The sequence below is a fragment of the Bacteroides sedimenti genome, assembly GCF_040365225.1.
Lineage (GTDB): Bacteria > Bacteroidota > Bacteroidia > Bacteroidales > Bacteroidaceae > Bacteroides > Bacteroides sedimenti.
Window position 1 is genome coordinate 461,372 of sequence record NZ_AP028055.1, and the last position, 57,671, is coordinate 519,042.

Sequence of the window (57,671 nt, forward strand, 5' to 3'; positions counted from 1 at the left end):
GACCTGAGTCTCTTGAATTTAAGCTGTTCATCACTTCGTATACTTTTCCTGTGCGAACGAGGTCAAACCAGCGTTGTCCTTCGAAAGAGAGTTCCAAGCGACGCTCTTTAAGCACGGCATCAACCATTTTATCCTTAGAACCTTTTGTTGAAGCATCCAGCTTAGCCAGTTTAACGCGTGTACGTATTTGGTCAACCAGATCGGCCGCAGCAGTCAAATTTCCCTGATTTACATAAGCTTCAGCTTCTAAAAGAAGAATGTCTGCAAGGCGTAACTTGATTATACTGTTATAACGTGAACGGGTTTTGTACATAAACGGATAATGATCTGATGGATAGTGAATGCTCCATGATGGCTGTCCCCATACAATTGCTTCATTCATGCGAATATCGTCTCCTTCATTCTCATAAGCCTGAATCAGGTCTCTTGAAGGAGTAATCCATTTAGCCCAGTCGTAACTACTGTTCGGGTCGCATTGATCGAGTCCAAACATCCAGGTAACCCAGCTTCCACTTCCCACAGGGAAAACTATCTCGAAGATTGACTCGGAAGTATTGCGATAGTTGACATCTGTTTTTGCATCGTTAACAGAAAATAAGTCAGAGTAATTAGGTACTAAAGAGAAACCGTCATTCTTAACGGATTCACAATATTGAATTACTTTAGCATAATCTCTAACAGGAGCTTCCGCATAAACTTTTGCCAAAAGAGTTTTAGCGACTGATTGTGTCAGCTTAAACTTGTTGGATGAATCTACTTTCGGAGCATACTGAACACCGTATTCCAGATCGCTGATTATTTGTTTATAAACATCCTGCACACTGCTGCGTGAAGGGAAAAGTAGCGGATACATATCTTTTACATTCTCAGAAGTGATGTTTGGTGTTTCTTTAGTAACAACAGGTACTTCACCCCACAACCGGGTCATGTCGAACAACATCCATGCTCTCCAGATAGAGGCTTCAGCCTTCCATTGATTACGCTCGGCAGTTGTCAGTGCAGGATCGGGAACAGAATCTACGTTACAGATTACACGGTTTGCAGCTACAATGTATCCCAGATAAGATGTCCAGTCGCGCTCAATATTCTTGTTTGTACCATCCTGTTTGTTTGATTCCAGTTGGGCAAGTTCCGCATCGGTAGCCCCACTATAAGCATTGTCAGAATGAGTCTCGCAATAAGCCATCATATCCAGATACCATGATTCCTGAGAGTTCCGGATGCTAACATAAATATTATCATATTGCTGTTGCATGTCAGCTTTTGTTTTATACTTGCTGCCAGTAGCTGTGGTGTCGCTAGTACTAAGTTTGCTGTAAAAATCCGATATAGGATCGTAATTAAGGGAGCAACTTCCCATTAAAAGGACTGTACTCAATAGTAAACAAAGTTTTATTCTATTTTTCATTGTATTATTCTATTAAAATTCAACATTGACACCAAATACATAGCTCTTTGTCTGAGGGTAAGTTCCCCAGTCTATTCCTTGTACAAGTGCACTTCCTCCTTCTTGGTTTACTTCAGGATCGAATCCTTTGTAGTTTGTGAAAGTAAGCAGATTTTGCGCGGTGAAAAATGGTTGAAGACGGTTGATGCTCCATTTCTTCAATAGTTTTCCGCTAAAGTTATATGAAAAGGTTAATGCCTTTAAACGTAAGTAACTGCCATCTTCTACAAAACGGCTCGAATTCTTGAGATTCTCTTTCGAAGACACAGCTCTTGGCATGTCGGTAATCTGTCCTGGAATTCTCCATCTTTTAAGAACTGCAGTGGACTGGTTCTTCGAGTCGTACATACCTTCTGTTTCCATGCGAGAGAGGTTGTATACATCATTGCCTACCGAACCTTGGAAGAAAATATCGAGGTTAAATCCTTTGTAAGACAGATTGTTTGTGATACCAAAAGTGAAGTCCGGATTTGGATTGCCAATATAGGTTTTGTCGGCCGGAGTAATTGTTCCACTCTTATCCAGATCTTTGTAAACAAGATCTCCCGTTTCAGGATCAACTCCTTCTGAAATATAGCCCCAGAACATACCCAGAGGTTTACCTATGGTTAGTTTTGTAATATATTCACCACTTGTAGATTGTTCATAGAAATAAGATTGACGTGTATCGAATTTCATAACCTTGTTCTTGTTGAACGAAATATTGAAATCGGTACTCCATTTGAACTGACCTATGAAGTTCTTTGAATTTACACCAAATTCAAGACCTTTGTTCTCCATCTCTCCTTCGTTGCGGTATATATGACTGAAAGCTGCTGTTGGCCCTAGAGGTACATCCATTAATAAATTTGTGGTGTGTTTATAATATGCATCGGCTGTGAAGGTCAGTCTGTTGCTCAGAACTGTAAAGTCGATACCAATATTCGTCTGAGTGGTTGTTTCCCAAGTTAGATCCTTGTTTTGCATATTAGCAGGAGTTATAATTGGAAGTGCATTATCTTTGCCGGTTTCCCACCAGTTCTGACGGGTAATGTTCATCAGTTGTAAGTATCCATAATCGCCTACACCCGATTGATTACCGGTTTGACCCCATCCTCCGCGGATTTTTAAGTCGTCAATCCACTTAATGTCTCTCATGAAATTTTCGGAAGAAAGTCTCCATGCAGCCGATACTGAAGGGAAATATCCCCATTTGTGACTAGGAGCCAGTTTAGAAGAACCATCAGCACGGAAATTGGCTGTTAATAAGTATCTGCTGTCAAAGTTGTACGACAAACGTCCTACATAAGACATGATGGCCCAATCTGAAGCGCTTGTCCCATTCCATTGTTCTACCTTATTCCCGGCATTCAGTGTTTTAATATCTCCACTAATAAAATGGCTTACGGTCTGGTAACTTTGCGACCATTTGGATGTTGTTCCTGAAGCACCGGCCATCAGACCAAAATTATGTTTCTTGATACTCTTGTCAAACGTCACAATATTATCGAATACTAGAATGGTACTCAACGCACGGTTATCAGATGCATTACCATATTGAGAACGACCGTATTCTGTTTTTACTGGATCAAGGAAACTAGTGCCGTTGTAATATGCCCTGTCGATAGAGATTGAACTTTTGTATTTCAGATTCGGAGTAAACGTGATTTCACCCGATGCGCTTCCCAGCAATCTGTTATTATTCGTTTTATTATCAGCTGTACGCGACATGTTTTCTACAGGATGAGTAACATTTGCCCCATAGAAATTATTATAATATTGACCCGGATGGTTTGGATCCCATATTAGAGCATAGGTAGGTGTATTAATCACGGAAAGAACCACTCCGGCGCGGTTTGCACCTTGTCCCGAAATAATGCCGTTGTTGCTGTAATCTGAATACGCCAGATTGGTGTTGACTTTTAACCATGGGCGGATTTGATTTTCCAGATTGGCTCTCAGGTTATAACGCTCATAGTAAGCCACTTTAATTATTCCCGATTCCTTTGTGTAACCACCAGAAATGAAATATCTCATTTTATCGTTTCCATTTGAAACTGAAAGCTGATAGTTCTGGGAAACTCCTGTTCTAAAGGTTTCATCAAACCAGTTTGTTTCGTCTTTCAAACCCGAAGGAAGATTAATCATTCCAATTTCATCCATTAAATCCTTATACTGTGAAACATTAAGTGAATGGATTTTCTTTCCGATTTGAGTTGTACCTGCCTGAGCAGAAAGGCTTATTTTGGCTTCACCTTTCATACCCGACTTGGTGGTAATAAGCACAACACCATTAGATGCTCTTGAACCATAAATGGCTGCAGATGATGCATCCTTTAAAATCTGCATGCTTTCAATGTCGTTTGGAGATAAGAAATTAATGTCGGTCATTGGTATTCCATCAACCACATAAAGAGGATCATTACTTGCGTTGATTGAAGAATTACCCCGAACACGAACTACTATTCCTGCACCAGGTTCTCCATTAGGCTGAATTACATTAACTCCGGCTGCTTTTCCCTGAATGGCTGCAGCTGCAGAGATAATAGGGCGTTCATCTAAATCTTTTGTTGAAACGCTGGCTACAGAGGTGGTCACATCTTTTCTCTTAACAGATCCATAACCAATGACTACAACTTCGTCCAATAACTTATCATTTTCTTCCAATACAATATTTATAGGAGAAGTTCCTTTTACTTCAACTTCCTGACTTTTAAAACCAATGTAAGTGATGGTTAACTTGGCATTTGGTGACACCGACAAAGAAAATTTCCCGTCAAAGTCAGTCACGGTTCCATTAGTTGTGCCTTTCTCAACAACACTGGCTCCAATGATGCTCTCATTAGTAGCATCTTTTATCTGGCCTTTAACAGTGATTTTTTGTGCGAAGGCACCTAGAGATAAAAACAAACCCATAATAACAAAGAGAACACTTCTACTGAAGTTTGCCTCATACCTGATAATTGGTCTTTGCTTGCTTTTTTTCATGAATAATATATTTAATTAGTTAACATTCTGTTATTCTATCTTGAATAACTTGCTAACAAATTTAAGAAGGAAAGATTTCGATTATCTCCTTGTGTGGCAATTAAGTGGATTTTTTTAGGTGTTTATTAGCTTTATGTGATTGTAAATCAGCATAATGTAAATTTATTAACATCCTAAAAAAGTGGAATAGCTATTAATGCAAAAGATACATTTTTTTGCATTAATAATTGTTTTTAAGTATATCCTAAGCTTCTAAGAGAATAAAATGGAAATGTATTATCTTCTTCTTTAGAACTTGTTATGAGAAAGTACCAATCTTCATAACACGGTTTTCAAAATCATCCCGTGATACCAACGCTTTGTTTTTAACCTTTGCCCGATAATTATAAATTGTATTCACTGAATATCTTAAAAGATTTGCTATTTTAGAACTGTCATTAATTCCCAAACGAATTAGGGCAAAAATACGCAATTCAGTATTCAGCAGTTCTCCTTTCTTTAAAACAATTCTTTCTTCTTTTGCGAGAAGAGAATTAAACTCTTCTACAAATTGGGGATAAAGATGCAGGAATGTATTATCGAAGTTCGAATAGAATTCTTTTAATTCGTTTTCGATGACATCAGGCGATTTGGTTGTCTTAAGTAACTCGGCAATCTGACCTCCGGTAATTTTCTTGCTTACCATCTTTCGATAACTTTCCAGTTTATCAATGTAAGTTGAACATAGGCCAAGAAAAAGTGCAATATATTCCTCTTTCACACGATTGGCTTCTCCCAGCTCATTATTCAGAGACTTTAGCTGTGTGTTGATAATGCCTAATTCGTTACGAGCTTTTGCTAGTTTTTTCATTTGTCTGTAAATATACCCCAAAGCGCCAATTAGTAGAAGAGAGAGAGCACTAATACCTATTAAACTGATTCTTAAGTCATTTTTTTGTTTTTCGCTCTTTATCTGATAGCTCTTTTCTATAATAGGAAGTGTGTTTGATATTTGAATATTACGTAATCGTGCGTTATAGAAATTGGCATCCTCCAAAGAAAATTTGATATAATGATAAGCATGATCAATATCCCCTTTTTCATAAAGCAGGTTAGCGAGAGTAAACAGTGAAGCATTATCTTTTATAGCAGCTTTTATATCCGATAAGGCAGATAAAATAAGGTCTTTCTTTTCTTCATCTGGCCGTTTTTCTTCCCGGTATATGAGGGAAGACTGGAATTTAATCAAGGCATATTCGGGTGTGCCGAAGGAAGTTTTCGAGAGTCGGATATTATTAATTCGACGTGCTTCTGCCAGATCTTTGTGCTCCAGAGCTTTTTGCTCTTTGATTGCTAGATAATTTTCGGATGTAGGTGCATAGAGATTCAGCATGGTATCCTGATAAGCTCTGAATATCTTGAAATAGGTTTTTTTCAACTTCTGATTGTGAGTATAGAGATGCATTTCATCATATAATCGTTCGCAACATCTGTAATATTCGGGTATCTGCTCTTTAGTTAACTCTTTCTTGTTGATGGAAGTCAATGCGTAAGAACTTTCACTGTACATACCCGAAGAGGATTGCAAATAACTCAACAATAGTTTTGTTTCGTTAATCCATTTTTTATTATTGTGTAATTCTGCCAGATCAAGATTCATATTCAGATAATGAATGGCCGAATCACAAACGAATGCCCTATATTCTTTGTATAATAACTCATTGATTGCATATATCTGCTGAGGTGAAATCCCTTTTTTATTTAATCCTATTTTAAGTTTAGATATCCGGTTTTCCCTCATTTCTACATAGCTTCTGCTTTCTTTGATGGTTTTATCAAGGACGTTTAATAAAGAATCAAGTTGATTTCCGGCCAGAGTTGTGAATGAGTAGAAGGTAAATATGATCAAAAACAGGGTTTTTCTTTTCATTGTAATGACATAGTATTAGTTGCCTCAAAGTTAAAAAAAAGATTGTGATACAACCTAACGAAATAAAAATAATAACATATGATTATCAATAAACCAAACTATACAGCTTTTAATAATGCTTTTAGGTAATTGTTGCAGCTTCTTAATATTACGGCAATAACATGTTAACATGAGAATAGTCTCTTTGCAATCGAAATACAGATATTAGATAAAGCTTCTGAATATTAAATATTATAATTAATTTATGGACATAAGAATACTTAAATCTATACTTAATAAGTTTTGCTTGTTATCAAGATTGAAATACAGCAAATAACTATTGAAGGAACTAACCGATTAGGAGTAATATATAAGAAAGTCCTTTTAATCTAGTTCTAATATTAATGCATCTCAATGACTTATTATAATAAATAATGTCCACTAATTGTTTTTATATTATTTTGACGAATAATCCGGGCGCTAAACGTAGCAATCTTTATTTTCTAAGTCATTGAATTTATCAGGCAGTGATAAATTATTTGTCGCTGCCTGCTTTAATTTTCTTTAGCTATATTTCAAATATAGAAAAGAACTCATTATCTTTGAATATCTGCATTTATAATTGTCTGCAAATGAATTTGTTTGGATTGATTATAGGAAAATATTTACATAACACATAATAAAAGCAATGAAACAAAAAACTTTAATTATTGGAATGATGCTGCTAACGCAAGGTATCATTTCAAGTGCGGTAGCACAAGTACGCCAAGAAATAAAAATACCCGATTTAAAAGGGTATACAACATTGAAGTGTGACTTCCATATTCACACAGTATTTTCTGACGGGTTGGTATGGCCTACGGTACGTGTGGACGAAGCTTATCGTGAAGGACTTGATGCCATCGCTATTACCGACCATCTGGAATATCGCCCTCATAAAGGAGATATTGTTGCTGGACATGGACGGTCTTACGAGATCGCGGAAAAAGCAGCCGATAAAAATAACATTCTTCTTATTCGGGGAAGTGAAATAACCCGTCCTATGGCTCCTGGACATTTTAATGCTATTTTTCTTAATAACAACGACTCTTTGGATAAGAAGGAGTGGAGAGATTCCTTTAAGGCGGCTAAAGCTCAACGCGCTTTTATCTTTTGGAATCATCCGGGATGGGATGCTCAACAACCCGACACTACCAAGTGGTGGCCAGAACATACTGAGTTGTACAATGCTGGGTACATGAATGGAATTGAAGTGGCGAATGGTACTAGCTATTGTCCTGAAGCTTTTCGCTGGTGTTTGGAAAAGAAACTAACCATGCTGGGAAATACTGATATACATCAGCCCATTCAGGCAGAATATGAATTTGCAAAAGGAAAACACCGCACAATGACACTTGTATTTGCAAAGAACAGAACAATCGAAGGCATAAAGGAGGCATTGATAAACAGACGTACAGCTGTATACGTGGGAGACAATCTTATTGGTGAAAACAAGTACCTGAAAGAACTTTTTGAGAATTCAATCGAAATCCTGGATGTGGAAAAAAGTAAAAGAGGAGTGCAGATTACGTTCATAAACAAATCCGACTTAACATTCAAGCTGTTAAAAACAGAACATAACCCCGATGTGGTTTATTTCCGGGATTATGTGATTGAACCTAATTGCAGACATAGTATAATGGTGAAACTACAGAATGACGTGGAAGAAGGAGATGTGAATTTTGAAGTGACAAATCTGCTTGTAGAACCCGGACAAGGGTTGAAATATACCTATCATGTTTCAAAACGCTGATATCTTCTAAAAATATTCTGATATATAAATTATAACGCTGCTCTGGGCCTAATCTGAATGTGCCGGAGCAGCGTTTTTTGTTTCATTTAACTCTAAGATAAACTTCACATTTATATCTATAAAAAAATATAAGTTTCAGAAACATTATTCAAATAAAGATTGTTTTCATTAAAAATGGATAAAATTTTTGAAGATAAGAGTTTGCTGAGATGCTTTGCTAGTAAATCTGATTTAATAATAGAGGTTATGAGAAACAAAATTACTTTTCTGATGTTTGCTGTTATACTCCTATTGAATTATACACAGCAAGTTTATGGGCAGACTTTGCCTTTTGAATTGAGCACTGAGACTAATCCTAAATGGTACTATATTGAGAATGCCGGTGTTGAGGCTGGTTATGCTGCTGGACAGGTCATAAAAGTTGAAGCAATGGATACAGTTTGCTATTGGGGAATAAAAACATGTGCAGCTGCTCAGTTATTCAGATTTGAAGCAGTTGAAGGAAGTTCAAGTGAGTTCAGAATCATCAATAAGGCATTTCCTTCAGGAGAACTGTTAGCAACAACCAAATATGGTACTGCGGTTAATACCTCGTGGACTGTTCAGTTGCTTACCGGAGCTAATGGAGACGAGTATCGAATTGTAAGTGGAAGTACAGTTCTTTCAGCTCAACAAGTTGGACTTTTACTTGTGAGCAATGATTTAGGCTATAATTCGGCTTCATGCTGGAAATTTACTCCAGTTGGCACCTCAGCGTCTCTTCAGGCTGATATTAATTCGGCTCAATCGTTACTGGATTCCACAATTGAAGGAAACGCCTTCACCCAATATCCATCAGCAGCCCGTTCGGCCTTGGCATCTGCCATTGTCGATGCCAATCAATTTATGAGTAGCGTTGACTCTTATACCAATGATCAGATAACAGATGCACAGATAACACTAAACTCAGCTATTCTGACATACAAGCATGCAGTTGTAGGGCCGATAAGTACTGCCGCAAATCCTGTATGGCTTGTACTACAGATTCAAGCTACCGATGCGGAACGCATTCGTAAAGTCATGTCATACAATCCTGATGATGCCACAAAAAGAATTATGGGTCTAAATTCTTCTTTACTTGAACCAACTGATAAGATTGTGTGGCGGATAGAAAAAGATAATACTGGTTATTGCGCAATTGTGAGTAAATACGATTATGTTTCTGTCTGCTCGGAATTTGTGAACGATTTTGCAACTTGTGTAGCACCTCCCGCTTCTCTTTTTCCGGATTTTGACTGGCATTTAATAGCTGTTGATGGTTATTCTCTAGTTTATAAATTTGTTTTTGGAAAAGTAACTCTTCATATGTCAAGAATCTCTCCATATGCTTTTGATAATTATGATATGGGTTCCATGGGGTCACAGTTCAAAGCAATTCCGGTTTCAGAATTCTATAAGAGTGTTCTTAAATTCACAATCGATTCTATTGCACCGATGAAAAATGCAATTGTGGTAGGAACAGAAAAAGGACAATATCCTCAGGAAGCTTATGATGTAATTGTTGCAGCTTTTGCCAATGCTCAAGGTGTACACGATAGCGCAACTGCAACCGATGCTGAAACCCTGAATGCCAGAGTGGCTCTACTGGCTGCATGGAATTCATTCAAGCAATCTGTAAGTACAGGTTTCTATAATCAACCATCTGAGGTGAAAGTTTTTGTTCAGGACAAAAGGATAGTAGTGACTGGTACTGATGTCTTAATAAAAGCATACACAGTTTCAGGTGTTCAGGTTGATGTAAAGCAACCGTTGGCTAAAGGAATTTATATTGTAAAAGTAGGCAATTTCACCACAAGAGTCGTAGTCTTATAAATTTACGAACGAATATAGAAAGCGTCTGTTCCTAAAAGGGAAAGGCGCTTTCTGTTTATATATATATGAAGGTGATTGTTGCTGTTTTATACAAAAATTATTGTTGTTATTGAGTCTTTCAGAATGCGATTGATGCTCTCTTGGTTAATCAGTTGAAAGAATATTTCTATTTAACTTTTGTGCCACTTCAGGGAACTTTTTGTATCTTTCGGAAGATTTTTGAATTATTAAATTAAAGGGAAGAACTTCTTGGATAATTTGTTGTTAAACAATGAATAATATACATTAATGTTACATTCGTTTTCTGATGTTATTCTTGTTCATAAAGGAATTTACGTGATTATAATATTACTATTCTGATAATGTTCACTTTAAATTAAATTAGCTATGTCTGTAATCATGGAATTTAGCATTTTCCCAATTGATAAAGGGGAACATGTTAGTCAATACGTTAAGAAAGTAATAGAGATGATTGATGCATTACCCTGCGAAAGTCAGCTTACATCAATGGGCACGATTGTAGAGTGTGAGACTATGGAAGAGTGTCTTGCTGTTATTTCTAAAGCAAATGCTTTGTTAGAGCAATGCTCTGAACGAATATATTGTACAGCAACGTTTGATAACAAACCAGGAAAAAAAGATCAGATGGAACATAAAATCAAAGCTGTCAGAGGTGAATAATGACAGTTGCAAACACAAAATAAAACAATAAATTGATGTATGAGCTCTTTAAAAAAGATTAATGAAGTAAGAAGAACTGTTTTATCGGTTTTAACAAAGAATATTGGTACTTCTACAACGACTCCCAAGGGTAAGCCACTGAATAGAGATGAGGTAAAAAGAATCCTGATTGTAAGACCTAATCACCGTCTGGGGAATCAATTGCTTATGACACCGCTTATTCAGGAGGTTCAGCAAACTTTTCCCAACTGTAAGATAGACCTTTTCGTAAAAGGATTTGTGGCCCCGATTCTATTTAAGAATTATGATAATATTGATCAGATTCTCAGATTGCCTAAGAAGCCTTTTAAAGAACTGGGAACATACATGCAAGGGTGGTTAAAAATCAGATCAAAGAGATATGATATCGCCATTAATGTAACCAATGGCTCATCCTCAGGAAGGTTGTTAACCAAGTTTTCTAGGGCAACGTACAAATTCTATGGAGATAATATGACCGACACACATTTTTCGGCTACCGACTATATGCATATTGCCAAAAGGCCTGTGTGCAGTTTGCGTGATTGTCTGTCCATGTTAGGAGTTTCACTTACTGACAGGGAAATTCCTTCTTTAGATCTAAAGTTATCATCTTCCGAAATAACTGAAGGAAAAAAACTTCTTAATAACCTCATAGCCGATAAGGAGGCAAAAACCATTTGCCTTTTCACCTTCGCTACAGGAACAAAATGCTATACAGAAGCCTGGTGGAATGAGTTTTATGAGAAGTTGAAAGCCGCATATCCTCACTTTAATGTGATTGAAATATTACCGGTGGAAAATATTTCGAAGATTGGGTTCAAGGAACCTTCGTTTTACAGCAAGGATGTTCGCGAAATGGCAGCTGTGATGGCAAACACGGACGCTTTCATAGGAGCCGACAGCGGAATCATGCATCTTGCAAGTTCGGCAAAAGTCCCTACTTTTGGATTGTTTTCAGTGACGAGTACCGAAATGTACGAGCCATATAATAATGGCAGTCGTGCTTTGAATACAAATGAATTGAGTATAGATGAAATGATTGCTATAATAGATAAGGTTTTATCTGCAAAATAGCTTAAATTTAAATCTTTTACCTGAACAATGAGTGCTGTTGGAAAATGTCTGTTTATGGTGAAGATTTATTATAAAATAACGATTTACAAGTTTAACTTGTTTATATTTTCCCTCGAACTAATTTCATAAACAATCTTGTTCAGGGAAAATTCATCCAGGCTTTTTTATCTTCGTTAAATAATAATAAATTCACAGTTGATTTCCTGTTTTAAGTTGTTATAATGTTATTCATAAATGTATAACAGAACCTTAATAAAAGCTGGAAATGAATAAGAAAGAAAGAATTATAATATTACTTGCAGGACTTCTGTTTTTGTCTTCCTGCAGTCTTTATCGACTGGTAATCAACAGTCATGATAATTATACTTTTCATATCATTCTGCTTTTAGCTGTTGTTTTAGTCCTAATAGTGTTATATCGAATTCGTGTCTGGAAAAAGGGTAGAGAAGAGGTCACGGAACAGTTGTTAAACCGGCATGGTATGTCTATAAAGGATTTTTTTGATAGTGGAAGTTATGTTGGTGGATTTCCGTCTGTTGAAGATATTGTGCCTTCTTTAGTCTGTAGGAAAGATTCTGATGAATTTGTATTTTACCACAGACACTCCTTGAACAGTATTCCAATAGAAAAATTCAGAATATCAAAAACTTCAATCACAAATGTTACTTTAGAAGAGGCTTCAAATATTATAAAACTGATTGAAGAGCATAAAGTTTTACTTGTAAGTTCGTTTACTCCGGATTTTGAAACAAAGAAAAGAAACAATTCTTATTATGTTTCGGTGGAATGGAATGACGGGAGTATCATTCATATTACTTTGTTTCATTTTGATGGTTATAATTCATTGTTCAGAGCAAATGATTTTAAGTACAAACTTATACACCATATTAATAATCCTTCTTCCGGTGTCTCACTTTCTTGATTTCAAATTGCACCATTATCCACAATGAGGTTGTAACCGGATATTTACCATTAATTATTAATAAAAAGTAGGAAACTAAATTTATGACGAAATGTGAAAAGTTTCTTATTTATGCCTAATTACCTGACTAAAGTTGGCGTAAATGGAAGATAAAGCTGTACTTTTGCTTCGTTTTTGGAGTAATAAGTAAAAAATGCAATCAATAATTTGTCTAAAAGGAGGAGTGACACGCAATGAACTGTATCGGTTCACTCATCCATTATCTGTGAGTATGGAAGCCGGGGAGCACTTGGCAATTGTGGGGGCAAATGCCAGTGGGAAGAGTTTGCTGGTTGATACTTTGCTGGGTAAACGCCCTCTGAAAGAAGGAACGTTGGAATATGATTTTTCACCTTCGGCCACTAATACGGCCTATGACAATATAAAGTATATCGCTTTTCGGGATACTTATGGCGCTGCAGATGCCAACTATTATTATCAACAGAGATGGAATGCACACGATCAAGACGACGCTCCGGTGGTTCGTGATTCTCTTGGAGAGACAAGCAATGTGCAGTTGCGCGATGAGCTTTTTGAGCTTTTTGCAATTGAACCAATGCTGGATAAAAAGTTGATTCTTCTTTCCAGCGGTGAACTTCGAAAATTTCAGTTGACCAAAACTTTACTGACCAACCCACGAGTACTGGTGATGGACAATCCGTTTATCGGACTAGATGCGAAGACCCGAGATTTATTGCACGATGTCTTGCAAAGACTCACGCTGAAATCTTCTCTGCAAATTATATTGGTGCTATCCATGTTTGATGACATTCCCGACTTTATCACTCATGTTCTTCCGGTTAAAAATAGGACTTGTGGTAAAAAGGTAACCCGAAAAGAGTACTTTGACAACTATCAACCCAACATCACTCAGGTTTTCTCTGAGGAAAAAAGAAAAGATCTGTTGAACTTGGAGTATAGTGATCAACTATATAATTCGGAAGAGGTGGTAAAACTGAACAATGTCTCCATCAGTTATGGCGACCGTACCATCCTGAAAGAGCTGAACTGGACAATTCTTCGTGGACAGAAGTGGGCCCTCTCGGGTGAAAACGGAGCGGGAAAATCTACTTTGCTCAGTCTGGTATGTGCAGATAATCCACAATCGTATGCCTGCGATATTAGCCTATTCGGTCGGAAACGAGGATCAGGTGAAAGTATCTGGGAGATCAAGAAGCATATTGGATATGTTTCTCCGGAGATGCACCGTGCCTACTTGAAGAATCTGCCGACAATAGATATCGTGGCTTCGGGATTGCACGACTCCATCGGGCTCTACAAAAAGCCGCGTCCTGAGCAGATGTCAGCCTGTGAGTGGTGGATGGATATATTCGGTATTCTATCCTTGAAAGATCGTCCCTTTCTGCAACTCTCTTCGGGTGAACAACGATTGGTGTTGTTGGCCCGTGCGTTCGTAAAAGATCCGGAATTGCTGATACTTGATGAACCTCTTCATGGACTGGATACCCGTAACCGGAAAAAAGTAAAATCAATTGTTGAGGCTTTCTGTGAAAGGAAAGATAAGACGATTATTTATGTGACACATTATGAAAATGAGCTGCCTGTTTCTATAACAGACAGACTCATTTTGAAGAGAAACAAATAATAGTGTTAACTGTTTCTCGAAGTCAGAAAATCTTCCAGTGCGGGAATTGATAGTTGGGCTGGTCAACTGAAATTTTTATCCACAATGGAAGTAGGTCTCAACAACCTCTCTCATCTTTGCAGGGTTGATCAGTAGTTCCTTACGCAATTCGCCATCATTATAAGCTTTCAACTTGCAGATAACTCCATCAATCATACTTGGACTAAACACATTGTGCTGCTCAAAAATTGCACGTTGCTGCTGCAGGCAATCAGCAGATGCCGCACAACTATCAGGCAACTGATCCAACGATTGAAGCCGCACTTTGTTCTCTTCCTTATGTATGTCTATGTTTACGTAGGTTTTTTCAGTTATATTCAAAGCATCCTTTATCTCAAAGCCATGGCGGCAGGCAACAGCCAGACTGGCCATGAGTAGGTAAATATCAGCCGACCCGTCCGGCGAACGCATCTCGACAGTTTGTTTATTTGAAGTGTCGTTGTTGCTGATTGTTTCAAGTGGATTTGTCATGGCACACATATCTTTTTTGGCCGACCATCCTAATAGAACGCGGACTAGAACAGAACGGTTGCGGTCTCCCCAACAAATATTAGTAGGTGCTTCCTGGTTTGGAACTAAACGGAAATAAGACGTTGGTGTAGTATTTCCAAACGCCGTGATGGAAGGAGCCAGATGCATCATGCCTGCAATGGCTTTGCGTGCGGTGTCTGACAGTACGCCATTTTCCAGCATCTGGTTTTTGCCCGCTTTAGTTATACGCATGTGTATGTGTAGGCCCGACCCTGCTTTTCCGGCTGTAATTTTGGGAGCAAAAGTGATATTATACCCATATTGACTGGCTAAATTGCGGATAATCCATTTTGCAATCATCAACTGATCTGCTGCATCTTCTGCTTTTGTGGGTAAAAACTCAATCTCGTTTTGTTCGTAAGTTAATCCATCCTGCGTAAAATTACCCACTTCAGAATGTCCGTATTTAATCTTTCCGTTTGCCTGCGAAATGTATTTCATGCATTGAGTGCGGAACTGATTAAACTTGTCGTAAGGACCCGATTCGTGGTATCCATGCTGATCAGTTGCAGGAAAGAGCCCATCATTGGGTGCAATTACATAATATTCCAGTTCACCCATCGCTTCAAACTGCATTCCAGTTATTTTGGTAAATGCTAGGCAGGCTTTGTGTAATGTATATTCCGGAGAACTTTCAAGTGGTTCGCCATCTTTGTTGAAGAAAGAGCATAGCATGGTCAGCGTAGGTGTCTGGGCAAATGGATCGACGAATGCCGTTCGAAAACGAGGAATGGCATAGAGGTCACTACTCCCGGCTTCAATAAAGGAGAAAAGGCTAGAACCATCTACACGTTCGCCACAGCTTAGTATGGTAATCAAATAATCAGCACTATTAATTACAAAGTTTAAAGTCTTCAATCTACCATCACCGGCAGGATACATGAAGTTGATCATTTGAATATCCTGTTCTTTGATGAAAGAAATAATATCTGTTTTGGTAAACTCTTCAGGTGCTTTTTGAAGGAACTTCACCAATTTGTTTGGATTCATTTCTATTTTGTGTTTCATGCTTTGATTTGTTTGTTTAAGGTTTATAATTGTCAAAGATAACAGAATATATCAAAATGTCAATATTTGGCCGTCTTAAATTGCTTATGTTTTAATTATATTTTTATGATAGAGTTGTGTTGAACCATTTTGCTATTAAAATGAAAGTTGTATAAGCCGACTATATATGGGCTGAGTTAACGGCTCTTTGCAAACAGAATAATGTGATCCTCTTTATTACTTACCAGATTGGAGAACTATTTACTTGATAGGAAGAACTTGTTATTGACATGGCGCTGATGGGAGGGGGGCATCTATAATGGTTCTAACCGTTATTATATTTTTAACGGTATGTTAAGTTAGAGAGTTGAGTTGAAAATACTGTTTTAGAATTCTTGAGAGTCTGTCATTTCATACTCTTATTCGGAAAAACTTAAATATCTCCAGGAAACTGTATTAGGAATTTAAACTGTCGCCATGAAGTGCCTGATAGTTTGTTGTATATCCTGTTTTTATGGTTTTCTGGTTTTTCTGCTATAAAAATATTGCATCACTTATTTATTTCTTGTGAAAAGATATATTCGATAATAACCTCAAGAGGTTCTGTTTATTCATTTCAACCTTAATTAATGCTTTCGCGCATTACAAAGAAGTAGGTTGGGTTTAAATCTATTCTTTTTAATGGCCACTCTAAACAACGCTGATTTTCATTGTTTTTATGCTAGCGATGAATCATGAAAACCATTGGGGGATTTTTTATTATTATCTGTATTTTGTCTGCAACTTTTTGAAAGACAGATTCGTCTAAATAGAAAAGAGTATATAACCGGCCATTTTTGAAAGCACAGACTATATTTAATTACCAACATCAAATAACTTCTAATTATGAAAAAGATTATTTTAAGTATCAGTTTAGTAATCAGCATTGCTTTCTGTTTATTGTTTAGTTGTAATACTGAGGTAAGTGCTCAGGACTCTCAAAGATTTGTATATAACAAAAGTTATGATAATGAAATTGTTTACTTATGTGATTCAGTCACTAATATTCTTACTCCATATCTGAAATATGAATTTACCTATAATCAAGATGGTAAGATGAACAGTAAAAAGGCTTTTCGTTGGGATCTGTCAGGAAAACAATGGCTACCATATTATCTGTTTACTTCAACATTTGTAGGTGATAACGAGATTCAGGAGTTTGCTTTGTGGAGCAATAAGTCTAAAGATTTTACACGTAACAAAGAAAAAGTCATTTTTTGCAAAGACGAAAAGTTAGATCGTTCAATTTATATTTCATTTAGATGGAATGAAAAGAACGAAAAATGGGAAGTGAGCAATGAAGAGCATTTGGATAATTATATTGCTATGCTGATTAATGGTTCCTCTAAAAAGAAATAGAATACTTTGCCCTGAACTTTTCTCAATAACTAGCTCTTCCTAGTCTACTTTTGAAGTTTACTTTGATATTATTTGCGGTTTACAATCGGTTTACACTAAGTCTACTTTTGGGGTGCGGTCTACAAATAATCTGCAATTTCCCACTTCTTTAAATTGTTGCATTATATTTAAGTGTTTAATAATCAGATAAAAAATAAAAGCTCCAGCCTGTTAAGACTGGAGCTTTTCCCCATTAAGAGGTCTCTGGCGGATTCGAACCGCCGTAGACGGTTTTGCAGACCGGTGCCTAGCCACTCGGCCAAGAGACCTTATTACGTGATTGCGAGTGCAAAGGTAATACATTTTTCTTATCTTCCAAACGTTCTGCATTAAAAAATTGCTTAATGGCAGCAGTTTTTCCTTTTACTTTTTTGTTCTTCCCTACATATTTGTTTCTTCTTTTCCATTAAATCCCTTAACTCACAACCAGTTGTGCAGTTTGCGCAAGGGTTGTCGTTCCTGTTTGCTCCCTTGAAAAAATTAACGATGCGATTTCCTACATAGAATACGCAGAAGAAAACGATAGCCGAAACAATAAGTTCTTGTAAGCTCATTATAATATAATATTTCCTATTTGATAAAAACTAAAAGCTATAACCCATGCTAATGCCGTAGTATACAGTGCGGCAAAAAGGGCCCATTTCCAAGTTCCAGACTCCTGTTTTATTGCCGCAAGAGTGGCAATGCAGGGGAAATAGATAAGCACGAAAAGCATAAAGCTGTAAGCGGCAGTTGCATTTATCGGTATCCGTTCTGCCAGAGTTGTTTTTGTGGCTCCGGCATCATTGGTATAAAGTACTCCGAGTGTGCTTACCACCAATTCTTTTGCACCTACTCCCGAGATGAGTCCAATTCCTAATTTCCAGTCATATCCCAGCGGCTTCAACGCAGGTTCAATTGCCTTGCCTATCTGTCCGATGTATGAATGTTCCTGTTGTTCGGCCGGACTGTTGTAAGAGTTGTGGTTAGGATAATATCCCAAAAACCAGATGATGATAGAAGCTATCATAATAACTCCACCCATTTTTCGCAGGTACTGACCGCCCTTTTCCCATGTGTGGCTCAGAATGGCTTTCATTGTTGGCATTCTGTAGGGTGGAAGTTCCATAACAAATGGAGTATCTTCGCCTTTTATCAGTAGTTTGCTGAATAATCGGGCTATTATTACTGCAAGCGCTATGCCGGTTACATAGATTGAAAGCAGAATAAAGCTCGCGTTATTCGGGAAAAAGGCTCCAACCAGGAGCAGATAGATGGGAAGACGGGCACTACAGCTCATCAGTGGGTTAACCAGCATGGTAATCAGTCGGCTTTTTTTGTTCTCGATGGTTCGGGAAGCCAGAATGGCCGGAACATTACAACCAAATCCCATCACGAGTGGAATGAACGATTTTCCGTGCAATCCCATTTTGTGCATAATCTTGTCCATAATGAAGGCCGCACGAGCCATATATCCCGAATCTTCCATCAGCGATATAAAGAAGTACAGCAATAAGATGTTGGGCAGGAAGACGATAACGCCTCCCACACCGCCAATAATTCCATCAATCAGCATATCCTTAAGCGGCCCGGCCGCCATAGTGTTCTGTACCAGGTGCCGGAGCTGGTCTACCAGCCATTCAATTCCGGCCATTGGGTATGCTCCCAATGTAAATGTGCCCTGAAACATGATCCACATGAAAAGAATGAAAATGGGATATCCCCATATCTTATGCGTAACAATGGTGTCGAGCACTTTGGTCATCTGGTCCTTCTCAAGCTGATTGTCGATGTAGGTCTCTTTCAACGCGCCTGAAATAAATCCGTACTTGGCATTCATGATTGCAGATTCACTATCCTCGTTCATTGCCAACTGAATTTTTTTTGCAGCTTTTTCCTTTATCGTTAGAATCTCTTCAGCATTAGGTAATGAGTTGATAAATCTTGTTACCTCCCTGTCATTTTCCAACAATTTAATTGAAAGATAACGAGTGGAGTAGAGGTGTCTTATCTCTTCGTTCTTTGATATTTCCGCTTTGATATACTCTATTCCTTTTTCTATTTCCGGACCGTGGTTAATGTGGATGTGGCGAAATACTTTCTGCCGAGGCTTATCAGCTTGCACATACTCTTCCATGTGCTCTTCGTGCTCTGCCTCGTTTACATTACTTCGGTGCCAGTCCTGCAATTCCTTGAGAACCTCTTTGTTTATCTCACCTTTCTTGTTGAAGAAGTCGGCTCCTTCATACAAGTTTATTACCAGGTGGAACAGGTGGTCGATTCCGAGGTTTCTTTTGCAAACCGTTGGAACCATCGGAACGCCGAATAGTTTGCTAAGCAATCTGTAGTCAAGTTTGTTGCCGCTCGATTCGAGTTCGTCGTACATATTCAGTGCAATTACCATCCGCACGTTCATGTCAATCAATTGGGTGGTAAGATAGAGGTTTCGTTCCAGGTTTGATGCATCTACCACGTTGATAATAACATCGGGGGTTTCCTCTATAATATGTTTTCGTACGTATATCTCTTCGGGAGTATAGGCGGATAGGGAGTATGTGCCGGGAAGATCCACTATTTTGAACCGATAACCCTGGAAATCAAAGAATCCCTCTTTGGCATCAACAGTTACTCCGCTATAATTACCCACATGCTCATGAGCTCCGGACGCAATATTGAACAGCGATGTCTTTCCGCAGTTTGGGTTTCCAACAAGTGCCACATTTATGGTTCTGCGTTTTCCTAAAGCTACAGATTTAAGTTCTTCTTCTCTCAGTGGTCTTTCAATATTGAATGAACCGTGATAATCTGTAGTAATAGCCTGCTGGTCTGCAATTTCCTGTTCACTGATAATCTCAATCATCCCCGCTTCTTTTCTGCGGAGAGATATTTCATATCCTAGAATTTTATATTTAATAGGGTCTTTAAGCGGGGCATTTAATATTACTTCTACTACTTTGCCTTTGATGAAGCCCATTTCCACAATGCGTTTGCGAAACCCACCATGGCCTAAAACCTTCACTACCACGCCTCTTTCACCTGTTTTTAGTTCAGATAAACGCATACTTAGTCTAATTTTAAGCAAAGATATAGCATAATACTTTAGTGGACAAATTATTTAGAATGTTTTTAAATAATGGAATCCGCCCTGCTTTTTCTTGGATTTTTCTACCTTTGTATTATGTTACATCTTCAGATTGAACAATATATCGAAAAAGAGAAGCTTTTTGGACTTAAAGATAAAGTTTTGATCGCTTTGAGCGGGGGTGCCGATTCAGTGGCTTTGCTCCGGATACTTGTTTATTTAGGCTATTCTTGCGAGGCTGCTCACTGTAATTTCCATTTGAGAGGTGAGGAGGCTGACCGTGATGAGAGTTTTGTCCGGAATCTTTGTACGAAATTCAATGTACCTTGTCATGTGATTCATTTTCAGACAAGAGAGTATGCTGCTACTCATAAGATTTCCATCGAGATGGCAGCCCGTGAACTTCGGTACAACTGGTTTGAAAAACTTCGCCAGGAGCTGAAAGCTGATGTGGTTGCCGTGGCTCATCATAAGGATGACAGTGTGGAAACCATGCTGCTCAACCTGCTTCGTGGTACGGGGATAAATGGCCTTACCGGCATTCGCCCAAAGAATAATGATATTGTGCGTCCGTTACTATGCGTAAGTCGGGAAGATATCATTTCATACTTGGATGGATTGCAGCAAGAATATGTAACAGACAGCAGCAATCTGCAAGATGAATATCTACGGAATAAGATTCGTCTGAACCTGCTTCCCTTGATGGAGACTATCAATCCTTCCATTAAATCGACTCTCTTTTCTACTGCTTCGCATCTTTCGGATACTGCCACTATATATAATAAAGTGATTGAAGAGGGAAAGAAAAGGGTGCTGACTCCCGAAGGTATTTCAATTGAGAAACTTTTGGAGGAAACATCTCCACGGGCGTTGCTTTATGAAATACTCTATCCGCTGGGATTTAACCCTGCTCAGATAGAAGATGTATATCTTAGTCTGGAAAGGCAGTCGGGCAAGAAATTCGTTTCTGATTTTTGGATGGTGGTGCGCGACCGGACACATCTGTTGCTAAAAGAATTGAATTCTTTAAATTCAGAGAGCAAAGCAAATCAAATGCCCGAAATACTGGAGGACCGTTTCCCGTATTCCCCCGATTTTATTATACCACGTGATAAGAGAATAGCCTGCTTTGATGCAGATAAGATTCTTTCTCCCGTAACATTAAGGAAGTGGAAAGCAGGAGACCGCTTTGTTCCATTTGGGATGAAAGGCAAAAAGAATGTGAGCGATTACCTGACCGATGCAAAATTCTCTCTCATTCAGAAAGAACAAGTCTACGTGGCTTGTTCGGGCGAACAGATTATCTGGCTTATTGGCGAACGAACCGATAATCGTTTCCGGATTGATGAAAGCACCAAAAATGTTTTGTTGTTGCGTTTAATTTGATAGTTAATTTTATATATATTAAATTGAATTGTCGTAATAGAGCTTTTCCTCTATACGTTTTGATAATTTCGTTGCATAAAAGATCTGCTCAGTGTCTTGAACGCCAAATCTGTTATTAATTCCTCAATCAAGCTACTTTTAATGTTAATTACATTATAAGACGTTTTTCTTTATTTACTTTCTCAACATTTAAAATCTTACGCTTAATTCATTATTATATAATAAACAGATTCAAGCATACTTTAATAATATACTTGATTAAACATCCTATTATATATTAAATAGATTTCTTGTATATATGGGTATACTATTTATTTTTCTTTGATTATAATTCTATAATTAAATAGTAGCCTGAAGATTGATATAAAAAATAAATAAAATTAATAATATGTCAATTTAACTATTGAAAAATGAAAAAATAATCATTTTAATTAGTTGGGTTAATAAACTTCAAATTAATAAATAAATAATAAATTAAACTTGAAAATCAAAAAAATAAAAAAGTGATGTATAATATTAATAAAATAATTACTAACCAACCTCCCAATAAAAAAATATAATATTAAAATATTATTAAATATTAAAAAAGAGCTTTATATTTGCAAAGTATAACCAATAATCACAAACACTTATTAAATGTTTAACTTTAAAAATCATGAAATGAAGGTTGAAAAACAAACAAAGTATTTCTCTTCTTTGAAGAGAGTTCTTGCATTAGCCTTAATTGTCTTGACGACCCTACCTGTAATTGCACAGAACATTACAGTAAAAGGGAATGTAAAAGACGCATCCGGTGACCCAGTAATCGGAGCGAGTGTTGTTCTTCAGGGAACGTCAACAGGAACAATGACCGACATTGACGGTAATTACGTTTTGAACAAAGTTCCTAGTAAAGGAAAGCTTGTGTTTTCTTACATCGGTATGAAAGCTCAGACTGTTAATGTAAATGGTCAGACAGTAATCAACATTGAGTTAACCGCTGACTCTAAATTGTTGGATGAAATTGTAGTAGTCGGTTATGGTACTCAGAAAAAGGTAAACGTAACTGGTGCAGTAAGTACAGTTAGTGCTAAAACGCTCGAAAATCGTCCTGTACAAAATGTTTCTCAGGCGTTACAAGGTGTGGTTCCGGGCCTTAACTTCTCTGTAAACAACAGTGGGGGTACCTTAGACAATACAATGAATGTAAACATTCGTGGTACTGGTACTGTAGGGCAAGGTTCCAGTTCTTCTCCATTGATCCTGATTGACGGAGTAGAAGGTAACATGAATGCTCTTAATCCTGCTGATATTGAGAATATTTCTGTATTGAAAGATGCTGCTTCTTCAGCAATTTATGGAGCACGTGCAGCTTTCGGTGTGATCCTTATTACAACAAAATCCGGTTCACAAGGTAAAGCACGCGTTAACTATTCTGCAAACGTTCGTTATACTGATGCTGTTCAGATTCCTGAAATGTTGGATTCCTATCGCTTTGCACAATATTTTAATGTAGCTGCAGCAAATTCTGGTCAAAGCCCTGTTTTTTCAGCAGAAACGATGCAACGCATCCAAGATTATCAGGCTGGAAAAATCACTGCCGGAACTACTGTTGGATCAAACGGATTGTGGCAGAATTATACAGGAGCTAATGCTAATACCAACTGGTTTAAAGAAATGTATAAGGATTGGGTTCCTTCTCAGGAGCATAACGTGAGCATGAATGGCGGTACTGACAAAGTGAATTACTTTGTTAGTGGTAACTTTCTGGATCAGAACGGCTTGATTCGTCATGGAAAAGATGAATTTCAACGCTATTCAGTGAATGCAAAAATCACTGCAAAGCTTTCTGAAAAAGTTGAGATGACCTATAATTCAAAATGGATCCGTGAAGATTATTCACGTCCTACATATATGACAGGTCTTTTCTTCCATAATATTGCTCGTCGCTGGCCGACTAACCCGGTTCGTGATCCAAATGGATTCTATATGGAGGGAAATGAAGTTGTACAGATGGAAGAAGGTGGAAAACAAACCAGACAGACGGATTATTTGTATCAACAATTGAAATTAACTATTTCACCAATCAAGGATTGGAAGATTTATTTGGAAGGAAACTACAATACAAGAGAATATTATACTCATTGGGATGTATTACCAGTATATGGATACAAGCCAGATGGATCTCCGTATGCAACTTCATGGAATGGTGGTCCTGCTGGATATAGCGAATCTCACGAAGATGCGTATAAGCAGAATTACTTCACAACCAATATGTATACTGATTATACAAAGACTTTTGCAAGTGGACACTCTTTCAAAGTAATGGCTGGTTTCAATGCCGAATTATTGAGAAACAGAGATATCTCAGGTACAAGAGCTGATTTGATCACTCCGAATGTAACTGCAATTAGTACTGCAACAAATAAAACTCCAAGTGTTAGTGGTGGTTATAACGAATGGGCTGTTGCAGGTTTCTTTGGACGTTTAAATTATAACTTCAAAGAACGTTATTTGTTCGAAGCTAATGTTCGTCGTGATGGATCATCTCGTTATGTTGGTAACAAACGTTGGGGTACATTCCCATCATTCTCTGCAGGTTGGAACATTGCCCGTGAAGATTTCTGGGGCGATATGGAAAAAACTATTGGTACACTGAAGTTGAGAGCTTCTTGGGGACAGTTAGGTAATATGAACACCAACAGCTGGTATCCTTTCTTCCTGACTATGCCGGTATCTACAAATCCAGGAAGTAGCTGGTTAATTGAATCAACAAGATATCCTTATGCTACGGCTCCGGGTATTGTAAGTAACGCTTTGACATGGGAAACTATTGAATCATGGGATGCCGGTCTTGATTGGTCTGCTTTTGGAAACCGTTTCACTGGTACATTCGACGTATTCGTCCGTAAAACTAAAGATATGGTTGGTCCAGCTCCAGAGTTATCTAGCGTTCTGGGAACCGGAGTTCCAAAAATTAACAATGCCGATATGAAATCTTACGGTTGGGAACTTGAACTATCTTGGAGAGACCGCATCGGTGATTTTAACTATGGTGTGAAAGGTGTAATCGCTGACGCTCAACAGGAAATTACTCGTTTCCCAAACCCTAGCTATACATTAGGCTCGAGTACGTATTATGTTGGCCAAAAATTGGGTGAAATATGGGGTTATACAACTGTAGGCATTGCTAAATCTCAAAAAGAAATGGATGACCATCTTGCTTTAGCAGATCAAAAGACAATGGGTGCAGGATGGGCTGCCGGTGATATTATGTATGCCGACATAAATGGCGATGGTAAGGTTAATAGTGGTCAAGGAACACTGTATATGCTTGATGCTAAAGGTGATTTCATGTTAGATGAAAATGGTAAAAGAATCTCTGGAGCCGGCGATATGAAGATTATTGGTAATAACACTCCACGTTATAATTATGGTATTACATTGGATTGCTCTTGGAAAGGATTCGACTTTAGTGCATTCTTCCAGGGTGTAGGTAAGAGAGATTACTGGCTTGACGGTCCTTATTTTCAAGGTGCTTCAGGTGGTATGTGGCAATCTTGCGGATTTAAACAACATTGGGATTTCTTCCGTCCTGAAAACGATCCATTGGGAGCGAACCTGGATTCTTATTTCCCACGTCCATTGTTTACAAATTCTGGAAAGAACTATGCTGTACAGACCCGTTACCTGCAGAATGCAGCTTACATTCGTTTGAAAAATATTCAGTTTGGTTATTCTTTGCCAAAACAATTGATGGAAAAAGTTAAAATGAATTCTGTAAGATTCTATGTTTCTGGTGATAACTTATGGACTAAATCAGATATCACTGGTATCTTTGATCCTGAAACATTAGGTGGAGACTGGGGCCCAGGAAAACTATATCCTCTCAGCAAAACTATTTCATTCGGAGTTAATGTAAACTTTTAAATTTCTTGCACAATGAATTTGAAAATAAATAAATATATAGCATTGTCGTTCCTTACAGTGGGAGCTTTGACAATGAGCTCATGTAACGACTTTTTGGACAGAGAACCGTTGAGTTCCGTTACACCTCAGCAATATCTGAATAACGAGAACGACTTGGCATCTTATGCTCTTGGTATGTACAATTTAAATGTATTTAGTACGCATGGTGGTTGGGGAGTAGGTACTCTGAATAATGATAATGGTACAGACAACCAGGCTACTGCTAATGCTAATTATAATTTGTGGGTACATCAATACAGACAGGTTCCTAACAATGGTGAAAACTGGGAGTTCAGCCGCATTCGTAACTGTAACTATTTCTTTGAACAGGTAATGCCAAAATGGAAAGCAGGTATCATTCAAGGTTCCGAAACTAATATCAAACAGTACATCGGAGAAATGTATTTCTTCCGTGCATGGGAATATTTTTCAAAACTGCAATCTTATGGTGATTACCCCATCGTAACCAGAGTATTGAAAGACCAACAGGATGAAATGGTAGCTGCATCAAAAAGAAGTCCACGTAATGAAGTTGCCCGTTATATTATCCAGAGTCTGGATTCTGCAGTAATGTATTTGCAAGCTGATTTCAAGAAAAAGAATCGTATAACACGTAACGCTGCGCTTTTAGTTAAATCAAGAGTTGCATTATACGAAGCTACATTCGAAACTTACCATAAAGGAACACCTCGCGTTCCGGGTGAACCAGGATGGCCGGGTGCTAATATGGACTACAATAAAGGCAAAACCTTTAATATAGACGGTGAAATCAAGTATTTCATTGCACAGGCTAAAGATGCAGCTAAACAAGTGGCTGATAATGTTCCTTTAACTCAGAATAATGGTAAGATGAACCCTGGATTGGGTCAGGTTAACGGTTTCAACCCTTATTTTGATATGTTCAATGCCGTTGATATGAGCACTATTCCCGAAGTGTTGCTTTGGAGAGCTTATGGTACTGAACAATCTATAACCCATGGTGTCTCTGTTTATATCAGAAATGGAGGTAATACAGGTGTTACTAAAGCGTTGGTTGACAACTTCCTAATGAAGAATGGTCTTCCTATTTACGCAGCAGGCTCTGGTTACGATACACAATATGCTGATACCTCTACACAGACAGTTAAGGTAAATCGTGACGAACGTTTGCAATTATTCCTTGCTGGTAAGAATGATGTTTTGAATTCCACAAATGATACTACATTCTTTGGTAATGCAGGAATTCTTAATATCCAGGAATGCCGTGATATCACAGGTTATCGTTTACGTAAATGTTTTTCTTATGATCCAAAACAGGCTCCGGGTTCTAACTTAGATTGTACTTACGGTTCTATTGTGTTCCGCGCAGTAGAAGCTTACCTGAACTACATTGAAGCAAGCTGTCTGGAAAATGGTGGTAATTCTATTGATCCAACAGCTGATGCTTATTGGAAACAAATTCGTGCCAGAGCTGGCGTAAATACTGATTACACTGTAACAGTAAATGCAACGGATCTTACAAAAGAAGATGATTGGGGAGTATATTCAGCTGGAAAGAAAGTTTCATCCTTGATGTACAATATTCGTCGTGAACGCAGATGTGAACTTATGGGTGAATCAGTTCGTATGATGGACCTTAAGAGATGGAGAGCTTTAGATCAGGTGAAGAACTACATTGTTCGCGGATTTAACCTTTGGGATCATATTTGGGCGTTTTATACTAAAAAACCAGACCCAGGTAAACTTCCGGTTCCAGGTGATATGTTGATCTACAATGGAGGTAACACATCAAATGTTTCACCTAAGACAGATGGGAAATATTTGTGCCCTTACAGAATAATCGTTGCCAATAACAAGGTTTATAGTGGATATAATTGGGATGAAGCCAACTACCTGGATCCTGTTCCTTACAGACAAATTCAGTTAGCTTCACCAAACAAGGCATCTACCGAATTATCTACAATCTATCAGAATCCTTACTGGCCTGTAGAAGTGGGTGGTGTTGCAATGCAGTAATGCATTATGGATATAAATCATGTTGATTTGTAAAGATAGTAAGAAGAGGCTCTCGTTATGGGGGCCTCTTTTCCTTTTTTGTTTGACTTAAAAGAATCTGGGATGAAAACAATCTTCTTCTTTTTATTATTTTTGTTGTGTGGCAATTCTCTTTCTAATGCCCAGGAAGTAAAAAGCTATTTATTCGAGTCTTTTGAAGATGCAACAATTAATTTTTTTAATGGAACAGTTACCCGTCAAAAGATGAACTATAATATCCTGTATTCGCAAATGATTTATAAAGATTCAGATGGGACACTTAAAGCATTGTCTGAGAAGGATACTCAAAGTATTTCCCAAATTACTATCAAAGGGAGGACTTTTATCCCGTTTAAACAAGGTATTTGTGAGATATTATCCGTCGATCCTTTGCTGTATGTTGAATACCATTCCAGATTGAAAATGAAAGGTCAAAATATCGGGTTTGGTGAAACGTCGTCCACTACTGCTGCAACCAATATCACAAGATTGCGTTGGGACGGAGTGCAACGAGATGATCTGCTAAAAGCGACTCATCCAGAGGCAGATCTGACATTCAAATACTGGGTGCAAATCGATGGGAAATATAAATATTTCAGATCAGTTAATCAGTTAAAAAAAATCTTACCGATTAAGAAGATGATAATAGAAGAATATATGACCCAAAATAAAGTAAATATTAATAATCCAAGCCAGGTTCTTATTTTGTACCAGCACCTATTTTTAGAAAAATGAAAAAAATATTTTGTAACCTTATTATTCTGTTTGCCTCATTAGCTTGCTTACAGGCACAGGTAAAGCCCGACATGTCACCGATTCCGACGCGTAGCCAGATTGATTTTGCCGAAAGTGAGTTTGGCGTTGTGTTCCATTACGATTTGCATGTGTTTGACAACCAGAAGTACAGTCAGACTGCTAATCGCATAGCACCAGTTGATGACTATAATATATTCAATCCCACAAAACTTAATACCGATCAGTGGATTGAGTCTGCAAAAGCTGCCGGCGCCCGTTTTGCTGTTCTTACCGTGACTCACGAAACTGGCTTTGCTCTTTATCAAAGCGATGTAAATCCTTACTGCCTCAAGGCGGTGAAGTGGCACGACGGGAAAGGTGATATTGTGCTTGATTTTGTTAATTCCTGCCGTAAACACGGGATTGCGCCTGGCATCTATGTTGGTATCCGCTGGAATTCAATTTTTGGAATCCACAATTTCAAGGCCGAAGGAGAGGGTGAGTTCGCCCGCAATCGTCAACTGTGGTATAAACATCTGTGTGAAAAGATGGTCACCGAGCTTTGCACCCGTTATGGCAAGCTCTTCATGATTTGGTTTGATGGCGGAGCTGATGATCCCAAAGGAGATGGTCCTGATGTATTGCCTATTGTGACTAGATATCAGCCTGATTGTCTATTCTATCATAACGTTGAAAGAGCCGACTTCCGTTGGGGCGGTTCTGAGTCGGGAACAGTTGAATATCCTTGCTGGGCCACTTTCTCACAGCCTTACTCACATCACAAGCAATCTGATACGCAAAAAAATCACTTGGAACTACTGAAACATGGCGATCCTAACGGACAATACTGGATGCAGGCCATGGCTGACTCTCCGTTGCGTGGCGCAAACGGACGCCATGAATGGTTCTGGGAACCGGGAGATGAGAATTCCATTTATTCTACAGTCAAATTAACTGATATGTACTATAAATCAGTGGGGCGTAATGCCACGTTGATTTTGGGTCTGACCCCTAATCCCGATGGATTGCTTCCTCAAGAAGATGCCGACCGCCTGAAAGCATTCGGCGATACAATCAGCACTATTTTTGGAACACCACTACAAACAATATCCGGACAGGGACGAAAGTTTACAATCAAATTATCCAAGAAGCATGTGATTGATCAATGCGTGATTCAGGAGAATATTGCCAAAGGAGAGCGGATCCGTGAATACCGGATTGAAGGAAAGGTTGGCGGAACATGGAGAACATTGTGTCAGGGAACTTCTGTTGGAAACAAACGGATCGAAAAATTTCCCGCAGTTGAAGTAACCCAGCTGCGTACGATTGTTGATAAAGCGACCGATGTGCCATTTATAAAACAGTTTGCCGTATATACGGAAAAACACTAGCAACAAAGCTATTGTCAGACAACACTTTTGACCGGACAAAGAGTTACCAATCTATATCACCTTATTCCAGGATTTTGGATTATATCTTTATATCCTTGGAAATAGCCTACGATAAGATTTTTTTTATTACTGAATAAATACTCGCTACACCCGGATGTACCAATGCCGTACATCCGGGTGTACGACTATTGTACATCCGGGTGTACGGCATCCCTCCATCCGGGTGTACAGCAGTTTTTATAAAGAAAGGATTGAGACTCTTTCAAAGAAAAATATGCAGTAAACGCCGGTAATTAAAATTCTATTTGTATCTTTAGATACCTGTTGTTGTTTTAAGTACGAATTTTAAGCGGAAGAGTAAAATGATAAAAGTAGTCGTGAAGTTTTTCGTTAAAGAAGAGATGATTGAAGAGTTCTTGACATTGGCGGACGAATTGGTTCGACAAACAAGAAAAGAGATGGGATGCCTGAGTTATGAGCTGGTTCAGGATGTAGACAATCCGGAAATATTCATTATCATAGAAGAGTGGGGCAGTGAAGAGGCTTTAATTTTGCATAAGGCTTCCGGCCATTTCACAACGCTTGTTCCCATGATGCTTCAGTTGACTGACAAGAAAGAGACAAGCGTCTGCAAAACACTTTTCTGAGTAAATGATATTGCTGTAGGGTAAACCTATTTGTTAACTGATTTATAGATCTGTTTTGGATGGTGAGTCCTGCTAAATAGTGATGATATAACAAAAAGAGCCATTTTCAATCTCTGTGACAGGTTGAAAATGGCTCTTTAAATGCTGTAAAAAGTTGGTTAAATTATAATCTGCAACTTCCGTCTTTAGGACTTCACTTTAGATGCAGTCCTTTTAACGATATCTTTAAGAGAATTACTTTTCTGAGACTTGCTCTTTTTCTCTCCACTCTTTCATCAATTCGGCAATAGTGTTTTTAACACTCATTATTTTGCTTGCTCTATAAGCATTGGCTCCGGCAAAAGCATATCCGTTTTTGAAGTTACCCTTGAATGCGTTGTAAAGAGCCAGCATGATGCAATATGGACTTTTAGAGATATCGCAAGTCTTGATGCAATGGAAAGCACATGTCTTAGGCTGTTTCACACCGTCTTTCACCTGTTGGATGAATGAGCAACCGATTGCACGCCCCGGCATACCAACCGGACTTTTTATAATCTCAATATCTTCCTTTTTGGCATCGATGTACTGTTGCTTGAAAGCTTCCGAAGCATCACATTCATTGGTGGTTACAAAACGTGTTCCCAACTGTACGCCCGAAGCGCCCAGTTGCATCATCCGGTAAATATCCTCACCGGTGTAAATACCTCCAGCGGCAATTACCGGTATTTTTCTGTCGTACATCTTTTCAAATTCAGCGACTTCTGCTACTACTTGTGGCAGAATTTCTTCAAGAGAAAAGTGTTCATCAGCAATCTGGTTCTCCTTGTAGCCAAGGTGTCCACCAGCTTTTGGACCTTCAACAACGATGGCGTCTGGCAGGTAATCGTATTCACTTTTCCACTTCTCACAGATAATCTTTGCTGCGCGGGCAGAAGATACGATAGGCACAAGTTTGGTTTTGCTGCCTTTCGGTAAGAAACTAGGTAAGTTCAGCGGAAGTCCTGCTCCACTGAAGATAATGTCTGCTTTCTCCGCAATGGATGTTTTTACCATGTCGGCAAAATTGGTCATAGCCACCATTACGTTTACTCCGATAATTCCTTTTGCTTTTTCACGTGCTTTTCTGAGTTCTTCTTTCAAGCCTAAGATACTTGCTTCTCCAAAGTTGTTGGATAGCTTATTGTATAGGAGTCCAAGACCTGCGCATGAGATAACTCCAATGCCTCCTTCGTTTGCTACTGCCGAGGCCAGTCCAGATAATGAGATACCTACGCCCATTCCACCCTGAATAATAGGTACTTGAGCTTTTAAGTCTCCGATAGTTAATGTTTTCATTCTTGTTTTTTTCTAAAATGCGTGGCAAAGTTAATACTTTATTGTATAGATTTAGTTTCAGATTCAACTAAATTTGCACAAGGTGTGTTTATTTGTTTTATATGATGAGATAATTTGTTAAGAAATAACCTTTTATTCTTGATTCTTGTATACAATATGTAATTTTAAAAATAGAGGTTAACAGATATATTGATTAAGTCTTATCAAAATGAATCTTTTTTTCTTGCTCATTTTGATAATCAGATGGTAACTATATATCAAAAGAGGCTATCTTTATAAGACAGCCTCTTTTAATGTTATCTAATTTTTTGATTATTCCCACTCAATCGTTGCAGGTGGCTTAGAGCTGATATCGTAAGTTACGCGGTTTACTCCTTTCACCTTGTTGATGATTTCATTGGAAATTTTTCCAAGGAATTCGTAAGGAAGATGAGCCCAGTCGGCTGTCATAGCATCGGTAGAAGTCACGGCGCGCAGCGCTACTGCGTTTTCGTATGTTCTTTCGTCGCCCATTACACCTACTGACTGAACTGGAAGAAGGATAACCCCTGCCTGCCATACCTGGTCATAGAGTCCCCATTCACGCAATCCGCTGATGAAGATATCATCTGCTTCCTGAAGAATGCGTACTTTCTCTGCAGTAATGTCGCCCAGAATACGAACGGCCAGTCCTGGTCCCGGGAATGGATGACGGTTAATCAAATGTTCCATCATGCCAAGCTTGCGACCTACGCGGCGTACTTCGTCTTTAAATAAAAGGCGGAGTGGTTCGCATAGTTTCAGGTTCATCTTTTCAGGAAGACCGCCCACGTTGTGATGGCTCTTGATTACTGTTCCAGTAATTGAAAGCGACTCGATGCAGTCGGGATAGATAGTACCTTGTGCCAGCCATTTAACATCTTTCAGCTTGCCGGCTTCTTCATCAAATACATCAATAAAGCCTTTACCAATGATTTTGCGTTTTTGCTCAGGATCTTTAACTCCAGCCAGTTCCTTGTAGAACTTTTCTTTTGCATTTACGCCAATCACGTTAAGGCCAAGATGTTCATAGTCGGACAGTACGTTTTCAAATTCGTTTTTACGAAGCATTCCGTGATCAACGAAGATACAAGTTAGGTTCTTACCGATAGCCTTGTTTAGTAAAACAGCAGCTACTGATGAATCTACACCTCCCGATAGTCCAAGAACCACTTTGTCATCTCCTAGTTGAGCCTTTAGTTCGGCAACTGTGCTTTCAATAAATGATGCCGGACTCCAGTCCTGCTTACAACCACAAATGTCAACTACGAAATTGCGGAGAATTTGAGTTCCGTCTTCTGTGTGGAATACTTCCGGATGGAATTGAACACCCCATATTTGTTCACCCTCAACCTGGTAAGCAGCAATTGCTACTTCCTTCGTAGAAGCGATTGTTTTGAAATTGTCAGGAATGGTAGTAATGGTGTCTCCATGACTCATCCATACCTGTGAATTGTCTTGTACTCCTTTCAGCAAAATGTTATCCTTGCAAAAAGTGCTCAGATGGGCACGTCCATACTCGCGTGTGGCAGCCGGTTCAACTTTACCACCGTTTGTGTATGCCATAAACTGTGCACCGTAACAGATTCCAAGAATAGGGTATTTCCCGCGAATTTCACTAAGGTCGATTTTAAAAGCTGCCTCGTCGTATACAGAGAAAGGACTTCCGGAAAGAATGACTCCCTTAACCGATTCGTCATTTTTTGGGAATTTGTTGTAGGGTAAAATCTCGCAATAGGTATCCAATTCACGTACCCGGCGGCCAATGAGCTGAGTAGTCTGTGAACCGAAATCAAGAATAATAATCTTTTCTTGCATGATATAATGTATATGTTTGGAATATTATGCGCGCAAAATTACATATTATTTGGCAATAAATAAAAAAACGATTGCTAATAAATGAAGTTCTTGGGCAATAAATTATACGTCTTTATAACCTTTGTAATGAATTCAGGTAAATAGAAACTTGTTTAAAGTTTCCGCCGGACGGTCTGCACATGCCTCACTGGTGCTTCTTTATATTCTTTTGTCTACTTGCTATTTCTTCTGTATCAGGTAGTCGCTATTTTGTCTCGTAAAACAAAACAACTTAAATGCAATGAAGTTTCAATATGTATATTCAGAGACTGAATACGACTTTGTAATTCACTGCCGATGCCATTAAGATAAAATTGATCTTATCCATTTGTCTTCAATTGTTTGTGAAGACAAATGGATAGTGAAGAGTCGTTGTTCTCTTTAAATATGTCAAAAGGAAAGAGAAACAATTACTTCTCTTTCAGTATGTCTCGTATTTCTGTCAGTAATTTCTCCTCTTTTGTTGGTGCAGGTGGTTCACTAGGAATCTCTTCTTTCTTACGGTTTAGTGATGCAAAGAATTTGATAAATAAAAAGATCACAAATGCGATAATAACAAAGTCAATGGTGGTTTGAATAAAATTTCCGTAATTTAAGGTTGATGCTGGTGTAATCACTTTGCCATCAGCTCCGTAAACGGCTTCTTTAACAACCCATTTTAACTCCGTGAAGTTGGCACCTCCGAATAATGTGCCAATGGCTGGCATTAAAATATCTGCAACTAAAGATGACACAATTTTCCCGAAGGCTCCACCGATAATGATACCTACTGCCATGTCAATAACATTGCCTTTCAATGCAAATGCTTTAAATTCTTGAACAAAGTTACTTTTTCCCATATTTTTTTATATTTAAGATGAAAATGTGTGCTTATATAAAAACATTTTAGTACTTTTGCGCTGCAATTAGGAATTCTAATTGAGGAATAGCCATTTTATTATAAATAGTGCTAAATCACACAGCTTTTGTGTCGTATTAATAACATTTTTAAGGTATTTTGGTTCACCTCCTTTTCCTAAAGTAAAAACGGATATTTTAGAATGAATATTATAAAACCCTTAAAAGTTTAACAAAATGATTAAAGTAGGTATTAATGGATTCGGCCGTATCGGACGTTTTGTATTCCGTGCTGCTCAAACAAGAAACGATATCCAAATCGTTGGTATTAACGACCTTTGCCCAGTAGATTACTTGGCATACATGTTGAAATATGATACAATGCACGGTCAGTTCGACGGAACTATCGAAGCAGATGTTGAAAACAGCCAATTGATCGTTAACGGTCAAGCTATCCGTATCACAGCTGAAAGAAACCCAGCTGACTTGAAATGGGATGCAGTAGGTGCAGAATACGTAGTTGAGTCTACTGGTTTGTTCTTGACTCAAGAAAAAGCTCAGGCTCACATCCAGGCTGGTGCTAAATATGTTGTAATGTCAGCTCCTTCTTCAGATAGCACTCCAATGTTCGTTTGCGGTGTTAATGAAAAATCATACGTAAAAGGTACTCAGTTCGTATCTAACGCTTCTTGTACTACTAACTGTTTGGCTCCTATCGCTAAAGTATTGAACGACAAGTTCGGTATCCTTGACGGTTTGATGACTACAGTTCACTCTACAACTGCAACTCAGAAAACAGTTGACGGTCCTTCTATGAAAGACTGGAGAGGTGGTCGTGCTGCTTCTGGCAACATTATCCCTTCATCTACTGGTGCTGCTAAAGCTGTAGGTAAAGTAATTCCTGAATTGAATGGCAAATTGACTGGTATGTCAATGCGTGTTCCTACTTTGGACGTTTCTGTAGTTGACTTGACAGTTAACTTGGCAAAACCAGCTACTTATGCTGAAATTTGCGCTGCAATGAAAGAAGCTTCTGAAGGCGAACTGAAAGGCGTTCTTGGTTACACTGAAGATGCAGTTGTTTCTTCTGACTTCTTGGGTGACACCCGTACTTCTATCTTCGATGCAAAAGCTGGTATCGCTTTAACTGATACTTTCGTAAAAGTTGTATCTTGGTATGATAACGAAATCGGTTACTCAAACAAAGTTCTTGACCTGGTTGCTCACATGGCATCAGTTAACGCATAAGAAACTTTTCTTTAAATATAGAAAGCCGTTCCGGATAACCGGAGCGGCTTTTTTACGTCTCTACTTTTCCCCATTCAGATTATCTGAAAATGTAAAACTCCTTTTTTAAGTCGAAGGTTTATATATTCAAGAAAATTGCGTAAGTTTGTACACACTATTACTTGTGCATTTATGGCGAATTTCGACTTAATTACTATATTAGGACCCACAGCCTCAGGGAAAACCTCGTTTGCTGCCGCTTTGGCGTATGAATTGGATACAGAGATTATCAGTGCCGATTCACGCCAGATATACAAGCAGATGGATTTGGGGACCGGGAAAGACCTGGAAGATTATACGGTGAATGGCAAACAGATTCCGTATCATCTTATTGATATTGCCGAACCTGGATACAAGTATAATGTGTTTGAATATCAACGTGATTTTCTTATGGCTTATGATTCAATTATACATAAAGGTAAATTGCCCATTCTTTGTGGTGGAACCGGCATGTATCTGGAATCTGTATTAAAAGGATATAAACTAATTCCGGTACCTGAAAATAAGGTGTTGCGGGAAAGACTAGCAGACAAATCGCTTCAGGAGCTGACTGAAATTCTGGAAAGCTACAAAACTCTTCATAATTCTACAGATGTTGATACTGCTAAACGAGCTATCCGTGCCATTGAAATTGAAGAGTATTATCTGAAAGAAGATATCAGACAGCGAGAGTTCCCAAAACTGAACAGTCTTATTATAGGTGTGGATATTGACAGGGAGCTCAGAAGGAAAAAAATATCGGATCGCCTTCGACAACGGCTCGATGCTGGCATGGTAGATGAGGTTAAAAAGATTCTGGAACAGGGTATTTCTCCCGAAGATCTGATCTATTATGGCTTGGAATATAAATATCTCACATTATATATTACCTCTAAGATCACTTACGAGGAGATGGTTTCGCAACTGGAGATAGCCATTCATCAGTTTGCCAAGAGGCAGATGACTTGGTTTCGTGGCATGGAGCGCAGAGGTTTTACTATTCATTGGCTGGATGCGACGCTGCCCATGCAAGATAAAATAGAACGAGTAAAATGTTTACTTAACAGCTGATTTTTATGAATATAGATCCAAATAAATGGGGGGTTATTTACAACCCCAAAGCAGGCACAAGAAAAGCCCAAAAACGATGGAAAGAGATAAAAGAATACATCGAAAGCAAGAATGTGGATTTTGACTATGTTCAGTCCGAAGGATTTGGTACGGTGGAAGTGCTGGCTCGTTCGTATGCCAGTGAAGGATACCGTACAATAGTTGTGGTTGGGGGAGATGGTGCATTGAACGATGCAATTAACGGAATTCTTACCTCTACAGCTGAAAACGTGAGTGATATTGCGATTGGGATTATTCCAAACGGGATTGGAAACGATTTTGCCCGTTTCTGGAATATCAATTTAGATTACAAAGAGGCAGTGGATTGGATTATCAATAATCGCAGGAAGAAAATTGATGTGGGTTACTGCTCCTATTTTGATGCACATAAGCATGAACGTCGTTATTTTCTCAATGCACTTAATATTGGTTTGGGAGCCCGTATTGTGAAGATATCCGATCAAACAAAACGTTTCTGGGGTATAAAATCTATTTCTTTCCTGGCTGCATTGTTTTTGATTTTCTTTGAACGCAAGCTTTACAGAATGCACCTGAAGATTAATGATGAGCATGTGCGGGGAAGAATAATGACGGTTTGTATTGGGAATGCAAATGGTTATGGACAAACACCTAATGCTGTACCATATAATGGCTGGCTGGATGTTTCCGTTATTTACCGTCCTGAACCCTTGCAGTTGATATCAGGACTCTGGATGTTACTTCAGGGGCGAATACTTAATCATAAGGTTGTGAAGCCTTACCGTACAAAAATGGTACGCGTTTACAAAGCCAGGAATGCTTCAGCCGATGTTGATGGACGAATTCTTCCAAATCATTACCCTCTCGAAGTGGGTATTCTGAGCGAAGCTATTACATTGATTATACCTAATTAAATATGAATATTAAAGATTTAAAAAATAGTGATTCCGGCAATTTCTTTTTGCTGGCTGGTCCTTGTGTGATTGAAGGGGAGGAGATGGCTCTTCGTATTGCAGAACATATTGTGAAAATTACAGATAAGCTTTGTATCCCTTATGTTTTTAAAGGGTCTTATCGGAAAGCAAATCGTTCACGACTTGATTCATTTATGGGCATTGGTGACGAAAAAGCCTTGAAAATTCTCAGAAAGGTGAATGAAACCTTTGGAGTGCCGACTGTAACGGATATTCATACTGCCGAAGAAGCTGTGATGGCTGCTGAATATGTAGATGTTCTTCAGATTCCGGCTTTCTTATGTCGGCAAACTGATTTGTTGGTGGCTGCTGCTAAAACTGGAAAAATTGTCAATATCAAGAAAGGGCAGTTCCTTTCTCCGGGAGCAATGCAGTTTGCTGCGAACAAGGTAGTTGAAGCCGGTAATAATAATGTTATGCTGACCGAACGTGGTACAACTTTCGGATATCAGGATCTGATTGTGGATTATCGTGGTATTCCTGAAATGCAGAAATTTGGATTTCCTGTCATACTTGATGTAACTCATTCTCTGCAGCAACCTAACCAGACCAGCGGGGTGACTGGTGGTATGCCTCAGTTAATTGAAACTGTAGCCAAAGCTGGCGTTGCAGTTGGTGTCGATGGATTGTTTATTGAAACGCATGAACATCCCGCTTTGGCTAAAAGTGATGGCGCTAATATGTTGCAGTTAGATCTGCTCGAAGGACTCCTTACTAAATTGGTTCGAATACGTGAAGCTATAAAATAGTTAACCGATTTTACTTATCTTTTTCAACTTTTCCTCGTCGATAATCTTTATCTTTCTTCCATCAATAGAGATTATTCGCTCGTTGGCAAAGTTGGAAAGGGTTCGTATAGCATTAGAAGTGGTCATATTCGAAAGATTGGCCAAATCCTCACGTGACAGGTAAATGCTAAGTGTTGACCCATCTTCTTCTAGGCCATAATTATCTTTAAGGAATATTAACGATTCAGCAAGACGTCCGCGAATGTGCTTTTGAGTAAGGTTTACGGTTCTTTCGTCTGCAATGCCCAAGTCAATTGATAGCTGCCTGATGAAGAACATTGCCAACTCGTTGTTCTGGCTGATAAGTGTCATTATTGTCTCCATAGGTATCATACAGATTGTTGAAGGCTCGAAAGCTGCCGCAGCTGTCAGATAGTCTTCTTGTGCAAAATAAGCACGGTAGCCAAAATATTCCACAGGTTTAATCATACGAATTATTTGGCTTCTACCTCCAACGCCATCCTTGTAGATTTTAACTTTTCCGTTGAGAAGGCACATAAGATGGGTGGGGGTTTCTCCCTCACAGTATATTATTTCGTTTTTTTTATAACTCTGAACGGTAAAGTTTTTCATTAGATATTCTCTTTGCTCTTCATTCAAAGGATACCACATGTCGGCAATATGTTCTGATATTACTGCTTCAGATAAATTTTTCTTGACCATAGTATGTGTTATATAACCGTGTTATAAAGCACAAATGTATAAAAAATAAATTGAATTAATGAATTTTATGAGAAAAAAGTAATTGTTTGCCTTTCTTGAAATAAAAAAAGTTTTGCAAAGTCGACAGAGACTTTGCAAAACTTGCATAATAGTTTATTAGTTTGATATAACGAATGTTATACTTTAATATTTCTCCTTTATACAAGAGGAGGAATGCAAATAACGTATATGGTTTTATATTTTACTTAGCAAATAACAGTTCACGATATTTTGGTAATGGCCATATCTCGTCATCTACCTCCATTTCAAGGTGATCAATGTGATCACGGATCAGTTCAAGGAATGGGCGAACTTTCTCTTCGTAGGAAAACGCCTTTTCTTCCTGACTCTCAATTCTGTTGGCTACCTTACGAGCTTCAATCATTTCTTTAACCAATTTCTTTATTTCAGTTACGCGATGAGAAATTTCCTTTATAAGTTCTTTTCGATCGTGACTTAGTTCATTAAATTCCTCTGCTGAGAAGATTTCTTTCATTCCTCTAATGTTGTCCAGTAGTCTGTTTTGGTAAGTAATTGCTATTGGAACAATATGATTTATGGCGAGGTCTCCCAGTACACGGCTTTCAATCTGTACTTTCATGGTGTACTTTTCCAGTTCCACTTCAATACGGCTTGTCAACTCTGTTTCATTGAAGATTTTTTCTCCGATCAATACTTCGCGTGCTTGTTTATCTCCGTATTTCATCAAAGCTTCTGGAACGTGGCAGATATTGGTTAGCCCTCTTCGTGCTGCCTCTTCTTTCCATTGGTCTGAATATCCATCACCTTCAAAACGAATAGATTTAGATGCGATGATGGTTTCTTTCAATATTCTGAAAATGGCTTCGTCGCGGCCCACACCTTCGTTCATCAGCTTATCCACAGATGCTTTGAATTCATTAAGCTGATGTGCCATAGCTGCATTGATAGCAATCATAGCTGCAGCACAGTTGGATGATGACCCGGCAGCGCGGAATTCAAAACGGTTTCCAGTAAAGGCAAACGGAGAGGTTCGGTTCCTATCGGTATTATCAAGAAGAATTTCTGGAATGCGTCCGATTCCCAATTTTAAAATTGTTTTTTCTTCCGGAGTCATTTTGGTATTTCCTGCTTGTTCTACCTGTTCTACTATTTCATCGAGCTTGTTAGAAAGATGTTTGCCCAGAAATATTGAAAGAATTGCCGGTGGAGCTTCATTGGCACCAAGACGATGGCTGTTGCTTGCACTGGAAATTGAAGCACGAAGCAGATCCTGGTTCTTATATACCATCATCAGCACATTAACGATAAAGGTAATAAAAAGCATGTTTCCTTTAGGGTTTTTGCCTGGTGCAAAAAGGTTGATACCGGTGTCTGTACATAAAGACCAGTTATTGTGTTTCCCCGATCCGTTGATTCCGCTAAATGGTTTTTCGTGGAAAAGCACATTGAAATTGTGTTTCTGGGCAATTCGCTTCATTAAATCCATTACCAACTGGTTGTGGTCATTTGCCAAATTGACATTCTCAAATATCGGAGCCAGTTCAAACTGATTTGGAGCCACTTCGTTATGACGTGTTTTTGCCGGTATGCCCAATTTGTGACATTCGAGCTCCAATTCCTTCATGAAACTAGTTACACGTGGAGGGATCGATCCAAAGTAATGATCCTCCAACTGTTGGTCTTTTGCTGAAGAATGCCCCATCAATGTGCGTCCGGTAAGACATAAATCGGGGCGGGCATTGAACAATGCACTATCTACTAAAAAGTATTCCTGTTCCCAACCCAGGTTAGCAAATACTTTAGTTACGTTCTTGTCAAAAAGCTGACAAACTTCAGTTGCTGCTTTATCAACTGCAGCAAGAGCTTTTAATAGAGGCGTTTTATAGTCTAATGCCTCGCCGGTGTATGAAATAAAGATAGTAGGTATACAGAGTGTTGAATCTACAATAAACGCAGGTGAAGAAACATCCCATGCTGTATATCCGCGTGCTTCGAAAGTATTTCTGATACCCCCGTTAGGAAATGAAGAAGCATCTGGCTCCTGCTGTATAAGAAGTTTCCCTGAAAAACGCTCAATTACATCCATATCGTCACCAAACTCAATAAATCCGTCATGCTTTTCGGCGGTTCCATCTGTTAAAGGCTGAAACCAGTGGGTGTAATGAGTAACATTAAAAGATTTAGCCCAGCTTTTCATTCCGTTGGCAATAAGATCTGCCATTTCTCTACTGATTGGAGTTCCTTTTTCTATTGCATTCATTACTGCCTTGAAGGCCTCTTTGGGGAGAAATTCCTGCATATTCTTTCTATCGAATACGTGACTACCGTAATAATCGGATAATTTGTTGGAAGGATTTGAAATTTCTATAGGTTTTCTGTTTGCAAGCTCCTGTAGAGCAAAAAAACGCATTTTGGACATAAGTGCTCTTATTTTTATGGTTGTTTGCGCAAAAGTAATGTAATTATTTAAAATACCCCCTAATGAAAAGGGGTAAAATTATAATAATGATGAAAAAATATTGTATACCCCCATTTTTATCATATCCATCGAATGATGAAATATATAGTTCTATCTGATTAATAATCGTTGAAAATCATTATATTCACGCAAATTATTAAGTGAAAACATCATCCTGTTTGAATTTTAATTCGTTTATAATAGGAGACTTTTAATTTTTATCCATTTAATTAAATCAGGAGTAATTGAAACATCGTTTCTTACACATATGGTTATTTGTTTACGCTCTAATTTTTGTCCCTTATTCAAGTGTGGCAACAGAGATTAATATTGGACTGAATAAACATCAGAAACCGATGGACTCCATTCTTGATAGCATCCTGTGCAATTCGGCACTGTACGAGAAGATTATAGAAAGCTATGATGCGCAGCTTTATATTAAAAGGAGTATGAAAGTTAAAAAGAAGAACTTTCTCCTCTATTTTGCTCCGTATACTTTGAGGCAAGCCCAAAAAGTAAAAAACAATATTACCGAGTCGATAAACGAACTCCATTATACAGCACCAAATATTTATGATCAGAGAGTAAAAGCAATTTATGGAAATAATCTCTATCTGCAGGGAGTTACTAATATTATTGCTCCTTATTTTAAAATTAACATCTACTCCTCTTCTTCCTTATTATATAATAAGCTAATTTCTCCACTTGCCTCTAATGCCAGGAATCATTATACATATCGATTAGATTCATTATGGAAGATTGGAGATGGTACTTTTTACAAGATAAAGATCATTCCAAAGAATTTAAGTTATCAACTTGTGAGTGGATATATGATTGTCGAGGATCGATCCTGGAAAGTACGTGAACTATATCTGATGGTTAGTTCTGAGTATATGCATTATAATATAAGAATATTTATGGGGAGAGAAAAAGGAGAGGAGTATTTGCCGGTAAAGTTTGATATTGATGAGTTTGTTAACTCAATGGGAAATGTAATTAATACCAATTATACTGCTCTGCTAACTTATAAAAATATATGTCTGGCCACATCGGTTCCTATTCGTACTAAAAATAAATATGATTTATCTGAAGCTTTTTCTTTAAGTTGTGATAAAGATTCGTGTATTACAGATAGTTTGCAATTTTCGCGTCTGCGTCCGATACCATTGAGTGAAAAAGAAAAAACACTCTACCGGGATTATTTTATTTTCAAGGATAGTTTTTATTATTCCAACGGAAAGATTAAGAAAAAAGATCTCAACTTCTGGGGACAGGCAGGGGAATTGTTATTGAAAAGTTATACTATTGATTTTTCTTCATTAGGCAGTGTTCGTTGTTCGCCCATCATAAATCCTTTTTTATTGAATTATAGCCATAATGATGGATTGTCCTATCGCCAGGAGTTTAAATACAACCGTCTTTTTGCTGATGATCGTCTGCTAAGGGTGGTTCCAAAAGTAGGATATAACTTCAAACGAAGTGAATTTTATTGGAGTGTGAACTCTGATTATGATTATTGCCCTGCAAGAAGAGCCTCCATTCATTTCAGTTTTGGAAATGGTAACCGTATTTATAGCAGCAAGGTGGTTGAAAAAATCAAAGATATACCCGATAGCCTGTTTAACTTTGATAAACTGAATCTGGAATATTTCAATGATCTATATTTTGATATTAACCACAGCAAGGAGGTAATAAACGGATTATATATAAAAGCTGGTGTAACAATACATCAAAGAGATGCTATAAAGCCATCAAAAATCTATGTGCCTCAACCAAGTTCAATTTCTCAGAATGAGCAAGATCTTTTAGATGGATTGAAGAATCGTTATATTAGCTTTGCCCCTCGTTTGCAGATATCCTGGACACCCGGACAATATTATTATCTGAATGGGAAACGTAAAATCAACCTTTATTCCAGATATCCAACCTTTTCTTTTGATTACGAACGAGGGATAAAAGGAATAATGAGCAGTACCGGTCAATATGAACGGATAGAATTTGATATGCAGCATCATTTTACGCTAGGGTTGCTGCAGAGTATTTACTTAAGAGCAGGTACAGGAGCATTTACCAATACTCACGAACTCTATTTTGTTGATTATGTAAATTTGTCCAAGAATAATCTTCCGGTAGGTTGGTACGATGATATTGGTGGAGTATTTCAACTGCTGGATAGTAGGTGGTACAACTCTTCAAAAAAGTATTTGCGTGCCCATCTTACCTATCAGTCTCCATTCTTATGGTTGAAACATATGAAAAAATATACCAGTTATGTAATTAATGAACGAATCTATTTAAATTTGCTCAGTGTTCCTCACCTGAATCCCTATGTTGAACTGGGGTATGGCATAGGTACTCATGTTTTTGATGCTGGAGCTTTTGTGAGTTTCGAAAAAAACAGTTTTAAACAGATTGGATTCAAATTTACCTTCGAATTATTTAATCGTTGATCCTTAGAATATTAAGAGAAATGCGCTAAAAATGTTCGAAAAATGATTAAAAAAGATTTGCACAGTATAAAAAAACTGTATATCTTCGCATCGCAATTGAAAGATAGCACAACCCTGAAGGAAGTTTGGGTGAGTGGCTGAAACCAGCAGTTTGCTAAACTGCCGAGCGGGTAACCGCTCCGGGGGTTCGAATCCCCCAGCTTCCGCAAAGAAAGGTCGTCCGAGGGGCGACTTTTCCCATTTATAGGCACTTTCAGAGCTTCCGGGATATTAGTACTATATGCCAAATAATGCCACTTTGAGACACCTTATGACAAATTTTTCGTACCTTAAAGCCTAAAAGTACGAAATGAAGTACGAAAAAATCAGATTATCTTACAAAAAAGTACGAACTAAAACGTAAAAGTATGAAAAACAGTATTTTACGCTATGTTTTTGATAGAAAAAAACAAGCAACCGACACAGAAACGGGTCTGCTTCAAATAGAAGTTCGCGAAGCTGGCTCTAACAAGAAAGTACTTATCAGTACAGGTATTAGACTACTCAAACATCAGTTCTCAACTAAAAATGGCTTTACCTGCGTTAAGCATGATAAGGCTACCATGATTACTCTAAAGGCTAGAAAGATATACGACGAGATAGAGACTTTCGTATCATCTTCTCGCTGTCATAATCTATCCGACGCTAGAAAATGGGACGTCAAGGATAAACGCACCTATTCGGTTGTAGCCTTCATATTAGAGGAACTCAAAAAGAGAGACCCTAAGGGCTCTACTGTAGAACACCACATGGTGCTAGTTCGTAAGCTGGAAGCCTTCGAAAAGATACGTACCTTCGACGACGTTACGTATGAGAACATAGCTGATTTCGACCTGTTCCTTAGAAAGACTATTAGCTCTCAGCCCGTCCTATATAAAAGGCACTCTGCCCTTAGAGATTACATAAAGACTGCCGTAAAGAAAGGACTCTGCGAGACAAACCCGTATGGTTCTGGCGAAATGCAATTCGACTTTGGGAAGGGCAAAAGCAAAGAGCCCGTATTCCTGCTAGAGCATGAGATTAAGAAAATACAAGAGTATAAGCCCCTTACCGAAAGTTTAGAGCGCGTCAAGGATTTATTTCTCTTCCAATGCTTTTCAGGTGTAGCCTATTCTGACCTTATGAGCTTCGACGCATCTAAGGTCTACGAAATGGACGGATACAAAGTATATCGCTCTAGCCGGACTAAAACGGACGAGAGCTTTATATGCGTACTCCTGCCGGAAGCGCAAGAGATTCTGGAAAAATATAAAGGAGTCCTGCCTAGAATATCCAACCAGAACTATAACTCATACATTAAGATAGTAGCTGCCGGAGCTGGCGTGAATAAGACCATTACTACACATACGGGTAGGCATACCTTTGCTACGTACCTGCTTAACCGGGACGTGCCGATAGAGACGGTATCAAGAGCCATAGGGCATTCTAGCATAAGGCAAACCCTTCACTATGCAAGAATGCTTGGTAAGAAGGTTATTAATGATATTGCCGCTATTATACCCCAAAAATAAAGCCGCCCGTCCCTTCGGACAAAGCGGCTCTACCCCCTAAAAACAAACTATCACTTTTCTTTTTAACGTGCAGACCGGAGGGGCAAAGCCTCCGGGTGCACTGCTATCCTCTTCCCAAGTCCATAGGAATGATAGCCCCCCATCTTCCGTTATCGAATATAACGCCAACGTTAAGCTGGGGCTTTTTAAAATGTCGTCCGTACGCCATCGCGTAAGCTCTGCGGTCTACACCGCATCCAACTTGCATAGCGAAGTGTAATCTAGTCTCTGATACAAATGTAGTGTAGTCTGATTCTGAGTGATAGTGTCCCTGCACAACTGAAATAAATTCATCCTTAGCCCTTATACGAGCTTTTCGACCGATGCCATGATTATATAGCACTCCGTCTATGATATGCTCCTCTGCGTACTCCCATGTGGGGGTCTCGAGTATTTCACTTATTGACTTAATCCAGTTCTTGCTAAGACCTGCCGAGAAGGCTTTACGGTCGGGTATGGCGTCGTGATTCCCGACACATACCTTTGCATTTGGGAAAGCTGCGTAGAACTTTGCAATCTGAACCTTCGCCCTTTTAAGCTCCTCTCCGGCTCCGTGTCCGTCAGGGTCAGCCTCATGGTAAGACGAGTAATGATTATCAAGTAAATCGCCTAGAAACACTACTTCTGTGCAGTTGTAGGTCTGATATATTTCTTTGCAGAACTCCAGATACCCTTCCTTAATGAAAGGGGCATGGAGGTCACCAATTGCTAAGACCGTCCTAGCGCCTGAGTCTCTCCAACGAACTAAGCGGTCGTATTCCCCTCGGGTTATACGAGGTCTTATTTTTGTCATAGTAGTTTTTTAATTAGAGTCCAAATAGGCTTCCGGAATTTCAGGAGTATAAGTATTACAATTATTCCGGCCAGCCAGTTAAATAGATAGAGCCTCGCGGCTTGGGACTTGGTTAGTTCATTCACTTTAACAGTCTCTTTAATCCGTACGCTATCCGTTAGCCGGACAGTATCTACCTTTAGCCTGTCTACGTATTTTGTCTTCCAAACTTTTAGTATAACGGAGTCCGGAGTTTCCCGTATATAGACGCTGTCGTGCATATATACGCTATCCCGGAGAAGTTTATCCCGGTACTCTGTCCGGAGTACTACCCGTTCTACCGGAGGGAGCGCTTTCTTAGAGCACCCTACCAGTAGGGCAGTAGTAAGTAGAAATAGAATTGCTACTTTTCTCATAATAGTATTAGTGTGTTTCTGGAAAAGAGGGCGGCTTCCGACTTGCGTCTTTTCACAAGTCCGGGAAGCGACTTGCCCTCTGCTGTGATATAGTGTGTTTCAATCCAGTTTGCTATCTTATCCGGGCTAATCTGCATGTTTACTGCGTCAAATAGCTGATTGCTTCCTCCGGTATTGTACGTGTGTGATACGAGGGCGTCGAATTGGTTCTGACTGACTTTGACCTTTAGGCGACTGCTAACTTTTGCCTCCGTTTTTTGTAAGTCCGATGCAAGCAATATTTCTGCCTGCTTGTCGGTCATGTTAATATACTGCGGATATTGAGCCCTTACAATTTCATAATCACCCTTTCCCTTCAAAAACCGTCCCGTCTTTTTGTTCACGAGTGCGTGTCCGTAGCCTACCGTCCATATACCCGCCGGGCACATAATAGGCTGCATACCCGGGGTTTTAGGTTCTCCGTCATGTCTTCCTTCATAATGCTTAATCAGCTTAATTCCTAGTTCTCCGGTTTTCATTCTGTTGTTTCTATTTCAGGGGTTTCAGTACGGTACGTGCCGAGCTCGGGCTTCCGCAAAGTACAATCTTTCACAAGGCATAAGTGCCTCTCAGCATAATCTTTGCTTCCTACTAGCTTCTTTACCACAGCAGTAAGCCCTTTAATCTGCCTCTGCTGAGAGGTAGTAGAATAGGTTAGCTGCTTGTTGCTTTTCTCTAAGCTGTCTAGCCGGATAGTTAAGTCCGATATGGCTGTGTCCTTCTGTGAGTTCGAAAGCCTAAGCCCCTCTATGGTTGTGTTAAAAAATGCGGTTGTCTCTCTCATTAGATTGAGCATTTCCAGCCCCGCGCTGGCGTCCTCTTTCAATGCCTCTGACTCCGCTTTACTTTTATTCTCCTTAAAGTACAGGAAGGTAGCTAGCCCTCCAGTACCTAGCACTAAGCCTGATAGGGTAGTAATTATATATCCCCAGTCCATAGGCTTATTCTTGCGTTAATCTTTTTACGATAGCCATTTCTGTTGCACCGTCTAAGGCATTGTTGGCTACTAGAGCTACGGCTTCCTCCTGTGTAAGCATGATAGGGCAGATGTCTAATTCTTCATCTAACCATTCGCGCATGATAGGTGAGAAGGCTGCGTCCCATTCGGTACGGTCGTCCCCTTCTTTCCAGCTTTCGGGCTTAGTCTGGTCTGCTATTTCATTGCGTACTCTCTCGTATTCTTCAGCCAGATTAGCCAAAGGCAGCCGCATTAAGATGTATTTTTTACGGGACTCTGGGTTTAGTCCTCCGTTATTCAACCCTAGTGTCATAAAATACAAATCCAATAAATCTCCTCTTTTCATAATAATTTATTTTTAGTGTTAATAATTTCGATAGGCACTCACTAATATGCCTGAGAAGTGCCATTTTGGTGCACACTTTCTCAGTCATATTTTTATAATTTGCAGTATTTAACTTATCTGAACTCGAAAATGTTAGACTGGATAAGCTCAGAATCCTGCGCGTCAGGAGCTCCGCGCCAAGTACTGTACTCCACCCGTACAAAACTTCCATCTAAGGCGTCCAGATAAAAGTTAGGTATAACGTATGTGTAGGAGCTGTTAGCGGCTAGCGTATAGTTTGGAAGTGCGTAGGTATAGTTAGTCCCGACTTGGTTTCCATCTAAAATTCTAGCCCTGAAATAATACCCAGAAACAAGCCCTCCGGTTTTATTACTAGAGTTCACAGTAACCACCGCACTGCCAGAGTTTGATATCCTAGCTCCAGCTTTAGCGGGAGTCTGAGTAGAGTAATTGGTAACAAAGGAGAATCCGCTTGCCAAGAACTGTCTACTCTCAAAAGTAGTCTGCACAGTATCTTCACTCTTTAAGCTCCATCTTTTCGGGTTCACAAACCCGCTTCCGGCACTCCATGAATCTGCCTCCACAAAAAATATCTCTCCTGTAATAACTCCTCCTGAGCCTATTAGAGTGTCTATCTCGGAAGCTGTAAAATCGACCTGAGCTCCATGCAAAACAGCTTGTGCGTCCGGTATCTGGGCGCTAAATTTATCTACCGTTCTGCTTTCAGTTACGTTTTTAAGTCTAAACCCTAGACAACAGTACTTAGTATCTAGTTTAAATACGTCTTGTAGTCCGGTTAGACCTACGTCGTCCCCTCCCTCTAAGTTCTCATACCCTCGGGCTATCATATTTACTGTATATCCCGACCCTTTCGTTAGCTGACCCGGGATAACTGTTCTTATCACGTCTCCTCTGCCAGTTCCGTGAATATATCCCCTAAAATCCCCAATTCTACCCGGGCAGTTGTTCCATATACGCTTGTAATCCCATTTAGTTTGGGCATACGTAGGGGAGGAGGAGTCATTTTCTATCCAGAAGCCATTTCTAACCCTGTCGTCCACAGATGAAGTTTTCCAATACTTCCCTGTATTCTTTACCCGGACTGTGTCAATGATGGGCTTTCTTTTACTCCACTGAAATATTTTCGCGTGTGAGCAGAGTGTACCTATATCCGAGCTACCTACGCCGATTGCAGACGCTACTAATTGCGTTGTTATATTACTTAATGGTAATGCCATGTTTCTCCAGTTTATTTGTTAATAATTCTATTTGCGTTTGCTGTTCCTTCATACCAGCAATGAGGTACGGGATAATCTTAACGTAGTCTACGGACTTATAACCGTCAGAGCTTTCATGTACGAGCTCTGGAAGAACTTGCTCCAGCTGCTGCGCTATAAGACCAAAGTCTCTAGCATCTGTCTTATGGGGGTTAAGTTCTTTAGCTTTTTTGTTCCAGTTATAAGCTACCGGGGCTAGTCTGCATATAACGTCCAGACCGTTATTTATACTTCGTACATTGGTTTTGAGTCTCTCGTCAGAAGTGGAATAAGCAGCCAGCTCCCCAGTACAGTACGTATTTCCAGTTAGGATAATACCTGTATCAGTTAGTGTTAGCTTAGATTTAGTAACCCAATTATTGTACTTAACTATAGATATCTGGTTTCCGTTGGAGTATATGGCGTTTTCGTAAGAAGCATTTTGCAAACATATATTTGCATTATGATACGCTTCACTATACATTATAACTGTGTCCTGAAATTCTGCTGTCGCAAAGACGCTAAGGCTTCCCTCAACTGACAGAGTATTGTACACTGATAAATCGTACCCTACAATCATACTACCAGTGATGCTAGCACCTCCTGACACCTGCAATGCGTCGCTGGCAGTAGATGGAACTGATAACTTAGCATTGTTAATTTTGAATACGCCATTTTCTGAAATTAGCCTAGTAGTGTAATCCGATGATGCGGACTCGTGAAAGTCGATGTACTTACCGACCTCCATCACTCCGTCGCTCTTAATAATAGGTATCTTATTGGCTATACCAGCAAGCGCGTAAGCATTTGCAGAAGATATTCCTAGCGTTGAGCCGTCAGCCATAAGTATATCAGTCGAAGACCCTCCGGATTTAACAAAGGAAGAAGCTGTTAGTGCCCCTTTCAGACTAGCATTCCCGGTATTATAATTAAGGGTTAGCACGTCATAGTAAGACCCAACTACGGTCGTATAGTTGCTCTGGAATCGTAGATTGCCTCCAGAGTTGAGCATACGCCAGCTGGCATTTGTTCCCCTCCAAAGTTCTAAGTGGGCATCCCCGGAGCCGTTTGCCCCTATAATGCGATTAAAGTTGTAGGACGTTATGGAATCACTGACAGTACCTCCAGTAATCCCGAAGCCCTCTAAGGTAGTAGGGACTCCGGTTAGGTTGTCCCAGTGTATATCATCCATAGTAGCCAGCCGAGATACTACGCCCGCCTTATTCTGATACAGTCCATCAGCTAAAGCCCCGAGAGCGATAAAATTGCTCCCGGGATTTTTAACTGCTGTGGCTACTTGTATATCGAGATGTTCGAGATACTTTTTATTTGCCATGATTATTTGTTTATCCGATTATACAATATGAATAAGCGTTAGCTGCCGGGGCTACGTTAAAGTTAAATACAGTAGTCCCGTCCGGAGACGTAACTATATCGCATTCCACCACAGTGCCTGTAGCAGTCTCGTACACCTGCGCAACTACGCCAGCGGGCAACCCATGATTAACAGAGAAAGAAGTAACAGAAGTCGATATTTTCCCCGTCATTTTTCTAGTGAAACCCCCTTTTGCCTCTGTGAATCCTGTACCTCCGTAGGCAACTCCGATAGCAGTTCCCTGCCATACTCCAGTAGAAATAGTTCCCACTTTCGTAAGAGACGAATTAACAATGTTAGCCCCTAGAGTAGTCGCACTAAGAACGTCAGTTCCTGCTATCTTATAAGTCTTTCCGGAAGCTAAATCTAAGTGTTCACTAGAAGTCCAAGCGCCAGAGGAACTATACCAGTTAAACGTTTTATCTGTAGCCCCTTTGAGTGTTACCCCTCCTCCGTTAGCAGTAGCGTCCGTAGGAGTAGCTACACTTCCTAGCTCAATATTCTTATCGTCTACTGATATGGTAGTTGAGTTTATGGTAGTAACTCCTCCATTTACGGTAAGGTCTCCTGTAATAGTAAGCCCTCCGGAAATAGTTCCCCCAGTCAGCTTCAAATACGCGGCGTCGTGGTTGTGCGCTAAATTAAGTGTCAGGTTAGCCAGACCATTTCTAGTAAACGTTACCGTTCCGTTACCTCCGTCTGTGGACGAAGCCCCGGTAAGATAGTTGTTCACATAAGAGGTTATATACCCCACGTCGTTTGCAAAAGCAGACAACTTCGTTGGAAAGTCAGTTATCTCCGATTTAGTGTGAGTATGACCTATTGCTGAATAGGAAGCGTCGTGATTGTGATTACTCAGTGAATAACTCTCTGCCACGTTAACCCAGTGCGTTCCGTTATATTTCAGATAATTTCCAGTGGCTAAATTAGTCAGGGACACATCTGCTGCATCAGCAATAGCGCCGATACCTGCACCACCTCCTCCACCTGAACCGATACCATACGCGGACAGCGCGCCAGTTGCATAAGCATCACCCGCTATCTCCAGAGCGCCATTTACGATAGATATGTTGATTTCGTTTGTTCCGTCTGTGATAGTCAAGCCCTTAACCTTCGCGCCCGCTCCGGCTGTAAGCAGACCCGAAAATTCTCCTGTAGAGGTTTTTAAACTTCCAAGAGTCGCAAGTCCGGTAGACGCTATAGTGGTAACGCTCGAAATAGCCCCAGATATATTACTAGTTCCGTCGAAGTTCTGCCCGAAAATACTTCTAGGCGTCGATAGCTTTCCAGCGGCAGTAGCTGTCTTAGCATTTCCTTCCAAATCTCCAGTGAAAGTCGTGGAGTACATGTTATTGAACTTCAACGCCGAAGTACCCACAGAAAGGGTATTGTTCGCGTTTGGAGTCAGATTACCTGAGATAGCCCCTCCTGATAGATTTAATTTCTTACCTAGTTCCAAAGCGGTTGCATCTGATACGGGCTTATTTAAATCCGATGTATTGTCTACATTAGATAGACCTACAGCCGCTTTGTTAAGGGTCTGCCATGTCTTATCCCCTCTGAAATATTGTGAAGTAGTACCAGCAGCTATGCTAGGTTCTCCCCCTAAATCTGATAAAGAATCGCCGCTAACCCATGATGAACCGTTGTACCATTTTAGTTTGTTGGACGCCGTATCAAAGTACATCTGCCCTTTTGCCGGGCTGGTAGGGGCAGTCCCTAAATTTTGTAAAACAGCATTTAGCAGCTGGTTTTTGCTAAGGTCTATATCGACCAAAAATAATCTTTTTGCCATTATTTATTGCTTTAGTTTAAGTATGCTTCGCCCGAAAACTCGTAAGCGAAAGACACCCTTACATTGTTATTATCCAAATATTCTACTTGTCCCTCTACCACACTACCTGCTGAGTCTACTACCGTAACAGAAGGTCTTTTTCCAAGATTGTGCGTTATAAACCATACTGTAGATGGCATACCCTGTGAATACTTATACTGCTTGTCAGTTTCCATATTCTCTACGGTTTCGGCGACTCTTCCCACTTTATCGTTAATCGAATTAATAGCGTGAGCATTGAACGTCTTGGTATAGTCTACTGGGTCGAGGTACTGGCCAAAGTAGGAAGCGTCCAGAACTTCTTCGATTATTCCGCCTCCTGAACCTCCACCCCCTGCGCCAGCCCCGTATGCGGATAATTCACCTTTCGAGTAGAAGTCGTCTATCGCATGAAGAATACCGTTCTCGTCTATGTCGAAGTGAGACAGTATTCTAATAGCCTTCTCCGTCAGCTGGTCTACGACTTCCTTGTTATCATGTATATGCCCCGAAGGAGTTCCTGAAACAGTAGGCTGCGGGAGCATAGTTCCTACTCCCGCTGCGCCTCCACTTGTCAGTTTAGGGCTCCTATATCTGGCTGGTACATATTGCTTTTTTATTTCCATAATTACATTTCTATAAGGTTAAGTCTTACCGAGTCCATTTTATAATCTTCCGCACCTCCAGCTACTAAGAACCGAGAGTCCGGCAGAGATAAGTCCGTAAGCAGAGAATAAGGCTTTACCGAGTTTGTGACTGTAGGGTCAATCTGGTATCTAGGCTTACTAAACAGACTTACCATTCTCTCTATAAGGAGTTCCTCCGCAATTCCTTCTTTATTCAATGCTTCTGACCGGATATTCTGTAGGTACTGCCTGTTAGCCATTACACTACTGAGGCAAAGTTTACTGTCCGTATTGGTGCATATCTTTAAGTCTATTTCGTCGGCTTCCTCTACATAGTCGTCGCTAATAAGGTTCTCATACGATACATCATTCTTGCTTCCGTCTTTAACCCAATCACTATACACCGTACTAGCGTCAGGAATAGCATAGTCGAGTGATATTCCCTTTATGTACTGATATTCATAATAAGGCAGCGAACCGGGGTATTCTTTATCCATGTCGCATATTGTCAATTCGCACTCGCCATTAATTATATACGGCGGGCACTGTATAATCCTGCCGGAAAGGTCACCTATACCCAGAGTATAATTGTTAGTGTTCTTAACAGGGTAGTACCTATTAGATATAGGGTCTCCTTTCTTTGTATCTAAGGCAACCGGGAACGTAGTTATACCTGTCTGCCAGCTAGTACCATTGTAGTAGTATTCCCCTAATCTGAGAATGCAACGCACATTCTTTGTACCCGCAAAAGTCCACCCGTTTGTAACAGATGGGTGCGCAAATCTCTCCCCATCTGGTACGAATTTTACCGAGAAGTTTATGCACAGATACACATTTGAATTAGTTACTATGCTTCGGGTAGTTTTTATCTTAATTACTGGTCTATCTACAGCCATCCAATGCGTACCGTACTTCGCTGTACAAATCAAAACCTCGTCCGCAAAATCTAGTTTGCTAGGCGTATTTTCGGTATTATACGAAGCCGTTCTAACAAAGCAAGAACCTAACTTTTCAGGTACAACGCTCCCGTGATGTTCTACCCAGTCGTACCCGCCCTTAGCATTTTCTACGGACTTGTAAAAACTAAATCTAGGCTGCTCATAGTACCTAATTATCCCCTTATACGTAGAACTCTTTTTATTCTCCGTATAGGTCTTATCAAACTCCACCATTGAGAGGTACGTACTCTGTTCATTGTCGAACTCGGGTAAAACGCTATCCATCTCATACAAGGAACAGCTCACAGAGGCTTTGTTCTTCCCCGGTATTCTACTCAAAGTAGCCCCAGTTCCCTTATACCCTAACTCCTGAATAGTTTTTTCGTCCGATACTACTAAATCTACCTTCTCAGCACCTGTGTACTTCCTATACGTATTAATACCTTTCCTGATAGCCGCATAGTCCACCAGCCATATAGCGTCCTTATATACCGTAAAAGTACACCCCATGAACTTAGCTATTTCCTCGAGGACTTCGTAGTAGGTCATTGCTTCCCCTAGTTCGTCGTAAAAATTAGCGGTAGCTATTGTAGCTGACTCTATGAGTTCTCCCGTCTCGGGTATATGCACTGCGGAGGAAACATAGATGGAGTTATACCCAGCCAAGAAAGCGGCATCCTGAATAATTTGTAGAAATGTGACCGTTTCTTCTGTCCGGTTAAACTTCTTATATTTCAGAGTAGACAGGGCGCAAACGCACTCCATGTCATATATAAACTCTGGGTTAGAAAAGTCTTGACTAAACGTATCTGGCGTAAGAAACCCATACCACTCGGGCATACCATTTTTATATAGCCTTATTCTGACCCCTTGCGGGTTAGAAGCATATAGGCTCTGTAGGTAGTCGCTTCCGTAAACGGATAGAGTAGCTTTAGACAACCTCATAGGAAGGTATAAGTCGTCTTCATCTGTTTCACTGGTAAAGGGCGTTTCGCCCCCTACCAATTCCACAGCTTCTCCCTGATACCCGAGACTTTCCACTTTCACTTCGTATTGCACCCCAGCTAATGACCTGAAAGGCACTGTGTACATTAAGTTATATGTCATGTTCTCATATTTCTTTTAGTTTCTTGTTCTAAAATTCCTAGCAGCTTTTTGCCAGATATCTCGAAGACTACTTTCCCAGAAGGGGAATTAGCCCCCAGTGCTGACTTACCGTTAAGAGCGTCGAATAGTCTGGTTTGCTGACCCTTGTTAAGAACCATCTCGCCGCTATTCAATCTGGCTAACACCTTATCCCCTTCAAAGCTGTTTCCTCCAACGATACCGCCATCTGCAAACATGGGAATAGAAGCTGCCATGATAAGGGCTTTCATTTCGGCAATCTGAGCAGCAGCTAATCCTACTCCACCGAAAGGTATTCCTGCGTAAGCGGCTGTACTGGCTGCGGCCATTAAAGCCTGTGCGGCCACTTGCTCTGCTCCTAGTGCTGCCACTACTGCTGTACTCTTAGCCGTAGTACTTGTAACTTCCGCTAAATCAGCGGCTGTTTTAGCCGCGCTTACTGCTTCAATCCCAGTTACTTCGGTAGTTGCCTTAGTAGCGTCTAGTACAGTCTCTGCTTGCTTTGCAGCTGCGAGAGCCGTAGAAGCTGACTCAAATGTCTGTACAGCTTTAACGATAGTCATAATTCCATCGTAGGTTCGACTTATTGCCTCCAGAAGCATAAACAGCTTTTCCAAACCCGAGATATCCGGGTCTCTTAGCGTTTCAAATGCACTTTGAATATGTTTTCCTAGCTGGTAAAATGCCCTAACCCCGTCGTCTGCGCTTCCTATCAAGTCCTTTTTGTACTCGGCTATGTCTTCTTTAATCTCAGCAAGTTTAAGAGCGTCCTTCGTACTTTTAGATTTACTAATAGCTTTGTCTAGTTCATCCGAAAATCTTCCAGTTTCCTCATTCAGCTTTTTCCATTCGTCTACTAACTTCTCCTGTATGCTAAGTTCTTCGCTTAGTTTGTCCTTGTCAGATTTCTTGTAGTCGAGGGTCGTGTCTCTGGCATCTGCTTTTGGGAGTTCTATGGGTTTAAGCTGATTTTTCATATCTATGAGGTATCGGACAAAATCCTCTCCCTCAGCTCCTATATCCGAAATAGCGCCTGCTGACTTAGCCGTCTTATCAGCTAGGGACGCGAGTTCTTCGTTATACTCCTTTTCAGTGTAGTACCCCTTGTCTTTAAGTACCCTTAACTCCTGTAAGTCTTCGGCATACTCCTTCTGGATTTTACTTAGCTCTGTTTCCGCTTCTGTCAGAGGATTATCGACTCCGGCTTTAGCCTTTTTGAAAGTGGCGTTCTTAGGAGCATTCTTCCCAAGTAATCCGGCTATCTCCTCGTAAGTCTTCTTGTTAAGGGCATCGACCGCTTTATTATATTCTTCCTCCTTTATAGCCCGGATAGCAATCTGATTATTAAGTTCGCCCATCTCTTTAGCGTACTTCTCCTCAGCTTTTTGCAAGTCTGTTTTATCCTTCGCGTCTTCAGTATTCTTAGGCTTTATAGGGTCTTCCTGAGCTTGAAGTACTGCTGCTCCTAAATTTTTGTCAGCGTCCTTCATTATTGCCCTAAGCTGTATAGCCTTCTGCATGTCATTGAATAGCTCCTTATTAGCGTCCCAGAAAAACTTAGCGTTATAAGAATCACTACTAGCGAATTTCTCCCCTTCTAAAAATCTGGCATTTAACTTACCTTCCCCTCCGTACTTTGCATAAATTCTGTTAAGCTCTGCCTCTGACTCTACCTTACTTCTGGCATAAAAATCAGCTTTTGCAGTAGCCTCCAGAAGTTTTACTCTTTTAGCCACTTCTCTGTTTAATTCCTCCTGAGACGCTTTCTCTAGCCCTAGCATCTTCATTAACTCTCTCTGAGCGGCGTTTATGTCCTTATGAGTTTGCTCTTTATCCTGCGTTATGGCTAGCAAAGATTTTAGCTTGGCGGCTTCTTCTCCACCATTAACAGCCTTTAATTCTTTCTGATAATCAGAAAATATGCTCCTAATAGCATTCGCTTCTTTTTCGGCCTCAATTAATCCGAATATAAAATCGGTAACTAGCATTATGAGAGCCATTATACCCGTGGTAACAAATGCGGTTTTCAAAGCTATTTTAACCCTGTTAAGGGCAAAAGAAAATACGTTAGCAGTCTTATTAGCTTCAAATTGTAACTTAGCTGCTGACCTAGCTGCCCCTTTTGTCCCTTTGATAGCTTCTGTTTCAGCCAACCTTCCAATTTTAGCAATCCACAGCACTACTTCTTTCAGACCCTTATTTATCAACACCCCCGTA

General features: G+C 39.5%; 39 protein-coding genes and 2 tRNA genes (2 of these 41 running past the window's edge). 20 read left to right on the forward strand and 21 right to left on the reverse strand.

The features are described from left to right. From ABWU87_RS01720 to ABWU87_RS01730, 3 genes are all read right to left on the reverse strand, one after another. A protein-coding gene (locus ABWU87_RS01720) for a RagB/SusD family nutrient uptake outer membrane protein (protein ID WP_353332694.1) crosses the window boundary here: on the reverse strand, window positions 1–1,408 show its 5' portion. It extends 101 nt beyond the left edge of the window; only the first 1,408 of its 1,509 coding nucleotides appear in the window; the start codon lies at window positions 1,406–1,408; its stop codon lies off the left edge, out of view. A 12-nt stretch (window positions 1,409–1,420) separates the two neighbouring features. Then, window positions 1,421–4,414 carry a SusC/RagA family TonB-linked outer membrane protein gene (locus ABWU87_RS01725; protein ID WP_353332696.1) on the reverse strand — a complete coding sequence of 998 codons (2,994 nt, stop codon included), beginning with the start codon at window positions 4,412–4,414 and terminating at the stop codon, window positions 1,421–1,423. A gap of 298 nt (window positions 4,415–4,712) precedes the next feature. Beyond that, entirely contained in the window at window positions 4,713–6,323 is a 1,611-nt protein-coding gene (locus tag ABWU87_RS01730; RefSeq protein ID WP_353332698.1) for a DUF6377 domain-containing protein, read from the reverse strand. A gap of 667 nt (window positions 6,324–6,990) precedes the next feature. Between ABWU87_RS01730 and ABWU87_RS01735 the strand changes: the two genes are divergently transcribed. The 6 genes from ABWU87_RS01735 (at window position 6,991) to ABWU87_RS01760 (ending at window position 14,288) form a co-directional block, all read left to right on the forward strand. Beyond that, entirely contained in the window at window positions 6,991–8,094 is a 1,104-nt protein-coding gene (locus tag ABWU87_RS01735) for an Sb-PDE family phosphodiesterase (RefSeq protein WP_353332700.1), read from the forward strand. A gap of 246 nt (window positions 8,095–8,340) precedes the next feature. Next, entirely contained in the window at window positions 8,341–9,945 is a 1,605-nt protein-coding gene (locus tag ABWU87_RS01740) for a hypothetical protein (protein ID WP_353332702.1), read from the forward strand. Between the two features lie 387 nt (window positions 9,946–10,332). After that, window positions 10,333–10,626: an MTH1187 family thiamine-binding protein gene (locus tag ABWU87_RS01745; protein WP_353332704.1), complete on the forward strand. Its 294-nt coding sequence runs from the start codon at window positions 10,333–10,335 to the stop codon at window positions 10,624–10,626. 39 nt (window positions 10,627–10,665) lie between these two features. Continuing rightward, window positions 10,666–11,721, forward strand: a complete 1,056-nt coding sequence (locus ABWU87_RS01750; RefSeq protein ID WP_353332707.1) for a glycosyltransferase family 9 protein — start codon at window positions 10,666–10,668, stop codon at window positions 11,719–11,721. 265 nt (window positions 11,722–11,986) lie between these two features. Continuing rightward, window positions 11,987–12,643 (forward strand): hypothetical protein, encoded by a 657-nt coding sequence (locus ABWU87_RS01755; RefSeq protein ID WP_353332709.1) that lies wholly within the window; start codon window positions 11,987–11,989, stop codon window positions 12,641–12,643. A 193-nt stretch (window positions 12,644–12,836) separates the two neighbouring features. After that, window positions 12,837–14,288, forward strand: coding sequence for an ATP-binding cassette domain-containing protein (locus ABWU87_RS01760; RefSeq protein ID WP_353332711.1), 1,452 nt, complete (start codon window positions 12,837–12,839; stop codon window positions 14,286–14,288). 75 nt (window positions 14,289–14,363) lie between these two features. Here the strand turns inward: ABWU87_RS01760 and ABWU87_RS01765 are convergent, their stop codons facing one another. Further along, a complete protein-coding gene (locus ABWU87_RS01765) occupies window positions 14,364–15,866 on the reverse strand; it encodes a glutamine synthetase family protein (protein ID WP_353332713.1) in 1,503 nt (500 codons plus the stop codon). 864 nt (window positions 15,867–16,730) lie between these two features. Between ABWU87_RS01765 and ABWU87_RS01770 the strand changes: the two genes are divergently transcribed. Next, complete coding sequence (locus ABWU87_RS01770; RefSeq protein WP_353332715.1) at window positions 16,731–17,243, forward strand: DUF3836 domain-containing protein; 513 nt, start codon at window positions 16,731–16,733, stop codon at window positions 17,241–17,243. Between the two features lie 237 nt (window positions 17,244–17,480). Here ABWU87_RS01770 and ABWU87_RS01775 read toward each other — a convergent pair. Both ABWU87_RS01775 and feoB read right to left on the reverse strand, forming a co-directional pair. After that, window positions 17,481–17,551 (reverse strand) — tRNA-Cys (locus ABWU87_RS01775). Window positions 17,552–17,835: 284 nt separating this feature from the next. Then, window positions 17,836–20,322, reverse strand: coding sequence for a ferrous iron transport protein B (gene feoB / locus ABWU87_RS01780; protein ID WP_353332717.1), 2,487 nt, complete (start codon window positions 20,320–20,322; stop codon window positions 17,836–17,838). A gap of 117 nt (window positions 20,323–20,439) precedes the next feature. Here feoB and tilS point away from each other — a divergent pair, with 117 nt between their 5' ends. From tilS to ABWU87_RS01810, 6 genes are all read left to right on the forward strand, one after another. Next, window positions 20,440–21,729: a tRNA lysidine(34) synthetase TilS gene (gene tilS, locus ABWU87_RS01785; RefSeq protein ID WP_353332719.1), complete on the forward strand. Its 1,290-nt coding sequence runs from the start codon at window positions 20,440–20,442 to the stop codon at window positions 21,727–21,729. A gap of 660 nt (window positions 21,730–22,389) precedes the next feature. Beyond that, a complete protein-coding gene (locus ABWU87_RS01790) occupies window positions 22,390–25,638 on the forward strand; it encodes a SusC/RagA family TonB-linked outer membrane protein (protein WP_353332720.1) in 3,249 nt (1,082 codons plus the stop codon). A gap of 12 nt (window positions 25,639–25,650) precedes the next feature. Beyond that, window positions 25,651–27,672 carry a RagB/SusD family nutrient uptake outer membrane protein gene (locus ABWU87_RS01795; RefSeq protein ID WP_353332722.1) on the forward strand — a complete coding sequence of 674 codons (2,022 nt, stop codon included), beginning with the start codon at window positions 25,651–25,653 and terminating at the stop codon, window positions 27,670–27,672. Between the two features lie 102 nt (window positions 27,673–27,774). Next, complete coding sequence (locus tag ABWU87_RS01800) at window positions 27,775–28,425, forward strand: hypothetical protein (protein ID WP_353332724.1); 651 nt, start codon at window positions 27,775–27,777, stop codon at window positions 28,423–28,425. Next, entirely contained in the window at window positions 28,422–29,816 is a 1,395-nt protein-coding gene (locus ABWU87_RS01805) for an alpha-L-fucosidase (RefSeq protein ID WP_353332726.1), read from the forward strand. The genes ABWU87_RS01800 and ABWU87_RS01805 overlap by 4 nt, the downstream gene beginning before the upstream one ends. Before the next feature lie 362 nt (window positions 29,817–30,178). After that, window positions 30,179–30,463, forward strand: coding sequence for a putative quinol monooxygenase (locus ABWU87_RS01810; RefSeq protein ID WP_353332728.1), 285 nt, complete (start codon window positions 30,179–30,181; stop codon window positions 30,461–30,463). A 234-nt stretch (window positions 30,464–30,697) separates the two neighbouring features. Here ABWU87_RS01810 and ABWU87_RS01815 read toward each other — a convergent pair whose 3' ends face one another. From ABWU87_RS01815 to mscL, 3 genes are all read right to left on the reverse strand, one after another. Beyond that, window positions 30,698–31,780: an NAD(P)H-dependent flavin oxidoreductase gene (locus ABWU87_RS01815; protein WP_353332730.1), complete on the reverse strand. Its 1,083-nt coding sequence runs from the start codon at window positions 31,778–31,780 to the stop codon at window positions 30,698–30,700. Window positions 31,781–32,092: 312 nt separating this feature from the next. Continuing rightward, window positions 32,093–33,616, reverse strand: a complete 1,524-nt coding sequence (gene guaA, locus ABWU87_RS01820; RefSeq protein ID WP_353332732.1) for a glutamine-hydrolyzing GMP synthase — start codon at window positions 33,614–33,616, stop codon at window positions 32,093–32,095. 449 nt (window positions 33,617–34,065) lie between these two features. Beyond that, window positions 34,066–34,494, reverse strand: a complete 429-nt coding sequence (gene mscL / locus ABWU87_RS01825; RefSeq protein ID WP_353332734.1) for a large-conductance mechanosensitive channel protein MscL — start codon at window positions 34,492–34,494, stop codon at window positions 34,066–34,068. Between the two features lie 235 nt (window positions 34,495–34,729). On the opposite strand from mscL, the gene gap reads away from it, so the two are divergent. The 4 genes from gap (at window position 34,730) to kdsA (ending at window position 38,570) form a co-directional block, all read left to right on the forward strand. Further along, on the forward strand, window positions 34,730–35,740 hold the full coding sequence (gene gap, locus ABWU87_RS01830) for a type I glyceraldehyde-3-phosphate dehydrogenase (protein WP_353332736.1): 1,011 nt from the start codon (window positions 34,730–34,732) through the stop codon (window positions 35,738–35,740). A 171-nt stretch (window positions 35,741–35,911) separates the two neighbouring features. Next, a complete protein-coding gene (gene miaA / locus ABWU87_RS01835) occupies window positions 35,912–36,829 on the forward strand; it encodes a tRNA (adenosine(37)-N6)-dimethylallyltransferase MiaA (RefSeq protein WP_353332738.1) in 918 nt (305 codons plus the stop codon). Between the two features lie 5 nt (window positions 36,830–36,834). Continuing rightward, window positions 36,835–37,761, forward strand: a complete 927-nt coding sequence (locus ABWU87_RS01840) for a diacylglycerol/lipid kinase family protein (protein ID WP_353332740.1) — start codon at window positions 36,835–36,837, stop codon at window positions 37,759–37,761. A gap of 8 nt (window positions 37,762–37,769) precedes the next feature. After that, the gene (gene kdsA, locus ABWU87_RS01845) at window positions 37,770–38,570 is read left to right on the forward strand and encodes a 3-deoxy-8-phosphooctulonate synthase (protein ID WP_353334394.1); all 801 of its coding nucleotides are present in this window, start codon (window positions 37,770–37,772) and stop codon (window positions 38,568–38,570) included. Here the strand turns inward: kdsA and ABWU87_RS01850 are convergent, their stop codons facing one another. Together ABWU87_RS01850 and ABWU87_RS01855 are read right to left on the reverse strand one after the other, a co-directional pair. Then, window positions 38,571–39,272, reverse strand: a complete 702-nt coding sequence (locus ABWU87_RS01850; RefSeq protein ID WP_353332742.1) for a Crp/Fnr family transcriptional regulator — start codon at window positions 39,270–39,272, stop codon at window positions 38,571–38,573. 241 nt (window positions 39,273–39,513) lie between these two features. Beyond that, window positions 39,514–41,712 carry a glutamine synthetase III gene (locus tag ABWU87_RS01855; RefSeq protein WP_353332743.1) on the reverse strand — a complete coding sequence of 733 codons (2,199 nt, stop codon included), beginning with the start codon at window positions 41,710–41,712 and terminating at the stop codon, window positions 39,514–39,516. 350 nt (window positions 41,713–42,062) lie between these two features. Between ABWU87_RS01855 and ABWU87_RS01860 the strand changes: the two genes are divergently transcribed. The 3 genes from ABWU87_RS01860 to ABWU87_RS01870 all read left to right on the forward strand — a co-directional run bounded on the left by ABWU87_RS01860 (window position 42,063) and on the right by ABWU87_RS01870 (window position 45,751). Beyond that, window positions 42,063–44,201, forward strand: a complete 2,139-nt coding sequence (locus tag ABWU87_RS01860) for a DUF5686 family protein (RefSeq protein ID WP_353332744.1) — start codon at window positions 42,063–42,065, stop codon at window positions 44,199–44,201. Window positions 44,202–44,320: 119 nt separating this feature from the next. Further along, a tRNA-Ser gene (locus ABWU87_RS01865) sits at window positions 44,321–44,407 on the forward strand. A gap of 201 nt (window positions 44,408–44,608) precedes the next feature. Further along, complete coding sequence (locus ABWU87_RS01870; protein ID WP_353332746.1) at window positions 44,609–45,751, forward strand: site-specific integrase; 1,143 nt, start codon at window positions 44,609–44,611, stop codon at window positions 45,749–45,751. Window positions 45,752–45,854: 103 nt separating this feature from the next. On the opposite strand, the gene ABWU87_RS01875 is transcribed toward ABWU87_RS01870, so the two are convergent. The 10 genes from ABWU87_RS01875 to ABWU87_RS01920 all read right to left on the reverse strand — a co-directional run. Next, window positions 45,855–46,583 (reverse strand): metallophosphoesterase, encoded by a 729-nt coding sequence (locus tag ABWU87_RS01875; RefSeq protein ID WP_353332748.1) that lies wholly within the window; start codon window positions 46,581–46,583, stop codon window positions 45,855–45,857. 391 nt (window positions 46,584–46,974) lie between these two features. Next, complete coding sequence (locus ABWU87_RS01880; protein WP_353332750.1) at window positions 46,975–47,496, reverse strand: lysozyme; 522 nt, start codon at window positions 47,494–47,496, stop codon at window positions 46,975–46,977. Next, window positions 47,493–47,954: a hypothetical protein gene (locus ABWU87_RS01885; protein WP_353332752.1), complete on the reverse strand. Its 462-nt coding sequence runs from the start codon at window positions 47,952–47,954 to the stop codon at window positions 47,493–47,495. The genes ABWU87_RS01880 and ABWU87_RS01885 overlap by 4 nt, the downstream gene beginning before the upstream one ends. A 4-nt stretch (window positions 47,955–47,958) precedes the next feature. Then, window positions 47,959–48,321 (reverse strand): hypothetical protein, encoded by a 363-nt coding sequence (locus ABWU87_RS01890; RefSeq protein WP_353332754.1) that lies wholly within the window; start codon window positions 48,319–48,321, stop codon window positions 47,959–47,961. A gap of 113 nt (window positions 48,322–48,434) precedes the next feature. Beyond that, window positions 48,435–49,559, reverse strand: a complete 1,125-nt coding sequence (locus ABWU87_RS01895) for a hypothetical protein (protein WP_353332756.1) — start codon at window positions 49,557–49,559, stop codon at window positions 48,435–48,437. After that, a complete protein-coding gene (locus ABWU87_RS01900) occupies window positions 49,540–50,913 on the reverse strand; it encodes a tail fiber domain-containing protein (protein ID WP_353332758.1) in 1,374 nt (457 codons plus the stop codon). Before ABWU87_RS01900 ends, ABWU87_RS01895 begins: the two co-directional genes overlap by 20 nt. A gap of 10 nt (window positions 50,914–50,923) precedes the next feature. Next, a complete protein-coding gene (locus tag ABWU87_RS01905; protein WP_353332760.1) occupies window positions 50,924–52,747 on the reverse strand; it encodes a hypothetical protein in 1,824 nt (607 codons plus the stop codon). 11 nt (window positions 52,748–52,758) lie between these two features. After that, a complete protein-coding gene (locus ABWU87_RS01910; protein ID WP_353332762.1) occupies window positions 52,759–53,391 on the reverse strand; it encodes a hypothetical protein in 633 nt (210 codons plus the stop codon). Between the two features lie 2 nt (window positions 53,392–53,393). After that, window positions 53,394–55,436 carry a hypothetical protein gene (locus ABWU87_RS01915; protein ID WP_353332764.1) on the reverse strand — a complete coding sequence of 681 codons (2,043 nt, stop codon included), beginning with the start codon at window positions 55,434–55,436 and terminating at the stop codon, window positions 53,394–53,396. Continuing rightward, window positions 55,433–57,671, reverse strand: partial view of a tape measure protein gene (locus ABWU87_RS01920; RefSeq protein WP_353332766.1) — the 3' portion only. It continues 665 nt past the right edge of the window; 2,239 of the gene's 2,904 nt are visible here — the last part of the coding sequence; the start codon falls outside the window, past its right edge; its stop codon occupies window positions 55,433–55,435. Before ABWU87_RS01920 ends, ABWU87_RS01915 begins: the two co-directional genes overlap by 4 nt.

What these genes read in the sequence shown, in the direction of transcription:
- ABWU87_RS01885 (WP_353332752.1), bottom strand. Translation starts at nt 47,954, where the DNA reads ATGGACTGGGGATATATAATTACTACCCTATCAGGCTTAGTGCTAGGT.
- ABWU87_RS01875 (WP_353332748.1), bottom strand. Translation starts at nt 46,583, where the DNA reads ATGACAAAAATAAGACCTCGTATAACCCGAGGGGAATACGACCGCTTA.
- ABWU87_RS01815 (WP_353332730.1), bottom strand. Translation starts at nt 31,780, where the DNA reads ATGAAAACATTAACTATCGGAGACTTAAAAGCTCAAGTACCTATTATT.
- ABWU87_RS01790 (WP_353332720.1), top strand. Translation starts at nt 22,390, where the DNA reads ATGAAGGTTGAAAAACAAACAAAGTATTTCTCTTCTTTGAAGAGAGTT.
- ABWU87_RS01770 (WP_353332715.1), top strand. Translation starts at nt 16,731, where the DNA reads ATGAAAAAGATTATTTTAAGTATCAGTTTAGTAATCAGCATTGCTTTC.
- tilS (WP_353332719.1), top strand. Translation starts at nt 20,440, where the DNA reads ATGTTACATCTTCAGATTGAACAATATATCGAAAAAGAGAAGCTTTTT.
- ABWU87_RS01870 (WP_353332746.1), top strand. Translation starts at nt 44,609, where the DNA reads ATGAAAAACAGTATTTTACGCTATGTTTTTGATAGAAAAAAACAAGCA.
- ABWU87_RS01880 (WP_353332750.1), bottom strand. Translation starts at nt 47,496, where the DNA reads ATGAAAACCGGAGAACTAGGAATTAAGCTGATTAAGCATTATGAAGGA.
- ABWU87_RS01730 (WP_353332698.1), bottom strand. Translation starts at nt 6,323, where the DNA reads ATGAAAAGAAAAACCCTGTTTTTGATCATATTTACCTTCTACTCATTC.
- ABWU87_RS01910 (WP_353332762.1), bottom strand. Translation starts at nt 53,391, where the DNA reads ATGGAAATAAAAAAGCAATATGTACCAGCCAGATATAGGAGCCCTAAA.
- ABWU87_RS01895 (WP_353332756.1), bottom strand. Translation starts at nt 49,559, where the DNA reads ATGGCATTACCATTAAGTAATATAACAACGCAATTAGTAGCGTCTGCA.
- ABWU87_RS01750 (WP_353332707.1), top strand. Translation starts at nt 10,666, where the DNA reads ATGAGCTCTTTAAAAAAGATTAATGAAGTAAGAAGAACTGTTTTATCG.
- mscL (WP_353332734.1), bottom strand. Translation starts at nt 34,494, where the DNA reads ATGGGAAAAAGTAACTTTGTTCAAGAATTTAAAGCATTTGCATTGAAA.
- ABWU87_RS01855 (WP_353332743.1), bottom strand. Translation starts at nt 41,712, where the DNA reads ATGTCCAAAATGCGTTTTTTTGCTCTACAGGAGCTTGCAAACAGAAAA.
- gap (WP_353332736.1), top strand. Translation starts at nt 34,730, where the DNA reads ATGATTAAAGTAGGTATTAATGGATTCGGCCGTATCGGACGTTTTGTA.
- ABWU87_RS01850 (WP_353332742.1), bottom strand. Translation starts at nt 39,272, where the DNA reads ATGGTCAAGAAAAATTTATCTGAAGCAGTAATATCAGAACATATTGCC.
- ABWU87_RS01905 (WP_353332760.1), bottom strand. Translation starts at nt 52,747, where the DNA reads ATGGCAAAAAGATTATTTTTGGTCGATATAGACCTTAGCAAAAACCAG.
- ABWU87_RS01765 (WP_353332713.1), bottom strand. Translation starts at nt 15,866, where the DNA reads ATGAAACACAAAATAGAAATGAATCCAAACAAATTGGTGAAGTTCCTT.
- ABWU87_RS01805 (WP_353332726.1), top strand. Translation starts at nt 28,422, where the DNA reads ATGAAAAAAATATTTTGTAACCTTATTATTCTGTTTGCCTCATTAGCT.
- ABWU87_RS01890 (WP_353332754.1), bottom strand. Translation starts at nt 48,321, where the DNA reads ATGAAAAGAGGAGATTTATTGGATTTGTATTTTATGACACTAGGGTTG.
- ABWU87_RS01740 (WP_353332702.1), top strand. Translation starts at nt 8,341, where the DNA reads ATGAGAAACAAAATTACTTTTCTGATGTTTGCTGTTATACTCCTATTG.
- miaA (WP_353332738.1), top strand. Translation starts at nt 35,912, where the DNA reads ATGGCGAATTTCGACTTAATTACTATATTAGGACCCACAGCCTCAGGG.
- ABWU87_RS01735 (WP_353332700.1), top strand. Translation starts at nt 6,991, where the DNA reads ATGAAACAAAAAACTTTAATTATTGGAATGATGCTGCTAACGCAAGGT.
- ABWU87_RS01760 (WP_353332711.1), top strand. Translation starts at nt 12,837, where the DNA reads ATGCAATCAATAATTTGTCTAAAAGGAGGAGTGACACGCAATGAACTG.
- ABWU87_RS01840 (WP_353332740.1), top strand. Translation starts at nt 36,835, where the DNA reads ATGAATATAGATCCAAATAAATGGGGGGTTATTTACAACCCCAAAGCA.
- guaA (WP_353332732.1), bottom strand. Translation starts at nt 33,616, where the DNA reads ATGCAAGAAAAGATTATTATTCTTGATTTCGGTTCACAGACTACTCAG.
- ABWU87_RS01900 (WP_353332758.1), bottom strand. Translation starts at nt 50,913, where the DNA reads ATGGCAAATAAAAAGTATCTCGAACATCTCGATATACAAGTAGCCACA.
- ABWU87_RS01725 (WP_353332696.1), bottom strand. Translation starts at nt 4,414, where the DNA reads ATGAAAAAAAGCAAGCAAAGACCAATTATCAGGTATGAGGCAAACTTC.
- ABWU87_RS01795 (WP_353332722.1), top strand. Translation starts at nt 25,651, where the DNA reads ATGAATTTGAAAATAAATAAATATATAGCATTGTCGTTCCTTACAGTG.
- ABWU87_RS01810 (WP_353332728.1), top strand. Translation starts at nt 30,179, where the DNA reads ATGATAAAAGTAGTCGTGAAGTTTTTCGTTAAAGAAGAGATGATTGAA.
- ABWU87_RS01915 (WP_353332764.1), bottom strand. Translation starts at nt 55,436, where the DNA reads ATGACATATAACTTAATGTACACAGTGCCTTTCAGGTCATTAGCTGGG.
- feoB (WP_353332717.1), bottom strand. Translation starts at nt 20,322, where the DNA reads ATGCGTTTATCTGAACTAAAAACAGGTGAAAGAGGCGTGGTAGTGAAG.
- ABWU87_RS01800 (WP_353332724.1), top strand. Translation starts at nt 27,775, where the DNA reads ATGAAAACAATCTTCTTCTTTTTATTATTTTTGTTGTGTGGCAATTCT.
- ABWU87_RS01755 (WP_353332709.1), top strand. Translation starts at nt 11,987, where the DNA reads ATGAATAAGAAAGAAAGAATTATAATATTACTTGCAGGACTTCTGTTT.
- ABWU87_RS01745 (WP_353332704.1), top strand. Translation starts at nt 10,333, where the DNA reads ATGTCTGTAATCATGGAATTTAGCATTTTCCCAATTGATAAAGGGGAA.